Source organism: Aeromonas sp. 602200, assembly GCF_049173895.1.
GTDB lineage: Bacteria > Pseudomonadota > Gammaproteobacteria > Enterobacterales > Aeromonadaceae > Aeromonas > Aeromonas veronii_A.
Genome location: NZ_JAAKSL010000012.1, coordinates 57,672 through 115,342, shown reverse-complemented (window position 1 = coordinate 115,342; position 57,671 = coordinate 57,672). Strand labels below are relative to the sequence as shown.

At 60.3% G+C, this 57,671-nt stretch carries 52 protein-coding genes (2 of these 52 cut by a window edge); 32 read left to right on the top strand and 20 right to left on the bottom strand.

Translation table 11 applies throughout. From position 1 onward, the window contains the following. The 8 genes from G5221_RS14810 to G5221_RS14775 all read left to right on the top strand — a co-directional run. Positions 1 to 1,533 carry the 3' portion of a sensor histidine kinase gene (locus G5221_RS14810; protein ID WP_216954170.1) on the top strand. It extends 138 nt beyond the left edge of the window, so the window shows 1,533 of its 1,671 coding nt (coding positions 139-1,671); its start codon lies off the left edge, out of view; its stop codon occupies positions 1,531 to 1,533. Continuing rightward, positions 1,530 to 2,234 carry a two-component system response regulator BtsR gene (gene btsR / locus G5221_RS14805; protein WP_421255317.1) on the top strand — a complete coding sequence of 235 codons (705 nt, stop codon included), beginning with the start codon at positions 1,530 to 1,532 and terminating at the stop codon, positions 2,232 to 2,234. The genes G5221_RS14810 and btsR overlap by 4 nt, the downstream gene beginning before the upstream one ends. A 140-nt stretch (positions 2,235 to 2,374) precedes the next feature. Beyond that, positions 2,375 to 3,796, top strand: a complete 1,422-nt coding sequence (locus G5221_RS14800) for a carbon starvation protein A (RefSeq protein WP_005350521.1) — start codon at positions 2,375 to 2,377, stop codon at positions 3,794 to 3,796. Positions 3,797 to 4,019: 223 nt separating this feature from the next. After that, positions 4,020 to 4,358 (top strand): DUF3302 domain-containing protein, encoded by a 339-nt coding sequence (locus tag G5221_RS14795; RefSeq protein ID WP_257124649.1) that lies wholly within the window; start codon positions 4,020 to 4,022, stop codon positions 4,356 to 4,358. 3 nt (positions 4,359 to 4,361) lie between these two features. Further along, the gene (locus tag G5221_RS14790) at positions 4,362 to 5,399 is read left to right on the top strand and encodes an HlyD family secretion protein (RefSeq protein WP_075115488.1); all 1,038 of its coding nucleotides are present in this window, start codon (positions 4,362 to 4,364) and stop codon (positions 5,397 to 5,399) included. 115 nt (positions 5,400 to 5,514) lie between these two features. After that, entirely contained in the window at positions 5,515 to 7,275 is a 1,761-nt protein-coding gene (locus G5221_RS14785; protein ID WP_421255315.1) for a DEAD/DEAH box helicase, read from the top strand. 112 nt (positions 7,276 to 7,387) lie between these two features. Continuing rightward, the gene (gene dacB, locus G5221_RS14780) at positions 7,388 to 8,827 is read left to right on the top strand and encodes a D-alanyl-D-alanine carboxypeptidase/D-alanyl-D-alanine endopeptidase (RefSeq protein ID WP_266134419.1); all 1,440 of its coding nucleotides are present in this window, start codon (positions 7,388 to 7,390) and stop codon (positions 8,825 to 8,827) included. 94 nt (positions 8,828 to 8,921) lie between these two features. Beyond that, positions 8,922 to 9,218 carry a GrxA family glutaredoxin gene (locus tag G5221_RS14775; RefSeq protein ID WP_223849348.1) on the top strand — a complete coding sequence of 99 codons (297 nt, stop codon included), beginning with the start codon at positions 8,922 to 8,924 and terminating at the stop codon, positions 9,216 to 9,218. Between the two features lie 123 nt (positions 9,219 to 9,341). Here the strand turns inward: G5221_RS14775 and G5221_RS14770 are convergent, their stop codons facing one another. Next, positions 9,342 to 10,187: an endonuclease/exonuclease/phosphatase family protein gene (locus tag G5221_RS14770; protein ID WP_005337873.1), complete on the bottom strand. Its 846-nt coding sequence runs from the start codon at positions 10,185 to 10,187 to the stop codon at positions 9,342 to 9,344. 107 nt (positions 10,188 to 10,294) lie between these two features. On the opposite strand from G5221_RS14770, the gene G5221_RS14765 reads away from it, so the two are divergent. After that, positions 10,295 to 10,519: a hypothetical protein gene (locus G5221_RS14765; RefSeq protein ID WP_005344394.1), complete on the top strand. Its 225-nt coding sequence runs from the start codon at positions 10,295 to 10,297 to the stop codon at positions 10,517 to 10,519. On the opposite strand, the gene yciA is transcribed toward G5221_RS14765, so the two are convergent. From yciA to G5221_RS14735, 6 genes are all read right to left on the bottom strand, one after another. Then, positions 10,520 to 10,924, bottom strand: coding sequence for an acyl-CoA thioester hydrolase YciA (yciA, locus tag G5221_RS14760; protein WP_005337875.1), 405 nt, complete (start codon positions 10,922 to 10,924; stop codon positions 10,520 to 10,522). 59 nt (positions 10,925 to 10,983) lie between these two features. Then, a complete protein-coding gene (locus G5221_RS14755; protein WP_421263497.1) occupies positions 10,984 to 11,802 on the bottom strand; it encodes an NAD-dependent epimerase/dehydratase family protein in 819 nt (272 codons plus the stop codon). Between the two features lie 386 nt (positions 11,803 to 12,188). Continuing rightward, complete coding sequence (locus G5221_RS14750; protein WP_227340883.1) at positions 12,189 to 13,022, bottom strand: hypothetical protein; 834 nt, start codon at positions 13,020 to 13,022, stop codon at positions 12,189 to 12,191. Between the two features lie 310 nt (positions 13,023 to 13,332). Beyond that, on the bottom strand, positions 13,333 to 16,908 hold the full coding sequence (gene nifJ / locus G5221_RS14745) for a pyruvate:ferredoxin (flavodoxin) oxidoreductase (RefSeq protein ID WP_421263496.1): 3,576 nt from the start codon (positions 16,906 to 16,908) through the stop codon (positions 13,333 to 13,335). Then, positions 16,905 to 18,551 (bottom strand): NAD(P)-binding protein, encoded by a 1,647-nt coding sequence (locus G5221_RS14740; RefSeq protein WP_421263495.1) that lies wholly within the window; start codon positions 18,549 to 18,551, stop codon positions 16,905 to 16,907. Before G5221_RS14740 ends, nifJ begins: the two co-directional genes overlap by 4 nt. Positions 18,552 to 18,727: 176 nt before the next feature. Further along, positions 18,728 to 19,480, bottom strand: coding sequence for a substrate-binding periplasmic protein (locus tag G5221_RS14735; protein WP_421263494.1), 753 nt, complete (start codon positions 19,478 to 19,480; stop codon positions 18,728 to 18,730). Positions 19,481 to 19,557: 77 nt separating this feature from the next. Here G5221_RS14735 and G5221_RS14730 point away from each other — a divergent pair, with 77 nt between their 5' ends. Beyond that, positions 19,558 to 21,408 carry an MOSC N-terminal beta barrel domain-containing protein gene (locus tag G5221_RS14730; RefSeq protein WP_421263493.1) on the top strand — a complete coding sequence of 617 codons (1,851 nt, stop codon included), beginning with the start codon at positions 19,558 to 19,560 and terminating at the stop codon, positions 21,406 to 21,408. A gap of 224 nt (positions 21,409 to 21,632) precedes the next feature. Next, the gene (locus G5221_RS14725) at positions 21,633 to 23,345 is read left to right on the top strand and encodes a methyl-accepting chemotaxis protein (RefSeq protein ID WP_227340887.1); all 1,713 of its coding nucleotides are present in this window, start codon (positions 21,633 to 21,635) and stop codon (positions 23,343 to 23,345) included. Positions 23,346 to 23,422: 77 nt separating this feature from the next. Here G5221_RS14725 and htpX read toward each other — a convergent pair whose 3' ends face one another. The 5 genes from htpX to bioB all read right to left on the bottom strand — a co-directional run bounded on the left by htpX (position 23,423) and on the right by bioB (position 28,233). After that, positions 23,423 to 24,295 carry a protease HtpX gene (htpX, locus tag G5221_RS14720; protein WP_069527876.1) on the bottom strand — a complete coding sequence of 291 codons (873 nt, stop codon included), beginning with the start codon at positions 24,293 to 24,295 and terminating at the stop codon, positions 23,423 to 23,425. A gap of 110 nt (positions 24,296 to 24,405) precedes the next feature. After that, the gene (bioD, locus tag G5221_RS14715; protein ID WP_227340888.1) at positions 24,406 to 25,083 is read right to left on the bottom strand and encodes a dethiobiotin synthase; all 678 of its coding nucleotides are present in this window, start codon (positions 25,081 to 25,083) and stop codon (positions 24,406 to 24,408) included. 60 nt (positions 25,084 to 25,143) lie between these two features. Then, the gene (gene bioC / locus G5221_RS14710) at positions 25,144 to 25,959 is read right to left on the bottom strand and encodes a malonyl-ACP O-methyltransferase BioC (RefSeq protein WP_421263492.1); all 816 of its coding nucleotides are present in this window, start codon (positions 25,957 to 25,959) and stop codon (positions 25,144 to 25,146) included. Beyond that, entirely contained in the window at positions 25,952 to 27,148 is a 1,197-nt protein-coding gene (bioF, locus tag G5221_RS14705; RefSeq protein WP_421263491.1) for an 8-amino-7-oxononanoate synthase, read from the bottom strand. The genes bioC and bioF overlap by 8 nt, the downstream gene beginning before the upstream one ends. Beyond that, positions 27,145 to 28,233 (bottom strand): biotin synthase BioB, encoded by a 1,089-nt coding sequence (gene bioB / locus G5221_RS14700; protein WP_421263490.1) that lies wholly within the window; start codon positions 28,231 to 28,233, stop codon positions 27,145 to 27,147. Before bioB ends, bioF begins: the two co-directional genes overlap by 4 nt. Positions 28,234 to 28,426: 193 nt before the next feature. On the opposite strand from bioB, the gene bioA reads away from it, so the two are divergent. Together bioA and G5221_RS14690 are read left to right on the top strand one after the other, a co-directional pair. Continuing rightward, positions 28,427 to 29,701, top strand: a complete 1,275-nt coding sequence (gene bioA / locus G5221_RS14695) for an adenosylmethionine--8-amino-7-oxononanoate transaminase (protein ID WP_421263489.1) — start codon at positions 28,427 to 28,429, stop codon at positions 29,699 to 29,701. A 176-nt stretch (positions 29,702 to 29,877) separates the two neighbouring features. After that, positions 29,878 to 30,690 carry a HAMP domain-containing protein gene (locus G5221_RS14690; RefSeq protein WP_216979127.1) on the top strand — a complete coding sequence of 271 codons (813 nt, stop codon included), beginning with the start codon at positions 29,878 to 29,880 and terminating at the stop codon, positions 30,688 to 30,690. Positions 30,691 to 30,713: 23 nt separating this feature from the next. Here G5221_RS14690 and G5221_RS14685 read toward each other — a convergent pair whose 3' ends face one another. Further along, a complete protein-coding gene (locus tag G5221_RS14685) occupies positions 30,714 to 31,058 on the bottom strand; it encodes a hypothetical protein (RefSeq protein ID WP_421263488.1) in 345 nt (114 codons plus the stop codon). Between the two features lie 200 nt (positions 31,059 to 31,258). Here G5221_RS14685 and asnS point away from each other — a divergent pair, with 200 nt between their 5' ends. The 4 genes from asnS to G5221_RS14665 all read left to right on the top strand — a co-directional run bounded on the left by asnS (position 31,259) and on the right by G5221_RS14665 (position 36,073). Next, positions 31,259 to 32,659 carry an asparagine--tRNA ligase gene (asnS, locus tag G5221_RS14680; RefSeq protein ID WP_005344365.1) on the top strand — a complete coding sequence of 467 codons (1,401 nt, stop codon included), beginning with the start codon at positions 31,259 to 31,261 and terminating at the stop codon, positions 32,657 to 32,659. Between the two features lie 110 nt (positions 32,660 to 32,769). Beyond that, entirely contained in the window at positions 32,770 to 33,525 is a 756-nt protein-coding gene (locus G5221_RS14675; RefSeq protein ID WP_421171977.1) for a substrate-binding periplasmic protein, read from the top strand. Between the two features lie 374 nt (positions 33,526 to 33,899). Next, on the top strand, positions 33,900 to 35,243 hold the full coding sequence (locus G5221_RS14670) for an anaerobic C4-dicarboxylate transporter (protein ID WP_005337916.1): 1,344 nt from the start codon (positions 33,900 to 33,902) through the stop codon (positions 35,241 to 35,243). A 173-nt stretch (positions 35,244 to 35,416) separates the two neighbouring features. Further along, positions 35,417 to 36,073, top strand: coding sequence for an adenine nucleotide alpha hydrolase (locus G5221_RS14665; RefSeq protein WP_128815296.1), 657 nt, complete (start codon positions 35,417 to 35,419; stop codon positions 36,071 to 36,073). Positions 36,074 to 36,211: 138 nt separating this feature from the next. On the opposite strand, the gene G5221_RS14660 is transcribed toward G5221_RS14665, so the two are convergent. Both G5221_RS14660 and dcuC read right to left on the bottom strand, forming a co-directional pair. Beyond that, positions 36,212 to 37,351, bottom strand: a complete 1,140-nt coding sequence (locus G5221_RS14660) for a M20 family metallopeptidase (RefSeq protein WP_421263487.1) — start codon at positions 37,349 to 37,351, stop codon at positions 36,212 to 36,214. Positions 37,352 to 37,485: 134 nt separating this feature from the next. Next, positions 37,486 to 38,862, bottom strand: a complete 1,377-nt coding sequence (gene dcuC / locus G5221_RS14655) for a C4-dicarboxylate transporter DcuC (protein WP_005350454.1) — start codon at positions 38,860 to 38,862, stop codon at positions 37,486 to 37,488. 285 nt (positions 38,863 to 39,147) lie between these two features. Between dcuC and G5221_RS14650 the strand changes: the two genes are divergently transcribed. From G5221_RS14650 to G5221_RS14615, 8 genes are all read left to right on the top strand, one after another. Beyond that, positions 39,148 to 39,462 carry a hypothetical protein gene (locus G5221_RS14650; protein ID WP_005337929.1) on the top strand — a complete coding sequence of 105 codons (315 nt, stop codon included), beginning with the start codon at positions 39,148 to 39,150 and terminating at the stop codon, positions 39,460 to 39,462. Positions 39,463 to 39,780: 318 nt separating this feature from the next. Continuing rightward, positions 39,781 to 40,131, top strand: a complete 351-nt coding sequence (locus tag G5221_RS14645; RefSeq protein ID WP_005337930.1) for an ArsC family reductase — start codon at positions 39,781 to 39,783, stop codon at positions 40,129 to 40,131. A gap of 19 nt (positions 40,132 to 40,150) precedes the next feature. Beyond that, complete coding sequence (dapE, locus tag G5221_RS14640; protein ID WP_258720976.1) at positions 40,151 to 41,278, top strand: succinyl-diaminopimelate desuccinylase; 1,128 nt, start codon at positions 40,151 to 40,153, stop codon at positions 41,276 to 41,278. After that, positions 41,275 to 41,964, top strand: coding sequence for a M15 family metallopeptidase (locus tag G5221_RS14635; RefSeq protein WP_421263486.1), 690 nt, complete (start codon positions 41,275 to 41,277; stop codon positions 41,962 to 41,964). Before dapE ends, G5221_RS14635 begins: the two co-directional genes overlap by 4 nt. Beyond that, positions 41,961 to 42,107, top strand: a complete 147-nt coding sequence (locus G5221_RS14630; protein WP_005337933.1) for a hypothetical protein — start codon at positions 41,961 to 41,963, stop codon at positions 42,105 to 42,107. The genes G5221_RS14635 and G5221_RS14630 overlap by 4 nt, the downstream gene beginning before the upstream one ends. Positions 42,108 to 42,386: 279 nt before the next feature. Then, a complete protein-coding gene (locus G5221_RS14625) occupies positions 42,387 to 44,114 on the top strand; it encodes a potassium/proton antiporter (RefSeq protein ID WP_421171981.1) in 1,728 nt (575 codons plus the stop codon). A 43-nt stretch (positions 44,115 to 44,157) separates the two neighbouring features. Then, positions 44,158 to 45,261: a beta-N-acetylglucosaminidase domain-containing protein gene (locus G5221_RS14620; protein WP_421263485.1), complete on the top strand. Its 1,104-nt coding sequence runs from the start codon at positions 44,158 to 44,160 to the stop codon at positions 45,259 to 45,261. Positions 45,262 to 45,414: 153 nt separating this feature from the next. Then, positions 45,415 to 46,623: a cation:proton antiporter gene (locus tag G5221_RS14615; RefSeq protein ID WP_421263484.1), complete on the top strand. Its 1,209-nt coding sequence runs from the start codon at positions 45,415 to 45,417 to the stop codon at positions 46,621 to 46,623. 73 nt (positions 46,624 to 46,696) lie between these two features. Here the strand turns inward: G5221_RS14615 and G5221_RS14610 are convergent, their stop codons facing one another. Further along, positions 46,697 to 47,329: a LysE family translocator gene (locus G5221_RS14610; protein ID WP_005344345.1), complete on the bottom strand. Its 633-nt coding sequence runs from the start codon at positions 47,327 to 47,329 to the stop codon at positions 46,697 to 46,699. Between the two features lie 232 nt (positions 47,330 to 47,561). Here G5221_RS14610 and G5221_RS14605 point away from each other — a divergent pair, with 232 nt between their 5' ends. The 3 genes from G5221_RS14605 (at position 47,562) to G5221_RS14595 (ending at position 50,183) form a co-directional block, all read left to right on the top strand. Next, positions 47,562 to 49,184 (top strand): methyl-accepting chemotaxis protein, encoded by a 1,623-nt coding sequence (locus G5221_RS14605; protein ID WP_421263483.1) that lies wholly within the window; start codon positions 47,562 to 47,564, stop codon positions 49,182 to 49,184. Between the two features lie 175 nt (positions 49,185 to 49,359). After that, positions 49,360 to 49,890: a DUF1523 family protein gene (locus G5221_RS14600; RefSeq protein ID WP_005337948.1), complete on the top strand. Its 531-nt coding sequence runs from the start codon at positions 49,360 to 49,362 to the stop codon at positions 49,888 to 49,890. Continuing rightward, positions 49,887 to 50,183, top strand: a complete 297-nt coding sequence (locus G5221_RS14595) for a winged helix-turn-helix domain-containing protein (RefSeq protein ID WP_005344341.1) — start codon at positions 49,887 to 49,889, stop codon at positions 50,181 to 50,183. The genes G5221_RS14600 and G5221_RS14595 overlap by 4 nt, the downstream gene beginning before the upstream one ends. A gap of 186 nt (positions 50,184 to 50,369) precedes the next feature. Here the strand turns inward: G5221_RS14595 and G5221_RS14590 are convergent, their stop codons facing one another. Together G5221_RS14590 and rihA are read right to left on the bottom strand one after the other, a co-directional pair. Next, the gene (locus tag G5221_RS14590) at positions 50,370 to 50,837 is read right to left on the bottom strand and encodes a hypothetical protein (RefSeq protein ID WP_265773305.1); all 468 of its coding nucleotides are present in this window, start codon (positions 50,835 to 50,837) and stop codon (positions 50,370 to 50,372) included. 33 nt (positions 50,838 to 50,870) lie between these two features. Further along, entirely contained in the window at positions 50,871 to 51,806 is a 936-nt protein-coding gene (rihA, locus tag G5221_RS14585; protein ID WP_421263482.1) for a pyrimidine-specific ribonucleoside hydrolase RihA, read from the bottom strand. Between the two features lie 222 nt (positions 51,807 to 52,028). Between rihA and G5221_RS14580 the strand changes: the two genes are divergently transcribed. Further along, positions 52,029 to 52,757, top strand: coding sequence for an RluA family pseudouridine synthase (locus tag G5221_RS14580; protein ID WP_421263481.1), 729 nt, complete (start codon positions 52,029 to 52,031; stop codon positions 52,755 to 52,757). A 140-nt stretch (positions 52,758 to 52,897) separates the two neighbouring features. Here G5221_RS14580 and udp read toward each other — a convergent pair whose 3' ends face one another. After that, positions 52,898 to 53,653, bottom strand: coding sequence for a uridine phosphorylase (gene udp, locus G5221_RS14575; RefSeq protein ID WP_005337975.1), 756 nt, complete (start codon positions 53,651 to 53,653; stop codon positions 52,898 to 52,900). 382 nt (positions 53,654 to 54,035) lie between these two features. On the opposite strand from udp, the gene yiaY reads away from it, so the two are divergent. The 3 genes from yiaY to G5221_RS14560 all read left to right on the top strand — a co-directional run bounded on the left by yiaY (position 54,036) and on the right by G5221_RS14560 (position 56,474). Continuing rightward, positions 54,036 to 55,187, top strand: coding sequence for an L-threonine dehydrogenase (gene yiaY, locus G5221_RS14570; protein WP_421263480.1), 1,152 nt, complete (start codon positions 54,036 to 54,038; stop codon positions 55,185 to 55,187). Between the two features lie 136 nt (positions 55,188 to 55,323). Next, entirely contained in the window at positions 55,324 to 55,662 is a 339-nt protein-coding gene (gene bamE, locus G5221_RS14565; RefSeq protein WP_005337980.1) for an outer membrane protein assembly factor BamE, read from the top strand. A 182-nt stretch (positions 55,663 to 55,844) separates the two neighbouring features. Further along, entirely contained in the window at positions 55,845 to 56,474 is a 630-nt protein-coding gene (locus G5221_RS14560) for an NAD(P)H-binding protein (RefSeq protein WP_421263479.1), read from the top strand. A 144-nt stretch (positions 56,475 to 56,618) separates the two neighbouring features. Here the strand turns inward: G5221_RS14560 and G5221_RS14555 are convergent, their stop codons facing one another. After that, positions 56,619 to 57,671, bottom strand: partial view of a pyridoxal phosphate-dependent decarboxylase family protein gene (locus tag G5221_RS14555; protein ID WP_421263478.1) — the 3' portion only. It continues 642 nt past the right edge of the window; 1,053 of the gene's 1,695 nt are visible here — the last part of the coding sequence; its start codon lies off the right edge, out of view; its stop codon occupies positions 56,619 to 56,621.

The window sequence follows — 57,671 nt, the reverse complement described above, 5'->3', positions numbered from 1 at the left end:
TTTTCATGTTTTTGCATCCTCGGAACCTATGTGGGCCTAGATATCGACGATGCCATCGCCAACACCCGGGCTGTCGGCGCCGTCTTGGGGGGATTATTGGGGGGACCGCTGGTGGGCTTTCTGGTGGGGCTGACCGGCGGTCTGCACCGCTATACGCTGGGGGGATTTACCGATCTCGCCTGCGCCATCTCCACCACCTGCGAGGGGTTGCTCGGGGGCATAGTGCACTGGCGACTGATGCGCTCGGGGCGAACGGATGCCCTGTTTGAACCACGCATCGCCTTCTTTACCACTCTCTATGCCGAGATCATGCAGATGGTCATCATCCTGCTGGTGGCGACCCCGTTCGACAAATCCCTGCTGTTGGTACGCACCATCGCCACCCCGATGATTCTGGCCAACTCCTGTGGCGCGGCGCTCTTTATCAGCATGATCCGCGACCAGCAGCGGATGTATGAGAAGTTCTCCCGGGTCTTCTCCGCCAAGGCGCTCAATATCGCCAACCGTACAGTGGGGATCATGAGTCAGGGCTTTACCCCACAGGCAAGCAACAAGATTGCCCGCATCATTCAGGAGGAGACCGGCGTTGGGGCGGTCGCCATCACGGACACCGAGCAGATCCTCGCCTTTATCGGCACCGGCGAAGATCACCATCTGCCGGGCACCCCCATCGCGTCAGCCATCACCATGCAGGCCATCGCCCAGAACAAGGTGCTGTTTGCCGATGGCAACAGCCAGCCCTATCGCTGCAGCCTCTCCTCCGCCTGCCAGCTGGGCTCGGTGCTGGTGATCCCGCTGCAGGGGGACAAGGGGGTGATCGGCACCATCAAGCTCTACGAGCCGAAGAAGCGGCTGTTTCTCAAGATCAACCACACCCTGGGGGAAGGGATTGCCAACCTGCTGTCACAGCAGTTGCTGGCCGGTCGGCTGGAGCAGCATCAGCGGCTGCTGGTGCAGTCCGAACTCAAGCTGATCCAAGCCCAGATCAACCCCCACTTTCTGTTCAACACCCTCAACACCATCAGTGCCATCACCCGGCGCGATCCGGACAAGGCGCGGGATCTGCTGCTGCATCTGTCGCTGTTCTTTCGCAAGAACCTCAAACGCCAAAGCGGCCTTGCGACTCTGCAGGAGGAGCAGGAGCACTGCCAATCCTATCTGGAGATCGAGCTGGCCCGTTTTGGCGATCGGCTGACGGTGATAAACGAGATCCCGCCCCATCTGGCCACACTGCGACTGCCCAGCTTCACCCTGCAACCGTTGATCGAGAATGCCATCAAGCACGGCATCTCGACTCTGCTGGAGCAGGGGCGCATTCGCCTCTGGACCGATGAGCATCCCACCAGCGTCACCATCCATGTGGAAGATAATGCAGGCACCTGGCAAGCACATCCCGCTGGCGACGGTCTGGGCATGACCATCGTAGACCGGCGACTGAAAAGCGCCTTTGGCGAGCGCTATGGCGTGACTATTGCGTGCGAGCCGGAACAGTGGACCCGGGTGTCGTTCACCATCCCCAAGGAGCAACCATGATCCGCACTCTGATAGTCGATGACGAACACTACGCCCGCGAAGAGCTGAGGCAGCAGCTGGCCTGCGATCCTGCCATCGAGATCGTGGGGGAAGCGGCCAACGCCATCGAGGCGCTGCCGCTTATTCAGCGCCTCAAGCCTGATGTGGTGTTCCTCGATATCCAGATGCCCAAGCTGAGCGGCATGGAGCTGGTCGCCATGCTCGACCCCCTGCCCCGCATCGTCTTTGTCACCGCCTTTGACGAATATGCCATTCAGGCCTTTGAAGAGAACGCCTTCGACTACCTGCTCAAGCCGGTGGAGCCCGCCCGGCTCGCCAAGACGCTGACTCGCCTCAAGCAGGATATCTCCCCGCAGCCCATCGAGCGGCTGGCCCCCACCATCGCACATATTCCGGGCTATCTGCACAACCGGGTCAGGCTGCTGCCCGTCGAGCAGGTGGAGTATGCCTTCTCCGATCTGGGCGGGGTCCATGTGGCCTGTCAGGGCGAGCTGTTCCACACCCAGCTCACCCTCAAATCACTTGAGGAGAAGAGCCCGCTGCTGCGCTGCCACCGCCAATATCTGGTCTCTCCCTACGCCATCTTCGAGATCCGGCTGCTGGATAACCAGCTGGCAGAGATTGTCACTCCGAGCGGCGCCCGGGTGCCGGTCAGTCGTCGCTATCTCAAGGAGCTCAAAGATCAGCTGGGGCTGGACTGAACCGCGGAGTGTGCGCCTGATCACAGCCGCCGACCGCTCGGCGCGCCAAAGCGCCGCTCGGGGAGTTTCACCTGCCAGACAGGCGCAACCGTTTTAGACTCGCTCTGCACACTAAAAAATAACAATGCAGGAGCGTAGCAATGATCTGGTTCTTCCTCTGTGTCGGCTTACTTGTGGCCGGCTACTTCATATACGGCAAATTCATCGAACGGATATTCAGCCCGAAACCCGAGCTGAAAACCCCCGCCATCACCATGGCTGACGGGGTGGACTATGTCCCCATGTCGGACAAGAAAGTCTATCTGGTTCAACTGCTCAACATCGCAGGTGTCGGCCCCATCTTCGGCCCCATCCTGGGTGCCCTCTACGGCCCGGTCGCCATGCTGTGGATCGTCTTTGGCTGCATCTTCGCCGGTGCGGTACATGACTACTTCTCCGGCATGCTGTCGGTGCGCGCCAAGGGGGCCTCGGTGCCAACCGTGGTCGGTGAGCATCTGGGCACCGCCGCCAAGCACTTCATGAACCTGTTTGCCGTGGTGCTGCTGATGCTGGTGGGCGTGGTATTCGTGCTGAGCCCGGCAGGGCTGCTCGCCAACCTCACCTCCACCGATCTGGTCTACTGGATTGTGGCAATCTTTGCCTACTACATCCTCGCGACCATAGTCCCCATCGACAAGATCATCGGCCGCTTCTACCCCATCTTCGGCGCCCTGCTGGTCTTCATGTCGGTCGGCCTCATCGTTGGCCTGATCGCCTCCGGCAAAGGCTTCTACAACACCGGGATGGACTTCTCCAACCTGCACCCGACCGAACTGCCGCTCTGGCCGCTGCTCTTCATCACCATCGCCTGTGGCGCGGTATCAGGCTTCCACGCCACCCAGTCACCGCTGATGGCGCGCTGCATGCAGAACGAAAAATCCGGCCGCTTCATCTTCTACGGCGCAATGATCGGTGAAGGGATCATCGCCCTTATCTGGTGCACCCTGGGTCTCTCCTTCTACGACAGCACCGAAGCGCTCAACGCTACTATGGCCAACGGCGGCCCGGCGGCCGTGGTACACGAAGTCTCCACCAGCCTGCTCGGCACAGTCGGCGGTATTCTGGCCATCCTCGGCGTGGTGATCCTGCCCATCACCTCCGGTGACACAGCGTTTCGCAGTGCTCGCCTGATCGTGGCGGACTTCCTGAAGATGACCCAGAAACCGCTGGCCAAGCGTCTGCTGATCGCCATCCCCATGTTTATCCTTGGCTTCATCATCTCCAAGGCTGAATTCGGGGTGATCTGGCGCTACTTCGGCTGGGCCAACCAGACCACCGCCGTCATCATGTTGTGGGCTGCGGCTGCCTACCTCATCAAAGAGGGCAAGCTGCACTGGATATGCACCATTCCCGCCATGTTCATGACCGCTGTGGTGATCACCTATCTGGCCAACGCCCCCATCGGGTTCGGGCTGGAGATGGGGACCTCCACCATCATCGGCCTGACTGCAACGGCGGCCATTACCGTGGCCTTCCTGATGAAGTTCCGCCAGCCCTTGGTCAGCAGTACCAGCGAAGGGTAAAACAGCAAAAAATTGCTGCGAAAGCAGTACAAAAAAGGCGCCTGATGGCGCCTTTTTTAATGACAAAAAGACTAATAAGACAACTGTCGAACGGCTTCAGCTTCAATACAGCAAATAGCTTTAAGATTCCGGGCAAACTGACGATAAATGTGTGATTCTTAATTGCTTTAGTGCTTGTTGGAACCCATGATTAAGCTGTGCGTCATGCCAGTGGAGGTTATAAATGGCCCTTGATTATTTTGCCCTTGGTCTGCTCGTCTTTGTCGGGCTGGTCATTTTTTATGGCGTCATCGTTATCCACGATATTCCTTACGAGATTGCCAAACATCGGAATCACCCTCATCAGGATGCCATTCATGTGGCAGGTTGGGTCAGCCTGTTTACCCTGCACGTGCTGTGGCCCTTCCTCTGGATCTGGGCAACCCTCTATCGGCCGGATCGCGGCTGGGGCTTTAGCCAGCGGCTGCAAGAAGATGAAGAGGAGCTGGCGGCCCTCAAGCAGGAGTTGGCGGATCTGAAGAGCCGTATCAACACTATCGAACAGAGTGAGCAACAGGGATAAACCATGGACCTGCTACTGATCCTGACCTACACGGCACTGTGTGTCGCCATATTCAAAATCTTCCGCATCCCGCTCAACAAGTGGACCGTCCCCACCGCAGCACTGGGCGGCGTGCTGCTCATCGGCACCCTGATCATGCTGATGAACTACAACCACCCCTACTCCGAGATGGCGCGCAACTACTACGTCTCCACCCCCATAGTGCCGCTGGTCAAGGGCCGGGTGGTTGAGGTGCCGGTACAGGCCAACCAGCCGGTGAAAAAAGGGGATGTGCTGTTTCGCATCGATGACGAGCCGTTCCGCCTGAAAGTGGAGAGCCTCACCGCACGGGTCGAATCCAACCGCGAACACCTCAAGTCCATCGAGGCGAGACTGCGCTCCGCCAGGCTGGATCGGGATCGCGCCAGCGACCTGATGCGCCGTGGCGTGGGCAAGCAGCGCGATCTCGACGTCACCCAGGCCAACGTGGACGACATCGTGGCCCAGATTGACCAGCAGAAAGCCACCCTGAACGATCTGCAGGCCCAGCTGATGGAAGCCAAGTACCAGCAGTCACAAACCGTGGTCTATGCCCCGAGCGATGGTCATGTGGTGCAATTGGCCCTACGCCCCGGCATGATCGCCACCCCCTTCATGTATCGTCCGGTGATGACCTTCATCCACAAGGATGACACCGCCTACGTCGGCTGGTTCTGGCAGAACAGCATGCAGAGACTGGCGGTGGGCGATGAGGCCGAAGTGGTGATCGATGGCGTACCCGGCAAGATCTTCAAAGGCAAGGTGACAGCCGTGGTTCCGGCCATTGCCGCCGGTAACGTGCAGGCCAACGCCGGTCTGCTGGATCAAACCACTGCGGTGCGCCCGGGTCGTCTGCCGGTGGTTATCTCCATCACCGACCCCGAGTGGGCCAAGTATCAGGTAATTGCAGGCTCCAGCGGGCAGGCTGCCATCTATACCCACTACTTCCACCATGTATCTGTGATGCGCAAAGTGCTGCTGCGCATGGCAAGCTGGATGAACTACATCTTCCCGTTCCATTGATCAGCACCCAAGCACCCTGCGGGCCGGCATCATGCCGGCCCGCTGTTTTTGTGACGGCAAGCACCCTATAATGGCGCCATCTTGCACCACCCCACATCGACATACCCAAGCCTGCATGTTCGTTCTCAGACCCTATCAGACCGACGCCGTCAACGCCGTTATCAGCCACTTTCGCAAACACCCGGATCCCGCCGTGGTGGTGCTGCCCACCGGGGCCGGCAAGAGTCTGGTGATCGCCGAGCTGGCCCGCAAAGCGCGCGGTCGGGTGCTGGTGCTGGCCCACGTCAAGGAGCTGGTGGAGCAGAACCACGCTAAATACGAGGCGTGGGGGCTCAAGGCCGATATTTTCGCTGCCGGCCTGGATCGCAAGGAGGCGAGCGCCCAGGTGGTGTTCGGCTCGGTGCAGTCGGTTGCCCGCAATCTGGATGCCTTTGACGGAGCGTTTTCGCTGCTGATCATCGACGAGTGCCACCGGGTCTCGCTGGATGACGACAGTCAATACCATCAGGTGATCGACCATCTCAAGGCTGCCAATCCGGCCCTCAAGATCCTCGGCCTCACCGCCACCCCCTATCGACTCGGGCTGGGCTGGATCTACCGGCGCCACTACTACGGCATGGTCAAGAGCCACGGCGAGCGCCTGTTTGGCGACTGCGTGTTCGAGCTGCCGCTGCGCTTCATGGTGAAAAACGGCTACCTGACGCCGCCGCGCATGGTGGATGCCCCCATAGTCCACTACGACTTCAGCAAGCTGGTGGCGAGGGAGAACGGCCTCTTTAGCGAGGCAGATCTCAACGGAGAGCTCAAGCGCCAGCAGCGGGTCACCCCCCATATCCTGAGTCAGGTGCTGGAGTATGCCGCCGACCGGCAGGGGGTGATGATCTTCGCCGCCACCGTCGAGCATGCCCGCGAAATTCACGGTCTGCTGGGCGCCCGAGGCCAGCAGGCAGCCCTTATCACCGGCGAGACGCCGGGGCCGGAGCGCGATGCCCTCATCAGCGCCTTCAAGGCGCGGGAGCTCAAGTTTCTGGTCAACGTGGCGGTACTCACCACCGGCTTCGACGCCCCCCATGTCGATCTTATCGTGATGCTCAGGCCCACTGAGTCGGTCTCCCTCTACCAGCAGATCGTGGGGCGGGGCCTGCGCCTCTCGCCGGGCAAGAGCGATTGTCTGGTGCTCGACTATGCGGGCAACAACTTCAACCTGTTCGCCCCCGAAGTGGGGGAGCCTCGCCCCCACGCCGGTACCGAGCCGGTACAAGTACCCTGCCCCGCCTGCGGTTTTGCCAACACCTTCTGGGGCAAGACCGACGAGGATGGCAAGGTGATCGAGCACTACGGACGCCGCTGTCAGGGGCTGTTTGAAGATGACGAGGGCAACCGTGAAGAGTGCGACTACCGCTTTCGCGCCAAGATCTGCCCCGGCTGTGGCGCGGAGAACGACATCGCCGCCCGCCGCTGCCAGAGCTGCGATCAGCTGCTGGTGGACCCTGACGACAAGCTCAAAGAGGCGCTCAATCTCAAGGATTGTATGGTGATCCGCTGTGCGGGGCTAACCCTCACAGCAGGGCGCGGCAAACAGGGGGAGCGGCTGGAGGTGACCTACCACGATGAGGATGGATTGACCCTCAGTGAATACTTCGGATTTCACTCCCCGGGCGCACGGCGCTTGTTTCAACAGCACTTTGTGCGTCATCATTGGCCCGCCCCGGGGCTGGAGCCCGAATTTGCCACCCTGGCGAGCGTGCTGGCCGCGCAAAGCCAGTTCCGTCATCCCGATTTTGTCATCGCCCGCAAATCGGGTCGCTTCTGGCAGATAAAAGAGAAAATTTTTGATTATGAGGGTCGCTATCGTACCGCCAACTCGATGACATGATGGCGACCGGCATACATGGCATGAATTGCGTTATCCCGTCGATCCCGCATCGGCGGGTTGAATTATCAGGGTCGGCACCACTGCCGGGCCCTTCGTCACGTTAGAGGATGTTATGCAGCGGCTGTTGATTGGTTTTTGTGCTCTCTTTTCTTCTCTGGCGGCTCATGCCGCCCCGCTGACGCCCCCTCAGGGTGGCCAGTACGCCATCATGGTGCAGGGCAATAACGGCGTCGAGTTCGCCCGCCATGCGGATCAGATGATCGCCCCCGCCTCCACCATGAAGGTGCTCACCGCGCTGGCGGCCCGCCTCGAGCTGGGTGCCGATTTCCGCTTCGCCACCGATATTCAGTCCCAGCCGGGCGCCAAACAGGGTGACACCATCAACGGCGATATCTGGATTAACTTCGTCGGCGACCCCACCCTCTCCCGCATGGATCTGCTCGCCCTGTTCAAACAGCTCGGCGTCACCAGCATCAAGGGCAATGTCTACGTCAACACCGGCGCCTACAACGGCTACGAGCGCGGCAACGGCTGGTCGTGGGGAGATCAGACCCTCTGCTTCGCAGCACCTGTCTCCTCGGTCATCATCGACAAGAACTGCGCCTACGCCACCATCACCGCCACCCAGATCGGCAAACCAGCTGTGGGCAATGTGGCCACCGGCGTCCCCATCGGGGTCGGGGCCGACAACGTGGAGGTGATGAGCTATGGCGACATGGCGCGCCAGTTCTGCGCACTGGAAGTGGACATGGCCAAGGGCAACTTCTACGAGCTCAAGGGCTGCATCACCCCGAATAAAGAGCCGCAGGGGCTGCGTTTCGCCATCCACGACGTGGAAGCCTGGGGCTGGGACAATATCCGCTGGGCGATGAACCGGGCCGGTATCAAGCATGATGGCCTGCTGCGGGTCACCCACAAGGCCCCTGAAGGGGCAGAGACGCTGGGCACCCACTACTCGGTCTCCCTGCCGGTGATGCTCGCCAAGATGCTGAAGAAATCGGACAACCTCTACGCCGATACCTTCCTCAAAACCGTGGGCCGTCACTACTACAACAAGCCGGGCAGCTATCGCAGCGGCACCATGGCGGTGCGCGCCATTCTGACCAAGAACGGTATCGATCTGGGCAACGCCACTCTGGCTGACGGCTCCGGTCTCTCCGCTCACAATCTCATCAGCGCCCGTCAGATGATGTCGGTGCTGAACTTCATCCAGAAAAATGATGCCGAGCTTGGCCTGATCAAGCTGCTGCCGAGCTCTCAGGTAGATGGCACCCTGGCGTGGCGCCGCAGTGTCACCGCCCCCATGATGAAGAACAAGGTCCACGCCAAGACCGGCACCATCACCGGCACCTCCAATCTGGTGGGCTTTATCGACACTGCGGGCGGCCAGCGCAAGGCGTTCGTGATGTTCCAGCGCGGCCTGTCCCAAGATCCGGCCACCCATGAGCGCTACCGTGCCAGCAAGGCGCCGTGGCCCTGGACTGTATTCGAGAAGGGGGTGCTGGAGAGCATCTATCAGCAGCAGCCGATCCAGATCGCCGATGAGAGCTGAGCCAATAGGCCCACTCGAATCACGGTATCGATAATTTCGGCTTCAAGTCGCCACGAGGCAGGGCTATGCTGTTGCCTGCCTCATATCAACGGCCATACATAAACGGCTTAAAAAACGGAGAGAAAATATGTTTGCAGTGATTTTTGGTCGCCCGGGTTGCCCCTACTGTGTCCGTGCCGTACAGATCGCCGAGCAGCTGACCGAACAGCGCGATGACTTCAAATTCCGCTACGTGGATATCCATGCCGAAGGGATCACCAAAGAAGATCTGGCCAAGAGCGCCGGCAAGCCGGTCAATACCGTGCCGCAGATCTTCCTGGATGAGCAGCACATCGGCGGCTGCACCGATTTCGAAGCCTACGCCAAAGCGAATCTGGGTCTCTACCAGTAATGCCTGCGGGTCATCCCGAGCGGGTTGACCGCCAGAACGTATAAAAAATCCGGCGCCATCAGGCGCCGGATTTTTTATTAGCGGAACTCGCACCATCCCTTGTCAGGAAGTCACAGACTGGGGTCAGGGAGTCACAGACTGGGCGGCAAAGCGCGCAATGATGGGGTTGTGATCCGAACTGTCGGTCGCCGGTGAGCTCACCTCGACCAAATCCAGATTGCGGTAGTAGAGGTGATCCAGCGGGCGACCGAAGGCGGTTCGGCGCAAGTCAGGCACCGGCACGGCCTCTTGCAGACCCAGCTCGTCCACCAATTTATTCAGCCAGAACTGGCGCTTGTCGCTCCAGGTGTTGAAATCACCGGCCAGGATCACCGGCCCCTGATGGCGGCGCACCAGCGCAGTCAGATCGTTGAGCTGCTCGCGGAAGGTAGCCATCCCCAGTTCGAAGTTGACCGCATGGATATTGATGACCATGACGCCATCAGGATCGCCCTGCAGCGGATAGAGGCTGACCAGCCCGGATTTGGGGATGCGCAGCAAAGGTTCGGGGGAGCGCACGCCACAGACGAACGCCTGCGGGGTCTTGGCCACCGTCATCACCCCGAACGAGACGCCGCCCTGGGTGAAGGCTTGCAGCTGTTGCCACTGGAAATCACCGGCGCGCAGCCAGTCGAGCATATCGGGACGGGTGGCCGACTCTTGCAGCAGCACCAGATCCTGCCCCTTGGCATAACTGTCCATCCCTTCGCGCCAGTTTTTGCGCTGGCCCTTGTAGAGATTCCACACCGTCACCCCGAATTCACGGGGCAGCGCCGTGGTCGCCAACGCTACCAGCGGCGGACGCTGGCAGTCGAGTCCCGGCACAATCCCTTGAGCTGTGACCAGATGGTTCTGATCCGGCACCTCAAAACAGCCTACCAACCCCAGGGTCAGCAGGGAGGTGCCAAGAATGCGATAACTATTTTTCATTGGCTAACAACCGCCCGCCTTTGCTTTTTGTTGCGACCATCACAAACGTCATCCACGCCGACTAAGCTGATAGTCCCTGTTCCACCCAACCAGAAGGACCTTGTCTCATGGCGAAAGAACTTCGGTACAACGTGACGTTTTATGATCAACAAGGAAATTGTCATCAAGTGGAGCTGTCCACCGTCTACCAGATAAGACGGGACCCTCAATGCGATCTCTGCCTGTTCGACACCCTGCAATATGTGGGCTCGGAAGAGATGCTGGAACGCATGATACGGCAAAAAACCGGGCTTGAGCAGGAAATATCCATCATCAATGCCCGGCTGATTTAATCAGGCACTCACCGGAACCGGGCGGGATTTGCCCTGTTCGTCGATGGCGACATAGGTGAAGATCCCCTCGGTCACGCAGTAACGCTGGGCATCGTTTTCCCGCAGTACCGGCTTGACCCACACCTCCAGCTTGAGCTTCATGGAGCTGCGGCCGATCTTCATGCAGCGGCCGTAGCAGCAGACCACATCGCCCACCTTGACCGGACTGTGGAAGGTCATGCCTTCGACGGATACGGTACAAATACGTCCTTTTGCCAGCTCCTTGGCCATAATGCCCCCACCTATATCCATCTGGGACATGATCCAGCCACCAAAGATGTCACCATTGGGGTTGGTATCGGCTGGCATTGCCAGGGTTCTCAGCAACAACTCCCCATCGGGGTGACGTTTTGTATCTACCATCATTACCGCCTCTCTCTCATGGATGGCGGCATGATAGGGGGCGATCCCCCCCTTGGCAAACCTCAATTGCCCGAGGCGGCGAGCTCGGCAAACCAGTGGGCCGGATCGGGCCAGCGATAGTTGAATCCCATCTGCTGGCAAATCAGCTGACCGTCGATGGGCTGAAATTCACCGGCAGGCTCGATAAAGACCGGCGCGGGCAGCCCCTGCTGGCGCGCCGCAAAGGGGTAAAACTGCTCGCGACGCGGATGCACGGGCGCGCTCAGGTTGAAAACATCCCCGTCCTTGCCCCGCTCAAGCAGCAAGATGCAGGCCGCCACCACATCGTCCAGATGGACCAGATTGACCGACTGGGCGCCGCCATCCAAGGTCTTGCCCGCGAGGAAACGGCCGGGATGGCGATCCGGGCCATAAAGGCCGGAGGGACGCACTATCATCACCGACTCGAAACCGGCCGTCAGCACCGCCTGCTCCGCCGCCAGCATCCGCTCACCACGGGCATGGCGCGGTTTGGGCTGTTCACCCTCCTGCTGCCCCGCCCCCCATACCGAGGTGGCGCTGACAAACAGCACCCGCCGGGTGCCACTCGCGTTGGCCAATGCGCAGGCCTTTGCTACCGCCTGCGGATAGTCATCGGTCTTGCTGGGCGGTACGCAGATAACCAGCGATTCGCAGGGGATGGGCCATGCATCCGACATATGGGCAGAAATCGTCAGCGGATAGGCAGCGATCCCCTCCCCCTGCAGACGGGCCGCCTTCTCGGCGCTGCTGACCGTGACCGCCACCTGCTTGCCTGCCGCCAGCAGAGCCCGCGCCAGCGGCAGCCCGAGCCACCCCGCCCCCAGAATACTGATCGTCCCGGCGATATGTTGTTCTGTCATCGTCCCTTCTCCTGTTTGACGCTATTTGCCCCGCAGCTTACCTGCCTTGGAATAAAAAGAAAGCTTTGGCCTGCAGATAGACAAATGCCGCCAATAGCTGCGGCATATCGTTTCTATTAGTGAGTGATGTCGTAAGTCATATCGGGCGTCATATTTTTTCCAACTCTCTTTTCCTCGATCACTCAACCTTCTTTCCCTGTGCCATTGATGCGAATTAAAAACTGAATATGTAACTTCTCAGTTATCTCGAGAGGGTAGAACCTGTTGCTAGGGTAAACATAACTCCCGGCTAAAGGACTTATAACGCAATAACACAACTACCGCAGCATCTTGGAACTAGAAGAGCCAAACGTTGATAGTTATTCTTGAAGCATTTGTTATATACATTATGACAAACCGTTTTTAATTAAATTAAACACTCTATCAAACAACCCATACATTTTGCTGTCAATCCCTTCCTTGTTAAGTATATTTTGCTCAGATTCAATTTTTTTAAGCTTGAGACCATTTATAGGCGTTAAAACAAACATGCCAGTCAGTTTGTTTTCATTAGAATAAGCCATTATGGCATTTCCTGAGTAAGCTCGAATAAGCACTCGACCTAATTCATCCGAAAAATATTCTTTTTGGTTTGATGCTGAAACATTACCAGCAGCATGCGCAGCGACAGCTAGGTAAAAACATATTAATACAACACGCCCAATCGATGCCTCACCAAATACTTTATATCTCTGAGTTAAACCACCATAACCCCTCGACCACTCAATAACTTTACTTTGAGCATCACTATACGAACCATAATTTTTTATTTCAAAAAATGGCATTATTATCTGAAACCACATATTCATAAAAGGGATAGTCAGAAAGAAAACCTTCTTATACCACTCTGCATCAATAAAAAGACACAATATCACCGCAGGAATAAAAATAACCCCATATGAGTCAAAAATTTTAGCTATTGGTTTATCCGCATACTTATCATTAATAACCGTAGTAACCAGATCTAAAACTTGATAAACCAATCCCGTCAGACCTAGAATAGACAAACATGCTAAAATTATTGACTTAACCTCAACCTGTAGTAACCCTTCTGGAACTTCAAAATATGAGAGATAGCTTCTCTCAAAAATATATGCCACCAAATAGGACATTGCAGTTATAACTAGTCCTGCTATAGCTTCATTACTAAAAATGATATTAGTACTACGTTGTTCTTTCAATTTAAAACCTCAATTATCTACAGAACACATATTGCTTCGTATATCGTGCCCAGTTCTGTCAGACAGTTCAATAAAAATGACATGTCTTTTCAATATTTTACTGTCGACATCTTCAAGATAGCCCTACCCTTACTATCGAATAAATGGAAGCTCTCCCTTTATAGACAATCTATTGTATCACTCCCACCCAATTTTTATAAATTTACAACATTGTAGGTGGTGCATATATTCGTAAGCCAAGAACCCTTTGCTATCAATATAAAAATAGCGGGCCAATGGCCCGCTTGGTTATATTTCACTCACACAATCCTCACACCGGCGGATGAAAATGGCTGGCCTCACGGGTGGCCATCTCCTCGTAGGTGGCCCACTTCTGCCACGCCACTTTTTGCGCCACCTGCATCAGCCGCTGCGCCTCCTCCGGGTGGCTCTGGGCCAGCACCCGATAACGGGTCTCCTCCTGCCGGTATTCAGCGAGGGGGATGGAGGGGCGCAGGCTGTCGAGACTAAAGGGGTTCTGCCCCGATCTGCGCAGTACCGGGTTGTAGCGCATCAGCGGCCAGTGGCCAGAGGCCACGGCGCGTTTTTGCTGAGTTAGACCAAACTCCATATCGATGCCATGAGCGATGCAGTGGCTGTAGGCGATGATCAGCGACGGGCCCGGATAGGCTTCGGCCTCACGCAAGGCCTGCAGCGCCTGCTGCGGATTGGCACCAAAGGCGATGCGGGCAACATAGACGTTGCCATAGGAGATGGCCTGCAACGCCACATCCTTCTTGGCCAGCGTCTTGCCCCCCGCCGCGAACTTGGCGACGGCACCGAGCGGGGTCGATTTCGACATCTGGCCGCCAGTGTTGGAGTAGACCTCGGTATCCATCACCAGCACGTTCACATCGCGGCCGGAGGCGAGCACATGATCGAGCCCCGCCGAGCCGATGTCATAGGCCCAGCCATCGCCGCCGATGATCCAGACCGAACGGCGCACCAGCTGATCAATCAAGGACAGCAGCTCGCGAGCCTTGCCGGATTTCACCTCTTCCAGCCGCTCGCGCACTTGCGCAACCCGGGTGCGCTGGGCGCGGATCTCCGACTCCAGCCGCTGCGGAGCGTTGATAAGCGACTCGACCAACGCTTCCCCCAGCTCCCCTTTCATCGCTTCGAGGGCCGCTACCGCCTGCCCGTGATGCTGATCGGCGGTGAGACGAAAACCAAAGCCAAACTCGGCGTTATCCTCAAACAGGGAGTTGGACCAAGCGGGCCCCTTCCCTTCGCCGTTCTTGGCCCACGGGGTGGTCGGCAGGTTGCCGCCGTAGATGGAGGAGCAACCGGTGGCGTTGGCCACCAGCATGCGATCGCCAAACAGCTGGGTCAACAGCTTGAGATAAGGGGTCTCGCCACAGCCGGCGCAGGCACCGGAGAACTCGAACAGGGGTTCGAGGAACTGAGTGCCGCGCACCGTGGAGAAGTCCACCCGCTCGCGGGCAGGCCACGGCAGGCTTTCGAACCAGCGCAGCGCCTGTTTCTGACCAGCCAGATGGGGCGCCTTGTCCATCATGGCGATGGCGCGCTCGCCTTCATGGCTCTCATCCGCTCCTGCCCGCACCGGACAAGCCTGCACGCACTGGCCACAACCGGTGCAATCCTCCGGATAGAGCTGCAAGGTGTAGCGGCTGTCGGGGAAGCCCTTGGCGGTGACGGGCACCGACTGCGCTGCCTCGGGGGCGGTCGCCAGCCAGTCCTGATGGTAGAACTTGGCCCGCAGCGCCGCGTGGGGGCAGACAAAGACGCAGTTGCCACACTGGATGCAGATATCGGAGTGCCAGATCGGGATCTCGCGGGCGATATCCCGCTTCTCGAAGCGGCTGGTGGCGGTGGGGTAAGTGCCATCCACCGGCAACATGGAGACGGGGATCAGATCGCCACGCCCCGCCAGCATCTCGCCAGTGACCCGCTGGACAAACTCGCTGCCACCCGGTGCCAACGGCAGCGGATAGTCGCTGATCTGCTCCTCACCGGCCGGAATGACCACCTTGCTCAAGTGAGCCAGGGTGTCGTCCACCGCCGCGAAGTTGCGCGCCACCACCTCTGGCCCCTTGCGGGCATAGCTCTTCTCGATGCTCTCCTTAATCAGCGCAATGGCTTCGTCCCGTGGCAACACTCCGGCTAGCGCGAAGAAACAGGTCTGCATAATGGTGTTGATGCGATTGCCCATACCGTTTTGCTCGGCCACCCGATCCCCATCGATGCAGTAGAGCTGGATATTGAGGGCGCGAATACGGGCACGCAGCCGCTCGGGCAGCTGGCCCCACACCTTGTCAGCCTCATAGGGGGCGTTAAGCAGCAGGGTCGCCCCCTCGGCGGCGTGCTCCAGCAGATCGACCGATTCGACAAAGCACCACTGGTGGCAGCCGATAAAGCTCGCCTGCTCGATAAGCCAGGGGGCATCGATGGGCTCGGGGCCAAAGCGCAGGTGGGAGACGGTACGCGAGCCCGACTTCTTGGAGTCGTAGACGAAGTAACCCTGGGCGTGGAACCCCTCCAGCTCGCCGATGATCTTGATGCTGTTCTTGTTGGCGCCCACAGTGCCGTCGGCACCGAGGCCGAAGAAGAGCGCCCGCACCCGGCTGGCAGGCTCCAGATCACCGATGGGGTGCCAGGCCAGACTGAGGCCCGACACGTCGTCCACTATCCCCACGGTAAAGCGCGGACGCGGCGCATCGGATGCCAGCTCCTCGAACACCGCCGCGCACATGGCGGGGGTGAACTCTTTGGAAGAGAGGCCGTAGCGACCGCCACTGAGCCACGGCAGCCGCTTGATAAGGCCGCGCTGCAAGCCGTCGATCAGCGCGCTCTGCACATCCAGCAGCAGCGGCTCGCCACCGGCGCCCGGCTCCTTGGTGCGATCCAGCACCGCCATGCGCCGCACGCTCTGCGGCAGCGCATCGAGCAGCGCCTGTACCGGGAAGGGGCGATAGAGGCGAATGACCAAGACCCCGGTCTTGCGATCCTGTTGGTTGAGCCAATCCACTGTGGTGCGGGCGGTAGCCGCCCCCGAGCCCATCAGCACGATCACATCGGTGGCATCAGGCGCGCCGTGGTACTCCACCAGGCGGTAGTGGCGGCCGGTCAGCTCGCCGAGATTGTCCATGCATTGCTGCACCCGTGCCGGCACCGCTTCGTAGAAGGGGTTGACGCTCTCGCGGGACTGGAAATAGGTATCCGGGTTCTGGGCGGTGCCACGCATCACCGGATGATCCGGGTTGAGGGCCCGCGCGCGGTGGGCGCGCACCCAGTCGTTGTCGATAAGGGCGCGAATTTCATCCCGATGCAGGGCGGTGATCTTGTTCACCTCGTGGGAGGTGCGAAAGCCGTCGAAGAAGTGGATGAAAGGCACCCGGCACTGCAGGGTGACGCTGTGGGCAACCAAGGCCAAGTCCTGCGCCTCCTGCACCGAGCCGGAGGCAAGCATGGCAAAGCCGGTGCTGCGCGCCGCCATCACGTCCTGATGGTCGCCAAAAATCGACAGCCCCTGCGCCGCGAGCGATCTGGCCGCCACATGGAACACCGCCGAGGTCAATTCACCGGCGATCTTGTACATGTTGGGCAGCATCAGCATCAGTCCCTGACTGGCGGTGAAGGTGGTGGCGAGCGCCCCCGCCTGCAGGGCGCCGTGTACCGTACCGGCCGCCCCCCCTTCACTCTGCATCTCCACCACAGTGGGAATGTTGCCCCACAGGTTGGTCTGCCCCTCCGCCGCCCAGGCGTCGGCCAGTTCGGCCATGGTCGAGCTCGGGGTAATGGGGTAGATGGCACACACTTCACTCAGCTGGTACGCCACCCGGGCCGCGGCTTCGTTGCCGTCGACCATGATCAGTTCATGTTTCATTGGGACTCCTGTGGTTGGCGCAACTCGATGGCGTGACAAGGACACTGGTCGTGGCAGGCGCCGCAGCCGGTGCAGCGCTCGGCATCCACCTGATAGCCCTTGCCCGGCCCCAGCTTCTCGATGGCCTGCTCGGGGCAGCTGCCGTAGCAGCCGTCGCACTCGAAGCAGTTGCCGCAGGAGTAGCAACGCGCCGCCTCGTAACGGGCGGCCACCTCATCCAGCCCACCGATGATCTCGCCAAAGTCGTCCCGCGCCCACGCCGGTTTGACCGGCTGATTGCTGGCGGGCGCGTGGGTCTGGAACCAGAGCTGCAACTGCTCCGGCCCCACCAGCGGGTAGGAGAGCATCTTCTGATAGTGGCGACCACGCAGCCAGGCATCCATGTGGCGCGCCGCCTTCTTGCCATGACCGGTGGCGATGGTAACAGTGCGCTCGGAGGGCACCATATCGCCGCCGGCAAACAGCCCGGCGACATCTGTCATCAGATTGCCCGCCACCTGCACCACCCCCTCCTTGTTGACCCGCACGCCGGGGATGCTCTCCAGCACCGAGAGGTCGACCTCCTGACCGAGCGCCAGAATAAGGGAATCCGCTTCGAGGGTTTCAAACTTGCCGGTGGGTACCGGCTTGCCCTCTGCATCCAGCGCCATCACCTCCACCTCGATATTGGTGTTGTCGAGCTGGCGGATGCTGCGCAGCCAGTTGATCTTGATCCCCTCCTCCTCGGCCTCATCGGCTTCAAAGGCGTGGGCGGGCATATGGTCCCGGTCGCGGCGGTAGATGATCATCGCCTCTTCCACCCCGAGGCGACGAGCGGTACGGGCCGCATCCATGGCGGTGTTGCCGCCGCCGTAGATGGCAACCCGCCGTCCCAGTTTTGGCGGTGGCAGTCCTTTCTCTTCGGCAAGACTGGCCTGCTCGAGGAAACTCACCGCATCGAGGATTTTTCCCGCTTCCCGGGCCGGAATATCGACCCGCTTGGCCAGATGGGCGCCGATGGCCATAAAAATGGCGTCAAAGCCCCCCTCGTCGCGCTCGCGCAGCACATCCTCCACCTTGTGGTTGAGGGTCAGGGTGACACCAGCCGCCACGATGCGGGCCACCTCCCGATCCAGCACGTCGCGGGGCAAGCGGTAAGCGGGAATGCCAAAACGCAGCATGCCGCCCGCCAGCGGCCCTGCTTCGCGGATCTCCACCTGATGGCCAAGCCGGTTGAGGTGCCAGGCGCAGGAGAGGCCGGAGGGACCGGCACCGATCACCAGCACCTTCTTGCCGCTGGCAGGGGCAGGTGACGCAGGCTGCCAACCGCGGGCCAGCGCCTCGTCGCCGAGGAAACGCTCGATAGCGTGGATGGAGACGGATTCATCCACCTGACCGCGGTTACAGGCGCTCTCGCAGGGGTGATAGCAGACCCGGCCATGAATGGCGGGCAAGGGGTTCTCTTCGATCAGGGTCTGCCAAGCCTCCTCAAAACGACCGGCCTGCGCCAAAGAGAGCCAGGCTTGGATATTTTCTCCGGCCGGGCAGGCGTGATTGCAGGGTGGCAAGGCCGGCCGCCAGACGGGTAGCCGGGTACGCACCGGGCCTGTTCCCGTTTTCAGGGAGAGATCCGGCAATGGGGTCATGTCCAGTTGTTTGCTCATACATTGCTTTCTTCTTTTTGTGTGACAGGCCCCACCCGATGGCGCTTGATACCGTGTAGCCGAGGCGGACGGTGGCCGGATGGGGAAGAAGCGAAAGCGTTAGAAACTGGGAACTGAGTCGATAATGGCCGCTTTTTTGTACTAATTAGCGAATCAGGATCAAAAAATGTTGCACTTTATGGTTCATAGAGACCAGAACGTGACTCAAGTAACATCTTCTCCAGCTGACCGCTGGCTTTCAGTTTGGCGAGCCCCCGATTGAAGGTTTTGATCAGCTCGTCAGCGTTGGCACGCTTGCGGCTGATCAGCAGGTGACCTTCAACTTTCATCACGGGTTTTGAATGGGTTGCAAAGAGATCGACCGTGCTGGCCGGGTAGAACTGACGCAGGGAGTAGTAGCCGACATCGATGTTCTCCAGGGTCAGGTCGGCGCGGCCGGAGAGCAGCAGATCGAAGCTCTGACGCAGCCGGGTGACGAACTGCACCTGCAGCGGCACCTGCGCGATGGCTGCAAAAAAATCTGCATTGTAGGTATAGCCACTGACCGCAGCCAGCTTGCGATCCGCCAGATCCGGATAGCCACGCCATTCCAGCGGATCGGACTTGAGATAGAACCAGACGTAGGTTTCGCTCAGTATGGGATCGCTGTAGAGATGGGTTTTGCGCCGCTCGCTCGACTCATACCAGTGGACTGTGCCATCCACAATCCCCTCCTCCGACAAGCGAAAGGCCCGCTTCCAGGGCAGAAACTGGAACTTGACGCTCACCCCTTCACTCTTGAACGCCTCGCTCACCACATGGGGGATCAGCCCCTGATATTTCAGTGTCTCGGAGCAGTAAGGGGGATACTCTCCCGTGGTCAGGGTCAGCTCCTGCGCCCAGAGCCCGTGGCAAAAAAGGCTCCCCGCCAGCAACCAGCTTATTTTCATCCCGATGCCCTCTTGTTCTGTTTTCCCAACTATAGACCGCCCCCTTGAAAGGATTGCCGGATCGCCAGGGAACCGTTATGTTCCCCTTTTTCCAGGCGATCGCGCCGCGTCACAAGGATATGAAGATGCCCAGGCTAGACAGCATTCACCTCTACCCCATCAAATCGACTGCAGGTATGCCGCTGGCTCGCGCCCGGGTGACCGAAGAGGGACTGGCAGGGGATCGCCGCTACATGGTGGTCAAACCGGACGGCACCTTTATCACAGCCCGTACCCATCCCCAGCTGCAACAGGTCGTGGCCACCCCCATCGAAGGAGGCTTGCAACTGCGCTATCCGGGCTTTGAACCGCTCACCCTGCAAGAGGTCGACTTCAGCCGCGCCCCGCAAGCTACCGGAGTCTGGAGCGACCGCTTCACCGCCCTGCACACCGACCCCAAAGCCGATGGATGGCTGAGCCGGGTGGCAGGGGAAACGGTGCAACTGCTCTGGCTGGGTGAAACCTCGGATCGCTTTCGTGAAAAGACTGGCACCCGGGTCAGCTTTGCCGACGGTTATCCGCTGCTGCTGATAAGCCAGGCTTCCCTTGAGGATCTCAATCTGCGCTCCGATGCGCTGCATCAGATGAGCCAGTTCCGCACCAATCTGGTGGCAAGCAATACCCTGCCCTTCGAGGAGGACAGCTGGGTGCGCATCCGCATCGGTGAGGTGGAATTCAAGGTGGTCAAACCCTGCAGCCGCTGCATCATGACCACGGTGGAAGCGGGCACCGATCGTTTCAACGCCCTGAAAGAGCCGCTGGCCACCCTCACCCGCTACCGCCGTGGCGAGGATGGCGAGGTCTACTTCGGCCAGAACCTGATCGCCCTGAACGAGGGATGGATTGAGGCAGGCAGCGAGATAGAAGTGCTGGAGCGCACCCGTCCGGTGGTCTATCCCGCCGCCGCTCCGAAGAAGCGGGAGCTGGTCTGCGTGGCCCGCGAACCGCTGGCGCGGGATCTGGAGACCTTCTGGTTCGAAGCCGCCGATGGCGAGCCTCTGCCCGACTACCTGCCGGGCCAGCATCTGCCCATCAGCCTCGATATCAAAAATGAACGGATCCAGCGCCGCTATACCCTGAGCTCTACGCCGGATCACCCGGAGCGTTACAGCATCAGCGTCAAAAAGGTGGAGGGGGGTCGCATCTCCCACTGGCTGCACCAGCAGTTGCAGGTGGGTGATCGGCTGCTGGCCGCCAACCCCGCTGGCGATTTTCACCTGGGCCGCGAGCGCAACCTCCTGTTGCTCTCCGCAGGCTCCGGCGTCACCCCCATGCTGGCGATAGCCCGCACCCTGGCGCTACGCGGGGAGCTGGAAGAGGTTCACTTTATGCACCTGTGCCGCAGTGAAGCGGACATTCCCGCCGCCAGCGAACTGTACGCCATGGCGCAGCAGGGCATGACCCTCACCATTATCCTGAGCCAGCCGGACAATCACTGGCAGGGGCTGCAAGGGCGACTCAATGATGAGCATCTGCGACTGGTCAAAGGGTTGGCCGAAAAAGAGGTCTTTATCTGCGGCCCCCACGGTTTTATGGCCGATGCTGCCGCCAAAGTTGCGGCCCTCGGCGTTCCGGCCGCACGGATCAAACAGGAGAGTTTTGGCGGCGCCATTCTCTCGGTGGCCCGCCCCCATCAGGCGGTACAACTGCGTATCGGCGCCCAAGCCTTTACCGGCAACAATCAGGGCACTGTGCTGGATCAGGCCAACAAGCAAGGCGTAGAGCTGCCCTGGAGCTGCCGCGCCGGGATCTGCGGCAGTTGCAAACAGACGCTGATCTCGGGCGAGGTGGATCACCCCGGCGCCCCCGCCATCAGTGCCGCCGAGCGGGCAGAGGGCAAAATCCTCACCTGCTGCGCCGTACCGCTCACAGACATCGTCATCAAATAAGGTGATCGAGCCACGAAAAGGCTGGCTGGGCCCCGATCCTGGCCGACCTTTTCCCCCCTGTCGACCCGCGGTTCCTCCATTCTCGTCTCTTTCTCGCCCCGCCTGCGCAACCATGCCGACGATGACTTCTATACTCACAGCAATAACAACAAAACCCCTCCGACATAGCGGCCTTTGCCGTCTGACCAAGGGGGTTACCCGGTGAGAATAAGGACGCTCAAACCATGGAACAGAACAAACCCGCCTTTCAACTCAACCTCTTGCTCTCCGTGATCACCCTGATCCTGCTGTCACTGGTGTTTTTCGCCTACAGCTGGGCGGGTAAACAACTGGAAGAGAGTTATCGACAACAATATCTCTCCTACCTGCTGGCCGACGAGCTGCGCCAATCCTCCGATGACCTGACCCGACTCGGTCGCACCTACGTCATCACCAAGGATCCAGCCTACGAGCAGCAGTACATGCGGATACTGGCCATTCGCAACGGCGAACAGCCGAGACCGGATGGCTACAACCGTATCTATTGGGATTTTGTCGCGGCCAACGGCCAGAATCCTCGCCCCGACAGCAATGTTCGCCGCGGCCTGATCGATCTGATGAAGGATGCCGGTTTCACCGATGCTGAACTCGCCAAGCTCAACGAGGCCAAGAACAACTCGGATGCCCTGGTCAACACCGAGGTGGCTGCCTTCAAACTGGTGCAGCAGACGGACGGTGATCTGGCCGCCAACCAGCAGAAGGCCATCGCCATGATGCATGACAAGGCCTATCACCAGAACAAGGGTCGCATCATGTCACCCATCGACGATTTCTACGTGATGATGGAGGGGCGCAACCAGGAGGCGGTCGAGAGTGCCACCACCAATACCGACATGCTGCGCTACCTTTTTATCGCTCTGGGCCTGGTATTGATGTTCTTCCTCTGGCGCACATATCGCTCCCTGCTCGATCTGGTGGGCACCTCGGTCGAACAGCTCAAGACCGATCTCCATCTGCTGGCGGAAGGGGATTTCTCCCGCCCCATCAAGGTGCCCCAAGGCTCGAAAGAGAGTCTTATCGGCCTGCTTGGCACCACACAGAGCACCCTCAAGGGGATCATCGGCAAGGTATCCCACTCCACCGAGGAGTTGTCCAATTCGGCCGACAGCATCGCCCAGATAGCGGAGCAGACCGCCCAGTTCGCCACCGATCAGCAAACCAGTACCCAGACCATGGCCGCCGCCATCGAAGAGCTGGTGGTGAGCATCAGCCACCTCTCCGACAATGCCAGCCATGCAGACGAGCTCAGCAAGGTCTCAGCCGACACGCTGGAGGAGGGCTCCGGGGTCATCAAGGAGACGCTTGGCAGCATCGAGAATATCTCCACCACGGTCGGTGAAGCAGCCAGCACCATCGCAGAACTCAACAGCCATACCCAGCAGATCTCGGAGATCATCGGCGTGATCCGCGGCATCGCCGATCAGACCAACCTGCTGGCCCTCAACGCGGCTATCGAGGCGGCGCGGGCCGGTGAGCAGGGACGTGGCTTTGCGGTGGTTGCCGACGAAGTACGCAATCTGGCCAGCCGCTCGGCGGCCTCGACCCAGCAGATCACCGGGATGATCAGCAAGATCCAGAGCGGGGCGGATGCCTCTATCCGCAGCATGGAGAACACGGTCAACAACGTCTCCCGCGGGGTCACACTGGCCAACCAGACCGGGCAGGCAATCGCCAGCATCCAGAGCCACGCCTCCAATCTCACCGGTCTGATGGGAGAGATCAGCCACACCCTGCGCGAGCAGTCCACCGCCGCCAACGAGGTGGTCTCTACCGTCGGCAACATCACCTCCCTCTCGGAACAATCGGGGGATGCCGCCCGCCACGTGTCCCAAGAGGCAGCCAAGCTCAAGCAGCTGTCACGGGTGCTGCGCCAGGAGATGGGGCACTTCAAGCTTTAAAGAAGGCTGCAAAACAAAACGGCTGCCCCAAGGCAGCCGTTTTTTATTCGGCGTTATCCCCTGTCATTCAGTATCTATCAACCACGCAGGGCGGCGATACGCTGCTCGATGGGCGGGTGGCTCATGAACAGTTCGCTCATGGAGCGCTTGCCGTTGATGCCAAAGGCCATCATAGAGCCTTCCAGCTGCGGCTCGGCACCGCGGGAGAGGCGCTCAAGGGCGGCAATCATCTTGTCGCGACCGGCCAGCTTGGCGGCACCGGCATCGGCACGAAACTCGCGCTGACGGCTGAACCACATGACGATGATGGAGGCCAGAATGCCGAACAACATCTCCAGCACAAACACGGTGATCATGTAGGCAAAACCACCGGTGCTGCTGCTCTCTTCCTCGTTGTTGGAACTGAAGAAGTTGCTGATGACGCCAGCCACGATGCGGGCGAAGAACATCACGAAGGTGTTCACCACCCCCTGGATCAGGGTCAGGGTCACCATGTCGCCGTTGGCAACGTGGCTCACCTCGTGGGCCAGTACCGCTTCCGCCTCGTCACGGCTCATGCTGTAGAGCAGGCCGGAGGAGACCGCCACCAGCGAATCATCTCGGCGGGCGCCGGTCGCAAAGGCGTTCATCTCGGGAGAGTCGTAGATCCCCACTTCCGGCATCTTGATACCCGCTTCGCGGGCCTGACGGGCAACAGTGCTCACCAGCCAGTGCTCGGTCTCGTTACGAGGTTGCTCGATGACCTGGACGCCATAGCTGCGCTTGGCCATCCACTTGGACATCAGCAAGGAGATAAAGGAACCCCCAAAACCGAACACGGCACAGAACATCAACAGCCCGGAAATGCTGGACTTGTTGATCCCCAGAACCGAGAACAGGATATTGAGTACCACCCCCAGCACCAGCATGACGGCCAGGTTGGTCACCAGGAATAGCATAATTCGCTTCATATAGACTCCTTGTGAGAATTAAAGACACGGAGAGAGATCACTCGACCTCCCTATCTCCATGTTATGGATGAATTTTAGGGAGACTCGATGAATGTTCGCTGAATGTGACGTCACAAGAGCGGAGAGATATCAAGCCGCCCCTGCAAATCAGCCTCAAATGGATTGTTTATAAAGGGAATTTCCCCCAGAAACGGGGCCGGTAACATCCCCCTCAGGGTGTCCAGATTTTCCTGATAGTGGCTCATGGCACTGTGAAGGCGATTAATAACCCATCCCGCCACTGGCAACCGATCGTTGCGAATGGCAGCAAAGGTGAGCAGTGCATGGTTGAGACAGCCCAGCTTGGCCCCCACCACCAAAATCACCGGCATGTTCTCCTGCTTCACCCAATCCGACAGCAGATGCTTGCGATCCAGCGGCAGATACCAGCCCCCCGCCCCTTCCACTACTGCAAGCTCGGCCCCTGCCTGTTCAATCTTGCGCAGCCCCTCGCTCAGCCCCTGCATGGTAATGGGCTGGCGCGCCTCGCTGGCAGCGATATGGGGCGCAATCGGCGGCTCATAGGCAAAGGGATTGACCACCTCATAAGGCAGCTGAACACTCGCCGCCTCCTGCAACAGAACAGCGTCGAGGTTGCGCAATCCATCGGGTGTTCGGGCACACCCTGCCGAGATAGGCTTGTAGCCGGCACAGCGGATCCCCTGTGCGCTGAATTCGCGCAGCAGAGTGCGTGCCACCAGCGTCTTGCCCGCATCGGTATCTGTGCCGGTGATAAAGAATGATTTCATATGGTTCTCTCCTTGGCAGGGAGTGGCTCACTGCCCTGCACACACTGCAATTCCCGGCGCTCAGCGAGGCTTGCTGAGGCGACCGAGACACACCCGATAACTGGCGACCAACCTGCCATCGGGCTGGCGAAATGCTTCATATGCCTGAGCCAGCTGCTGCAATCTGGCGCGACCGCTCAGACCGGCCGGGGCGGCGCCCCCTTGATTGTCGTTGATCTGATTGGCCCCAATCCCCTTGAGATCGCGCAACAACTGCGGCAATTCAAGATAGGCGAGATCCCAGGTGATACAACGCAGCTCGGGAGCAGATACCCCGGCGCTAGCCAGCGCCTGCTCCAATTGTGGCAGGCTGAGGAAGCGATTGACATGGGCGCGACCATCAAGCTGCTGCCAGGCGGCTCGCAACTGCCAGAGCGACTCATCGAGCAGGGTTGAGAAAAAGATCTGGCCGCCCGGTTTGACCACCCGCAGCAGCTCGCCAAAAGCCTGGGCCGGACGCTCGCACCACTGCAGCGCCAGACTGGAGAAAGCCCAGTCGAACGCGTTATCGGCGAAAGGAAGCTGCTCCGCATCGCCGCAGAGCAGGCGAGCACCGCTGCCACGCAAGGCGGCCTGCGCCAGCATGCCGGGGGCGAGATCAAGCCCCACCAGCTGGTGACAACGGTTCGCCAGTTGGGGCAAGAAAAAGCCGGTGCCGCAGCCCAGATCCAGCCCGCTCACCGTCAGATCAGTGCCAACCGGCCTGCTCGGCATCCATTCCAGCAGCGCCTGACCCACCTCCTGCTGAAAGCGGGCGTGGGCATCGTAATGACGAGCGGCAGCGCCGAAACGGCGAGCAAGCTGCTCCTTGTCGACCGTTTGAAAACGCTCAGTCATGATGAGCCTCCCCAAGCGTTGTAACTGCAGGGCAGACCCCCAAGGCATCGAGCAGGCGATCCACATCCTGCTCGCGGTGAGCCGCGCTCAGGGTAATGCGCAGCCGGGCCGTACCGACTGGCACCGTGGGCGGGCGAATGGAGCCAGCCCAGACACCGCGATCCCGCAGCCGCTCGGCCAGTTGCAGGGCAACACTGCTCTCCCCCACCAGCAGCGGCTGGATCGGGGTGTCGCTCGCCCCCAGTTGCCAACCCTGCGCCTTTGCCCCTTGCCGGAAGCGAGCGATCAGCTGGCCAAGATGGGCGCGGGCATCCTCGGCGGCGCGTACCAGTTGGATACTCTTGCTCACCGCACAGGCCTGCGCGGCGGGCATATGGGTACTGTAGACATAGTGGCGAGCGAAGTTGACCAGATACTCCACCAGTTCGCGACTGCCGCCGACAAAGGCACCGGCAACCCCGAGCGCCTTGCCAAAAGTGCCCATCTGGATGTGTACGCAGGCCGGGTTCACCCCTTGTGCGGCCAGCGTGCCACGCCCCTCGGGCCCCTGCACGCCGAGGCCGTGGGCATCGTCGATCATCAGCCAGTTGCCGCTTTGGGCGGCGAGGGTTGCGAGATCGCGCCAAGGGCCCTGATCCCCGTCCATGCTGAACACTCCCTCCGAGACGATGAGCCCGCGATTTGGCTCAAGCTGCCGTTCAAGGGCCGCCATATCGTTGTGGGCAAAACGCTTCATCTTGCAAGGGAGCTGGCTGCCCATCTCCTGCAAAGAGGCGTGGTTGAGTTTGTCCTGCCACAGCAGATGCTCCTTGCCGAGCAGCGCTTTGAGCACCGCCTGATTGGCCGAAAAACCGCAGTTGAACAGCAGCACCGCCTCCACCCCGAGCCACTCGGCCAGGGTCTCCTCAAGCTGTTGGTGGGCATGACTGTAACCGGTCACCAGCGGCGAGGCGCCGGAGCCCGTGCCATAGCGCTCAATCCCCGCTTTGAAGGCGGCCTTGATGGCGGGATGATCAGCCAGCCCCAGATAGTCGTTGGCGGAAAAGTTGAGGTAGTCGCGCCCCGCAACCCTGAGTCGCCCGCCACTCGCCCCGTCGGTCGCGATGCGGTTGCGCAGCAGGCTCGCCTGATCGCGCTCGGCCAGCGCTGCGCCCAACCCAAAGGGGCCCGTTACAGCAGGACCAGTCATGACCGCGCAGTCTCTGCTCGGGGGCGGGTGGCGTCATAAAACATCTCGGCAGGTTCGCTCTGGCGGCTCACCTCGGCCAGCAGCTCCTCTTCTTGAACCTGATCCGGTTTCTGGGCCCGCTGGGCGGGGCGAATACCGAGCCGCTTGAACAGCTGCATGTCGCTGTTCTCGTCCGGGTTGGGGGTGGTCAGCAACTTGCAGCCATAGAAAATGGAGTTGGCTCCCGCCATAAAGCACATGGCCTGCATCTGCTCGTTCATCTTCTCCCGCCCAGCGGAGAGACGCACATGGGAGGCGGGCATCATGATCCGTGCCACCGCGATGGTGCGGATAAATTCGAACGGATCGAGGTTCTCCTGATCCTCCAGCGGCGTCCCCTTCACCTTGACCAGCATGTTGATGGGCACACTCTCCGGGTGGCGCGGCAGATTGGCCAGCGCCATCAAGAGGCCCGCCCGATCTTTCGCCTGCTCACCCATGCCGACGATACCACCGGAGCAGACCTTCATGCCGGCGCTGCGCACATGCTCCAGGGTATCGAGCCTGTCCTGATAGGTGCGGGTGGAGATGATCTCGCCGTAAAACTCCGGCGAGGTGTCGAGGTTGTGGTTGTAGTAATCGAGCCCAGCAGCGCCAAGACGCGCCGCCTGATCGGCGGTGAGCATCCCCAGCGTCATGCAGGTCTCCATCCCCAGCCCGCGCACCTCCTCGATCATCCGGATGATGTAGGGCATGTCCTTCTCTTTGGGGTTGCGCCAGGCGGCCCCCATGCAAAAGCGTGACGAGCCGTTGGCCTTGGCTTCGCGGGCCCGCTCCAGCACCTTCTCCACCTCCATCAGCCGCTCGGCCTCAAGCCCGGTGTGGTAACGGGCGCTCTGGGGGCAGTATTTGCAATCTTCCGGGCAGGCGCCGGTCTTGATGGAGAGCAAGGTGCTCACCTGCACTTCATTCGGGTCAAAGTGGGCGCGGTGGACGGTCTGGGCCTGGAACAGCAGATCGTTGAACGGCAGGGCAAACAGGGCCTGAACCTCGGCGAGGGTCCAGTCATGACGAAGGGCGTGACCGCCCACGGTGAGAGCATTCATACATGGCTTCCGGTTGTTATTAGTGGGATCCTGCGCCCGCCATCTTGGGATGGACGGCCACAAAACCCGTCGCCAGGCCCGCGCGCTCAGGGTGATGCGCAGTGCCAAGTGGCTGAAATTGTTGGCTAGTGTAGAGAGCACGCGTAGACTGTCAACACCGACCAGATCAAACCAATTGACAACAGAACAACAAATGACCAATCAAGAATTCGACCTGCACCACATCTGGCACCCCTATACCTCCCTCACTCACCCCCTGCCCTGCTATGAAGTAGCCAGCGCCCAAGGGGTCACCCTCACCCTCAGCGATGGCCGCAAACTGGTGGATGGCATGAGCTCCTGGTGGGCTTGCGTGCACGGCTATCAGGTGCCGGAGTTGGACGCAGCCGCCACCGCCCAGCTCGGCAAGATGTCCCACGTGATGTTTGGCGGCCTCACCCACGCTCCGGCGGTCGAGCTCTGCCGCAAGCTGGTGGAGATCACTCCGAAGGGGCTGGATCGGGTATTTCTGGCCGATTCCGGCTCGGTGGCAGTGGAAGTGGCACTCAAGATGGCCCAGCAGTACTGGCACGCCAAGGGGACGCCCAGAGCCAAATTTGTCGCCCTGCGCAGCGGCTATCACGGCGACACCTTTGGCGCCATGAGCGTCTGCGATCCCGATGGCGGCATGCATGAGCTCTACAAGGGCTTCCTGCCAGAGCACTACTTTGTCGAAGCCCCCAGCTGCCGCTTCCACGCCGAGTGGGACGAGCAGTGCGTGGTGGAGCTGGCGACACTCATGGCGGATCATCACGAGGAGATCGCCGCCATCGTGCTTGAGCCCATAGTGCAGGGCGCTGGCGGCATGCGCTTCTATCACCCCCGCTACCTGCAGTGGGTGCGCGCCCTGTGCGACGAATTCGGTGTGCTGCTGATTGCCGACGAGATCGCCACCGGCTTTGGCCGCACCGGCCAGCTGTTTGCCTGCGACTGGGCGGGGATCAGCCCCGACATCATGTGTCTGGGCAAGGCGCTTACCGGCGGCTACCTCACCCTCTCGGCGACCCTGACAACCGAGCATGTCGCCCATACCATCTGTAACGGCAAGGCCGGCGTCTTTATGCACGGCCCCACCTTTATGGGCAACCCGCTTGCCTGCGCGGTGGCCAACGCCTCCATCGATCTGCTGCTGACCTCACCTTGGCAGGAGCGGGTGCGCACCATCGAGCATCAGCTGCGAACAGAACTGGTAGAGCTGACCCTGCACCCGGCGGTCGCGGATGTGCGAGTGCTCGGCGCCATCGGGGTGGTGGAGATGAAAGAGCGGGTGGATGTGGCGCGCATCCAGCGCAAATTTGTCGAACTGGGCGCCTGGATCCGCCCCTTTGGCAAGCTGGTCTACTTGATGCCCCCCTTCGTCATCACCCCTGAAGAGCTGCGGGTATTGACCGGCGCCATCCGTCAGGCCATCGCCGAAGGCGAGTTTTAATGCATGCAGCGGGCGGCCATCGCTGCCGCCCGTTTGACTACCGGCATTTGATATATAATGAGGACAACTTTATCCACTTCAGTGCGCTTTCACTTGCCGTAATGTGAGCAAAACACCAGACCTGAGGCCCCAAGAGGGGTAAACTGCTGCGGTTTTACTATCAAGAAAGACTGCTCATGCGCCTCTCCATTGCTGCCAAAATCAACTTTTTCCTGCTCTTCATCTTCTCCATGGTACTGGTCTTCTCCGCAGCCTATCAGGCAGTGCGCGAGCGCGATCTCATCCTGACCCTCATCAAGGAGCAGAGCCGCGAGCAGACCGAAGCCTATTTCGACGGTCTCAACATGCTGATGCTGACCGGCAAGATGGATGCCCGCGATACTCTGCGCGGCAAGTTTCTCGACCACGCCCATGTGGAGGATGCACGCATCGTTCGTGGCGACGCGGTGAGCAAACAGTTCGGGCCGGGACGGGAGACCGAACAGGTAAAGGATGAGTTTGATGAGCTGGCACTGGCGGGCAAAGGGAGTCTGGAGGTGGTGCACAACGGCATGCACAGCCGTCTGGTAGTGACCCGACCGCTGCTGGCCAAGAAGGATTTTCGCGGCACCGACTGCACCAGCTGTCATCTGGTGCCGGAGAACACCGTGCTTGGTGCGGTGCGCTTTGACTACTCCCTCGATTCGCTGTTTACCCGGGTCGAGCAGAATATTCTCACCTCGGCGCTCATTCTCACCGGCATCTTCGGGATGGGACTGCTGCTGACCCTCTGGGTCATCCGCACCTGGATCGTGCGCCCTCTCAACCAGTTGACCCGCTCCATGGAAGAGGCCACCGACTTGCACGACTTCGGCCACCGGCTGGAGGGGGATGACGGCGACGAGATTGGCCGGGTGGCGGTGGCCTACAACCAGATGCTCGACAGTGTGGAGCGCCAGCTCGGCAAGCGACCGCTCGGCGGCAAGCCGGGAGCTCGCCCTGGCGAATAGCGGACCACACCGCCCGGCATCGGCTAACCGGTGTAATAGAACAGCAGACAAGCAATAAGGATCAGCAGCAGGATCGCCAGATTGACGTGATAGGCATCATCCCTGCGCCGACTGCGCCGCCGCTCCAGCAGCAGTACAGCCAGGGTCAGCAAGCTGCAACCCCACAGGCCATGCACCAACCAGGGAGTGAGTGCGGGATCCCAGTAATCGCGTACCTTGATGCCGCCGTAAACCAGAAAACCATATGCAATCTCCGGCCTAGCATAGTGATAGAGCGCAAGCAGCACGATAAAACCGCACCAGCAGATCAGCACCATTGCTCGCAACAGTCGTGTCAGCCAATCCGGCCCTTGTCGCCGCTCTTTCACTCACATCTCCTGTCCCGAGGGAACCCTGCTTGGGTGAACCATGCTGAAAACCCCACCAGAGTCCGACATTTTTGCTTGTTTATCAAACCCGCGCGGGTAAGATTGACGGCTTAGTCTGCCATGGTGGGCCATCTGTGCCCGGGCCAGACTCCCTAGTGTTGCAAATAGCGCTGCAAGAACAAGCTGGAGACAATATTTCGATGACGCACGCATCCGTAGTTGATGTGCTGACCGGTAAATATGCGGTTGGCACCACCCTGACTGTACGAGGGTGGATCCGGACTCGCCGTGATTCCAAGGCGGGGATCTCATTTTTGGCCATTTCCGATGGCTCCTGTTTCCATCCGGTACAGGCCGTCGTCCCCAATACCCTGGCCAATTACGAGAATGAAGTGCTGCGTCTGACCACCGCCTGCTCCGTGGAAGTGACTGGCATCATCGCCGAATCCCAGGGCAGCGGCCAGGCTTTCGAACTGCAAGCGACCGATGTGAAGGTTGTCGGCTGGGTCGAAGATCCGGACACCTACCCGATGGCCGCCAAGCGCCACAGCATCGAGTACCTGCGTGAACAGGCTCACCTGCGCCCGCGCACCAACATCGTTGGCGCCGTGACCCGGGTTCGTCACTGCCTGGCTCAGGCCATCCACCGCTTCTTCCACGAAGAGGGTTTTGTCTGGGTAGCGACCCCGCTCATCACCGCCTCTGACACCGAAGGTGCCGGCGAGATGTTCCGCGTCTCTACCCTGGATATGGAAAACCTGCCGCGCACCGACGCTGGCAAGGTGGACTACAACGAAGATTTCTTCGGCAAAGAGGCCTTCCTGACCGTATCCGGCCAGCTGAACGCCGAAACCTATGCCTGTGCCCTCTCCAAGGTCTACACCTTCGGTCCGACCTTCCGCGCCGAAAACTCCAACACCAGTCGTCACCTGGCAGAGTTCTGGATGGTGGAGCCGGAAGTGGCCTTCAACAATCTGGAAGATAACGCCGCGCTGGCTGAAGCCATGCTGAAGTACGTCTTCAACGCCGTCCTGACCGAGCGTCGCGACGATCTGGAGTTCTTTGCCCAGCACGTGGACAAGGATGCTATCGGCCGTCTGGAGCGTTTCGTCGCCTCCGACTTCGCCCAGATTGATTACACTGATGCCATCGAAGTGCTGAAAAACTGCGGCAAGAAGTTCGAGTTCCCGGTCTCCTGGGGCATCGACCTCTCCTCCGAACACGAACGCTATCTGGCCGAGGAGCACTTCAAGTCTCCGGTGGTAGTGAAGAACTACCCGAAAGATATCAAGGCCTTCTACATGCGCCTCAACGACGACGGCAAGACCGTTGCCGCGATGGACGTACTGGCTCCGGGGATCGGCGAGATCATCGGTGGCTCCCAACGTGAAGAGCGTTTGGAGGTGCTGGATGCCCGCCTGGCCGAGATGGGGCTGAAGCAGGAAGACTACTGGTGGTATCGCGATCTGCGCCGCTACGGCACAGTCCCGCACTCCGGCTTCGGTCTGGGCTTCGAGCGTCTGGTGGTTTACGTGACCGGTATGGGCAACGTCCGCGACGTGATCCCGTTCCCGCGTACTCCGCGTACCGCCGAGTTCTGATCAGCGGCATATTGCCACTACATTGCAAAAGCCGTCCTCAGGGTCGGCTTTTTTATTACCCCCGTTATGGGTAATACTCAGAACCAATCGACACAAGGAATGGGTCGTTCATGGGATATCGTCAGCTTCTGACACTCTTGCTGCTCTGGCTCCCCCTGCAATTGCGGGCAGAACCCGTGCACCTGACCACCCTGGAGTGGCCCCCCTATACCAGCCAGCATCTCCCTGATGGTGGCCTTACCGGCCATATCGTCAAGCGTGCATTTGCCGAAGCGGGGCTGGAGGTTCAGTTTGACTTCTACCCCTGGCATCGAGCCATGTTGCTGGCATCCGATCCCGCCCAGCACTACAGCGGCTACTTCCCCAAATACTTCGCCGATGATCTGGATAAACGGTGGCATATCTCCACCAGCGTGGGCAGTAGTGTGCTGGGCATGGCGCAGCAAGCCGGCCCCCCTATCCACTGGCAGCGACTCGAAGATCTCGCTTCCTACCGGATTGGGGTCGTCGCAGGTTATATCAATACCCGTGAATTTGATGCCCTGATGGCCAGCAAGCGCCTCAACACCTTTGCCGTGGACGACGATCACCTCAACCTGCGAAAATTGCAGCGCGACCGGCTCGATCTGGCAGTGATCGACCGGGATGTTTTCTACTGGCTCACCTATCACGATGACAAACTCCACCCCGAACAGCTGCAGTTCAACCAGAAGATCCTCGGGTACAAGAGCCTGCACATCATGTTCCGTCCCGATCAACAGCAACTGCAACAGCGAGTGAACAATGCGCTAGCCAGACTCGATATCAAGCAGCTGAGCGAACAGTATCAGCGTCGCTATCTGCTATCAGCACCCGCCCCCCGATGAGCAGAGTCGCAGAACACCCCATTTGTCAAAAAAGATATCTTTAACCCGTGTTTTTACAGCCTCTTCTCCCCTGACCCGGGCCTTTTTCCACACCTTCCTTACCAACGCATTCCCCATCACAACGCCTCTGGTTGCACTCTGATGGGCTGGCCCCGAGTGATACCACTTGGTGACAAAAATGATGTTTTTGTTAGTACGTGGTTTTTAAGTGGTTTAATCAAAAATTCATCGAGTTATTGAAGTAACTCAATTTTTTCACTTTTTCAGGGGAGCAGAATAGCAACTAACCCTTTTGGGCTAAATAAAACAGACAATGACAATTCATGGTTCAGGCTACCCGCGGCAATATGGGTTGAATCACACGAGGTAACGGAATGATCTTGATGGAATTTTTGGTGGTACTCGGCTGCTTGCTGCTGGGTACCCGCTTTGGTGGCATGGGACTCGGTCTCATCAGTGGTATCGGTCTCTTCCTGCTGACCTTCGTCTTCGGCCTGGTGCCGGGCGAACCGCCTGTTCAGGTAATGCTGACCATTCTGGCGGTGATCGGCTGTGCCGCCACCCTGCAGACTGCCGGTGGCCTCAACCTGATGATGCAAGTGGCCGAGCGCCTGCTGCGCCGTCACCCGCAATACATCACTATCCTGGCGCCGCTCACCACCTGGACCCTCACCTTCCTGTGTGGTACCGGCCACGTGGTCTACACCATGTTCCCCATCATCGCTGACATCGCGCTGCAGAAGAACATCCGTCCCGAGCGTCCGATGGCCGTGGCCTCCGTTGCCTCCCAGATGGCCATCTGTGCCTCCCCGGTCTCCGTTGCCGTGGTCTCCATGGTCTCCATTCTGGCGGCCGGTCATGGTATCGGTCAGGCTTATGGCCTGCTCGACATCCTGATGATCGCCATCCCCTCCTCCCTGACCGGTGTCATCGTGGCGGCCCTGTGGAGCCTGCGTCGCGGCAAGGATCTGGACAAGGATGAAGAGTTCCAGGCCAAGATCAAAGACCCGGAGCAGCGTGCCTTCATCTACGGTGGTGGCGAGACCCTGCTTAACACCAAGTTCCCGAAAGAGGCCTACTGGTCTACCTGGATCTTCTTCGCCGCCATCGCTGCCGTGGTATTGCTCGGCGCCAACGAAGGTCTGCGCCCGGTATTCACCATCAAGGACAAAACCGGCCCGCTCTCCATGAACCTGGTGATCCAGATGATGATGCTGATCGCCGGTGCCATCATCCTGATGCGCTGCAAGGTCAAGCCGGGCGAGATCGCCAACGGTGCCGTCTTCAAGGCAGGCATGGTCGCCATCTTCTCCGTATTCGGGGTGGCATGGATGAGTGAGACCTTCTTCCAGGCCCACATGCCCCTGCTCAAAGAGACCCTGGCCCATGTGGTACAAGCCCAGCCCTGGACCTACGCCCTGGTGCTGTTCCTCATCTCCAAGCTGGTAAACAGCCAGGCCGCCGCCCTCACCGCCATCGCTCCCATGGGTCTGGCACTGGGTGTGGAGCCGAAGCTGCTGATCGCCTTCCTGCCGGCGAGCTACGGCTACTTCGTGCTGCCGACCTACCCGAGCGATCTGGCCTGTATCGGTTTCGACCGCTCAGGCACCACCCGCATCGGCAAGTTCATCATCAACCACAGCTTCATCATTCCGGGGCTGATCGGGGTGGTGACCTCCTGCTCGCTGGGCTTTATCCTCACCAGCATCCTGCTCTGATCGCAGCGGCGTTTACCACGCTATTGCAATACAGGCCCCCGCTTCGGGGGCCTGCTTTTTTCCCGCTCTGTGACCCCAACCATTTCCCCGCCGCCATTTCCGGACACTATGCCTTTACCTCTGCCCCCGCCGCTGGGTAGCATGCCCCCTCGTTCACCATTGGAATCTCATCCATGTCTCGCGTCATCCTGCTCTGGAGCGGTGGCAAAGATGCCATGCTGGCCCTCTGTCATGCCCGCCAAGCGGGCCATCAGGTGGTGGCACTGGCCACCTTTGCCCCGCCAGAGCCCCGATTTCTCGCTCATCCTTTGCCGCTGGTGCGCCGTCAGGCGGAAGCCCTCGGGCTGCCCCATCTGCTGGTCACCATAGAAGCGCCGTTCGAGCAGAGCTATGAGACAGAGCTGAGCCGCTTGCAGCAGGAGTGGAACCTCGACGGGGTGGTGACCGGCGATATCGACAGCGTGGGCGGCGCACCAAACTGGATCCGCGAACGCTGCCAGCCGCTGGGGCTCACCGTCCACACCCCGCTCTGGCAGCAATCTCGTCAAGCCTTGCTGGCGGATCTGCTGGCCCGCGGCATCGTCGCCCACCTCTCCTGCGTCGATACCCGGGTGCTGGCTCCCGAGTGGACTGGACGCACCCTCGATGCCGCCACCCTCTGCGAGCTACAACAACTGGCCGAGCGCGAGGACTTTGATGCCTGCGGCGAGCAGGGGGAGTACCACACCATGGTGACCGACGGCCCGGGCTTTGCCGCCCCGCTGCGCCTCGATGGCTGGCAGGTGGCGCGGCAGGATCACCTGGCCTATCTGGCCGAGCCACAAGGGTAACGGCCTCAGGCCATCTGGCCCGCTCACTCAGCGCGCGAAAAATCGAGATAAAAAAACGGGAGGCAACAGCCTCCCGTTTGGATTTGAGCGGACCAGTTTTGAGCGGGCCATGACGACCCGAACAAGGGATAAACCGGCTTATTTCGCCAGCTTGCCCAGCACCCGCTGCAGCAGACGGATACGCGGCTCGATGCTCTCCAGCAGCAGGAACTCCGCCTCCGAGTGGAAACCGCCGCCCATGGGGCCGAAGCCATCGAGAGACGGCACACCTGCGGCGGCGGTGAAGTTGGCATCCGAGCCGCCACCGGCTTCCAGCCAGTTGAAGGGGATCCCCTCCTCCTTGGCTGCCGCCTCCACCAGCGCCATCAGCACCTCGGTGTCACCGCTCGGTCGCATCGCCGGCTTGAAGGTCTGGCGATCCACCTCGACCCGACAACCCGCGAGGAAGGGGTTGTTGGCCATAAAGGTGAGCCGGTCGTGCACCGCAGCGGCCTCTTCGTTGCTCCAGAAGCGCAAATCCACGATCGCCTCGGCAAAGTCCGGTACCACGTTGACACCGGTGCCGCCCTGTACCACGCCGACGTTCATGGTGGTGCCCGTGGTCATGTTGACCTGCTCGTTGATGGCCAGTACCCAGTGCGCCAGCTCGGTGATGGCGGAGATCCCTTCGGTCAGGGCCGAACCGGCGTGGGACGCCTTGCCGTGGAAGGTGATGCGGTACTTGGCATTGCCCTTGCGGGCGCTGATGAGATCTCCGCTCGGGCGAGCAGCTTCAGCCACCAGCACGCAGCCACTCTGTTTGGCCTTCTCCACCAGCCAATCCTTGGACCAGGGGGAGCCAATCTCTTCGTCGCAGTTGTAGCAGACCAGCACCTTGAGCTTGGCAAGCAATGCCGGGTCCATCTCTTTGAGGGCATACCAGATAGAGAGCAGGCCGCTCTTCATATCCGAGACGCCGGGGCCAAAGGCTTGATTGCCTTCGATGTTCAGCGGGCGTTTGGCCGCCGTCCCCTCGGGGAATACGGTATCCATGTGGCCGCACAGCATCACATCGTAGTGATCGGCACCCGGCGCATTGGTGATCTCGAGGCAGGGGCCGCACTCGGCAGCGAACTGGTGGCGGGTCACCTGCCAGCCGATGGCCTCATATTTCTCGGTCATGATGTCGGCCACTTTCGCTACCCCGGCCGGGGTGCGAGTACCGCAATCGAGGTTGATGAGCGGGGCCAGATCGGCCAGATAGCTATCGAGGGAAAACGGGCTCTTTACAACTGTCATTATCTTCTCCATGCAACAATCAGCGTTGATGGCCGATCGTCTATTGCAACAATGCGACACAGTGAGAAAAAGGCGGGCAGCCATGCCACCCGCCCGACCGGTAAATTCCAAACACCACTACATAACCCACATCACTACATGAACAGCAGATAGTTGAGGGTCAACGCCGTCACCAGCGCCCCCGCCATCGGCACGCTGGTGCGCTTGACCACGGTAAAGGGCGATACCTTGGCAATCCCCGCACAGGCGATCAGTACCGCAGCGATGGGGGAGACGGTTCGGCCGATACTGGAAGCGAGCTGCATCGGCAGCAGCATGGTCACCGCCGGTACGCCAAACTTGGCTGCCACCGCCGGTGCCAGGGTCGAGAAGCTGAGGAACGCCGCGTTGCCGGAGCCCATGATGACCGCCGCTACCATGATCAGCGCCACCATCACCAGGGTCATCAGACCGCTGCCGATACCGGCATTGCTGGCAGAGTGCAGCAGGGTATCAATGGCGCCGATGGCCTTGAGGGATTCGGCAAACAGCTCGGCACAGACGATGAGCGCCACCACGGGGCCAAACACCTTGCCCATGCCATCGAGGAAGCTCGACAGCCCGGCAAAAGCGGTACGCACCGAGCGGCTACGCAGCAGCTCGCACAGCATGCCGATAAAGACCGACAGCAGCATGGCCACCTCCACGCTCATCTTGATGTCGCTCACCAGAAGCTTGGAGAAGGTCATCATCAACACGAAGGGGATGATCGGCAGCAGGGCATACCAAGTAGGCGCCTGCACGCTCTCGGTGCCCTGTTCGTCCAGCTCGGCGTGATCGCCGCGATGCAGCGCAGGATCCCAGCCATCCTTGCGATCGCAGTGACGCTGCCAGAAGAAGTGCAGCACCATGGTCACCAGCAGCATGGGGGCCACCAGCCAGATCTGGTAGTCAACGAAATAGCTGGTCGGATCCATGCCGGATTGGCCGGCGGAGAAGATGGCGTTGGTCTGGGTCGGGCCAATTTCAAACGCCTGTGAGGTGGCGATGACACCACAGGCGGAGGCCGGGCTGATGCCGAGGTTGCGCATCACCGGATACATGGTGACCATCAACAGCAGGCCAAGGCCGGTAGCGGAGGTGACGAACAGGGAGACGAATACCGCTACCAGATAGCAGATGGAGAGCATCAGGTAGCTGGACTGGATGCCCGCCACCGGTTTGACCGCCACCCGCACCAGCGCCTGGGAGGCCCCGATATGGGACATGTAGGTGGCAAAACCCGCCACCGCCATGATGGTGAGGCCGAGGCCCGCCGCGCGGTAGGAGAAGATCCCCTTGAACACTTCGAACAGGTCGAACAGGGCGAAACCGGTGCTCTTGTCAGCGGGGAGAATGGGGTGCAGCCCCAACCAGTAGGCCACTGCAAAAATGGCCATGCCCGCCAGCGCCAGCACTGCCTGCGGGTTGTAATCCTTGATGATGCCGTAGACCACGGCGACCAGAACGAGCAAGACGAATAAAAGTTCCAATATTCACTCCTGATAAATTTATCGAAGAGCGAAATCTAGTGATCTGACCACTGTTTGCCTTTGATCCCTATCAATAAAGGTGCCGTCACCGTGATTCATTAGCATAATATGTCGGCCATATAACAATTTTTCGTTATTTCAACTGCCGGAAAACCTTTATCACCCCATATCCGGGAATTGTGTGACGCGACTCCCCTCTTTTTTGCGTTGGATCAACATATGACGGCGCCGAACTGGCGAAGATGCGCTTCGACATATAGCGACCATTTCGCGCCGGAGAGAGTTATGACAAGCCAAGCCACCGCAGGTGCTTCGACCTGCGACTACAAGCTGTGGGACATCCTCGTCGAGTCTGCAAAGGAACGCACTACCATTCGTTACTCCAAACTGGCCAAGCAGGCCGGGCTGGAGCAGTGCCAGGATGAACTGCGCACCCTGCTGCAACGCATCCGCATGTACTGCACCGAAAATAACCTGCCGATCCTCTCCGCCATCGTGGTGGACGACGTGGGCAAATACACTGGCCTCTCTTCCAGCCTGCCTGATGCACCTTGGGAACGGGCCCGGGTCTTTGACCATGAGTGGACCACCCTGCACTGATTGAGGTGCTCGATGATACCGACCAAAACGCGCCCGCTGGCGCGTTTTGGCTATCAGGCCTTTGCCCCCTTCTATTTTTCTCCTGCAATAGTCGATCTTCTCCCGCAATACCCAACCCCATCGGGCACGCCCGCCGCACTGCTTCTGATCTTGATCTCAAAATCGCCGTTCAGGTGTGACCAGTTCCGGCAAAACCCGCGAGCCAGACCATCGGCGTTGCCATGGGATTGCCACAATGCCAGAATCGGGCCCTTGCACTCTGTTGATTCGGATTTTCGGGCACGGCCACGGCCAGCGCCCACAAGAGAAGGACTCCCCATGGCCATCACCCTCTATGGCATCAAGAACTGCGACACCATCAAGAAAGCCCGCAAGTGGCTGGATGAGGCCGGTATCGACTACCGCTTTCACGACCACCGCGCCGACGGCCTGAACCCGGACGATCTGGACAGCTGGCTGGCAAAACTCGGCTGGGAAGCCCTGCTCAACAGCCGCGGCACCACCTTCCGCGCCCTGCCGGATGAGGCCAAACAGGGGCTCGACACCGCCAAGGCGCGCGCCCTGCTGCTGGAACATCCGGCCATGATCAAGCGCCCGCTGCTCGACCGTGACGGCGAACTGACCCTGGGTTTCAAGGCTGATCACTACCAATCCCTCTTTTCCCGTTAAGGACAACTAAGGACAACTGATGTCGGATGTCATCGCACTGGCCAAGGATCTGATCCGCCGCCCCTCCGTTACCCCCCTCGATGAAGGGTGCCAGACCCTGATGGCGGAGCGCCTCGCCAGGATCGGGTTTGTCATCGAGCCCATGGTGTTTGAGGACACCACCAACCTCTGGGCCCGTCGTGGCAGCGAGGGGCCACTGTTCTGCTTCGCCGGTCACACCGACGTGGTGCCCGCCGGGCCGCTGGACAAATGGCACACCCCGCCGTTCGAGCCGACCATCAAGGATGGTGTGCTCTACGGGCGCGGCGCCGCCGACATGAAGGGCTCGCTGGCTGCCATGGTGGTGGCGGTCGAGCGCTTCGTGGCCGAGCATCCGGATCACACCGGGTCCATCGCCTTTCTCATCACCTCCGATGAAGAGGGGCCCTTTATCAATGGCACCACCCGGGTGATCGACACCCTGGAGGCCCGCAACGAGAAGATCCGCTGGTGCATCGTCGGTGAACCCTCCTCTACCGCCGTGGTCGGAGATGTAGTGAAAAACGGCCGCCGCGGCTCCATCACCGGCGATCTGCTGGTGCGCGGGGTGCAGGGCCATGTGGCCTATCCCCATCTGGCGGACAACCCCATTCACAAAGCCGCGCCAGCGCTGGCGGAACTCGCCGCCACCGTGTGGGATGAGGGCAACGCCTACTTCCCCCCCACCAGCTTCCAGATCGCCAACATTCAGGCCGGCACCGGTGCATCCAACGTCATTCCGGGCGAGTTGCACGTCCAGTTCAACTTCCGCTTCAGTACCGAACTGACCGACATGGATATCCGCGAGCGAGTCGAAGCGCTGCTGGATAAACATGGCCTCGATTATCAGCTGAGCTGGACCCTCTCCGGCCAGCCGTTCCTCACCGACACCGGCGCGCTGCTCGATGCGGCAGTCTCTGCCATCGAGGCGGTCAATGGCCAGCAGCCAGCCCTGCTCACCACCGGCGGCACCTCCGACGGGCGCTTTATCGCCCCCACTGGCGCCGAGGTGATTGAGCTTGGCCCCGTCAACGCCACTATTCACAAGGTGAACGAGTGCGTGAAGGCGGACGCTCTGGATCTGCTGGCGGACATGTATCAAGGGGTGCTCGAGAGATTGCTGGCATGACGCAGGAACAACTGCTGGGGCTCGACGAGAGCCACCTTATTCTGGTGGGGCGCGGCCCTCATCGTCTGACCGCCGCCACCGCGGCGGCCTTCAACGACATGCAGGTGGCGGCCGCCTATGAGGGATTCAACCTGCAGGCGGCCTCCAGCTGGCGCAGCTTCGAGCGCCAGCTCGCCATCTGGAATGGCAAGTGGCGCGGTGAGCGACCGCTGCTCGATGCCAACAGCCAGCCCATCGATGCCCTGCAACTGGGCGAGACAGAGCGGCTGCACGCCATTTTGCGCTGGAGCGCCCTGCCCGGCACCAGCCGTCACCACTGGGGGACCGATCTCGATATCTACGACCCGGACTGTTTGCCTGCCGATACCAAACTGGCACTGGAGCCGTGGGAGTATGAAGCCGGGGGCTGGTTTGCGGATCTCAGCGAGTGGCTCAGCGACCATATGAACGACTTCGGCTTCTTCCTCCCTTATGCCAAGCCGGTCGGGGCAGAGAGCGGGGTCGCCTACGAGCCCTGGCATATCAGCTTCTCGCTGGAGTCCGATGAGCAGCGGCTCGATCCCGCGGCACTGGCGCTTTGTCTGCAACAGGCGGATATTGAAGGCAAGTCGACCATATTGGCCAACCTTGATGAAATTTTGGCCCGTTATGTCACCACCTGTCCTGACGAAAGGAAAATCCCATGAATCTCTGGCTGTGGATAGGGTTGCCGCTGCTGTTCCTGCTCGGGCTGTTTCTCAATGCCATCAAAGACATGAAACGGCTGGAAAAACAGTTGCCCAACTACAAGGACAAGATCCGCGAAGTGAAGGATGACGAGGACGACTGAATCCCGCCCCATCCCGTGGGGAGCGCCCTTGTGCTCCCCTCTCCCTCTGCTGTGCCGTTTCGCTTTTCCCCGCCCTTTCCTCCCTGCGCATTCTGAAATCGACGCTCCTTTGACTCCGCTTTCGATAACCCCGTCACTGTCAGAATATGGCGCGGCCATGCTGAAAAAAGGGATGAAAAATGTAAGAAAGTGCAAATTGATGCACAAATAAGCCACACAAGGGGGGCCTAACTGCATATAATGTGCCTACTTTGCACATTACCAGGAAGGAGTTCGCCCTTGGATGCCGCTACCATCAACAGTTTCTTTTTTGTCGCTGCCCTGTTGGTGGGAGCCAGCGTACTGTTGAGCGCCCTCTCTTCCCGCCTCGGCATTCCCATTCTGGTCATCTTCCTCGCCGTCGGCATGCTGGCGGGGGAAGATGGCCCCGGTGGCATCCACTTCGCTGACTACTCCATCGCCTATCTGGTGGGCAACCTGGCGCTCGCCATCATCCTGCTCGACGGCGGCATGCGCACCCGGGTCTCCTCGTTCCGGGTGGCGCTCTGGCCTGCCCTGTCGCTGGCGACGGTCGGGGTGGCCATCACCACTGGCCTGACGGGTCTCGCCGCAGCCTGGCTGTTTGACCTCAACCTGATGCAGGGGATGCTGATCGGTGCCATCGTCGGCTCTACCGATGCGGCGGCGGTCTTCTCCCTGCTCGGCGGGCGCAGTCTCAACGAGCGGGTGAGCGCCACCCTTGAGATAGAGTCAGGCAGCAACGACCCCATGGCGGTGTTTCTCACCGTCACCCTGATCGAGGTGCTCGCCACCGCCCAGCAAGGGCTGGATGGGGGCTTTCTGCTGCTGCAACTGGTCAAGCAGTTTGGCCTTGGTGCCGGGATTGGCCTTGGCGGTGGCTGGCTGCTGTGGCGCCTTATCAACACCGCCCGCCTGGCGCCGGGGCTCTATCCGCTGCTCACCGTCAGCGGCGGTCTGCTGATCTTCGCCCTCACCACGGCGGTCGGTGGCAGCGGCATCCTCGCCATCTACCTCACTGGTCTCTTGCTCGGCAACCTCGCCCTGCGCAGTCGCAGCACCACATTGTCGGTACTGGATGGACTGACCTGGCTCAGCCAGATCGGCATGTTTCTGGTGCTGGGCCTGCTGGCGACCCCCAGCAACCTGCTGCCCATCGCCCTGCCCGCGCTGGCGCTGGCAATGTGGATGATCCTGTTTGCCCGCCCGGTGTCGGTCTGGATTGGGCTGCTGCCATTCAAGAACTTTGCTCCCCGCGAGCGCTGGTTTATCTCCTGGGTCGGCTTGCGCGGCGCCGTGCCCATCATTCTGGCAGTGTTCCCCATGATGGCGGGGCTGCCCAACGCCCAGCTCTACTTCAACGTCGCCTTCTTCGTGGTGCTGGTCTCGCTGATTTTGCAGGGCAGCTCGCTACCGCTGGCATCAAGGCTGGCGCGAGTGGAGGTGCCGGCACCGCCGTCGCCCATCAACCGCTCGGGGCTCGAAATCGATCTCGACAGCCAGTGGGAGACCTTCGTCTACCAGCTGGGGGAGGAGAAGTGGTGCATCGGCTCGCCACTGCGGGATCTGCAGATGCCCACCGGCACCCGGATCTGCGCCCTGTTTCGAGGCCGCGAGCTGCTCCACCCCTCGGGTAGTACCTGTCTGCAGGCCGATGACATCCTCTGCGTGATCGGTCACGAACGTGACCTCCCTGCCCTCGGCCAGCTGTTCAGTCAGGCTCCGGAGCAGGATCTCGGCCCCCGCTTCTTCGGTGACTTCCTGCTGGAAGCGGCGGCACGGCTGGTGGATCTCGCCCCTCTTTACGGGCTGGATGTGAGCGAGGTGGCGGATCAGACACTGGGCGATTTTATTGCCAGCCAGTTGGGCGATAATCTGGTTGTCGGTGACAACATCGAATGGCAGGGCCTGATCTGGACCGTGGCCGAAATGGACGAGAGCGTGCCGAGCAAGATCGGGGTGCGCTTTCAGGAAGAGGACCCGGTCTGACCGACCGTCTCGTATCAAGTCCCCAGCAAGAAGGGAGAGTGTTATGCCATATCAAAGTTTGCTGTCCGGCCCCCTGCCCCCCGCAGCCAATCTGGGGGTCATTGAAGGCTTTTTTGGCAAGGGATGGAGCTGGCAGGCTCGCACCCGCTACGCCCAGTGGCTGCCACGCCACGGTTACGGTTTCTATATCTACGCCCCGAAAGAGGATGGCTATCTGCGCAAGCACTGGGCCCTCCCCTGGCCCGAGCAGCAGCTGGCCGAACTCGCCGAGCTGGCGCGCCAGTGTCGCGCCAACGGTCTCGCCTTCGGGGTGGGCTTGAGCCCCATGGGGGCGCATCACGACTACGAGCGGCAGCGCCCGGCGCTGCTTGAGAAAGTGCGCCTCATCGATGAAGTTCTGCAGCCCGACATTCTGGCGGTGCTGTTTGACGATATGAAGGGGGATACCCCGGACTTGGCCCGTCACCAGCTCACCATTGCCCACGATATCGCGGCTCACAGCAAGGCCAAACGGCTCATCTTCTGCCCCAGCTACTACTCGACCGATCCGGTGCTGGAGAAGGTGTTCGGCGCCATGCCCCCCCGCTATCTGGAAGAGCTTGGCGAACAGCTCGACCGCCGTTTCGAGATCTTCTGGACCGGCACCAAGGTCTGCTCCAGCGAATATCCGGCGGTACACCTCAAGCAGGTGACCGAGCTGCTCGGCCGCAAGCCCTTCCTGTGGGACAACTACCCGGTCAACGATGGCAGCAAGGCGAGCAGCTACCTGCACCTGCGCGCCTTCGAGAATCGCCCTGCCGAGCTGGCAGATCTGCTCTCCGGCCACGCGGTCAACCCGATGAAGCAGGCGGCACTCTCCGCCCTGCCCCTCGCCACCCTGCCGATGAGCTACCGCCTCGGCAAGCAGTACGACCCCGACAAGGCGCTGCATGCCGCCCTCAACGCCACCTGCGGCCCGCAGATCTCCGCGATGATCGAGGCCGACCTGCCGCTGTTTCAGGATCTGGGGCTGGCCCAGCTCACCCCAGAGCAGATTGCAGCCCTCAAGGCGCGCTACCTGCCGTTTCGGGATCAAGCCTGCGTCGACGAAATCGTGCGCTGGCTGGATGGGGAGTATGTGTTCGACCCCGACTGCCTGACCGATTGATCTGCCTCGGCAGGCGTGATGGGCACAGCCACTCTGGACAAGGTGTGCGCACAGTTACGGCAACAAAGAGTTAATCACTGAGAATATCGGGCATAACCCGGGGCCAGGATGGCAGTTAAACAGCCCTGACAAGATGGTTTCAAGGGAGCTTGTATGGATACACATCTGCTTTACCAGAATCTGGCGGTGATCGCTGCCTTCTTGCTGATCTACAGCCTGATCGCGGGGCGCTTCGAATCAAAGCTGGTCAACGGCCCCCTGCTCTTTCTACTGACCGGCTGGTTGCTGGGGCCTGGCGGGCTGGAGCTGCTCTCCCTCTCTATCGACAGCGCCGGCATCAAGCTGCTGGCCGAGCTGACTCTGGTTATCGTGCTGTTCAACGATGCCGCCAACACCAACTGGCAAGTATTGCTGGCCAACCGCCAGCTGCCCATCCGGCTGCTAATGATCGGCCTGCCACTGACGCTCATCGCCGGAGCCCTGTTTGGTCACTGGATCTTCCCCGACCTGCCACTGCTGGAGATGGCCATCCTCTCCACCATTCTTGCCCCCACCGATGCGGCGCTCGGCAAGGCGGTGGTAAGCAACCCCGCGGTGCCGGCACCTGTGCGTGAAGGGCTCAATCAGGAGAGCGGCCTCAACGACGGCATCTGCGTACCGGTGCTGCTTCTGCTGCTGGCCCTTATCGCCCCCACCGAGCAGCATGCAGGCACCGCCACGTTGGCTATCACCCTGATGCTGGAGGAGATCGGCATTGGCCTGCTGGTCGCCTTTGTGCTGACCAGCCTCACCATCCGGCTGCTGAAGATCTCCTATCTCAATGGCTGGCAACTGCCACTCTGGCGTCAGCTCACCATGCCGGGCCTGGCCCTGCTCTGCTTTGCGCTGGCACAGACTCTCGGTGGCAGTGGCTTTATCGCCGCCTTTGTCGGCGGCCTCTTTATCGGCCACCGCCTCGGCGAGCACAAGCACGCCTATATGGACAGCTGCGAAGGGTATGGCGACCTGCTCTCCGTGGTGATCTGGATGGTGTTTGGCGCAACCCTGATGCCCATCCTGCCGGAGCTGCTGCACTGGCAATACTGGCTCTATGCCATTGCCAGCCTCACCCTGCTGCGGATGGTACCGGTCTGGTTGAGCCTCATCGGTACCGGCCTCAAGCACGAGCTCAAGCTCTTTATCGGCTGGTTCGGCCCGCGGGGCCTTGCCAGTATCGTCTTTGCGGTGATGGTGCTGCAAAACGAGCCTGCCCTGATTGGCCAGCGCCCCATCATCGCCACCGTGCTCTGCACCATCATATTGAGCGTCATCCTGCACGGCCTCACCGCCAACCCCTGGGTCGAGCGCTTCAAACCGCGCTGAGCCACCCAGCGCCCATAAAAAATGCCACCGATCGGTGGCATTTTTCTTTTGTGGCGAGAGTCACTGACGGCGCTCAACCGAGCGCCAGCCAGACCCCCACCCCCAGCATCAGAGTACCGGCGATGCGGTTCATCAGGGTGACGTTGCCGCTCTTGGCGAGGAAGTGGCGAAGGGTGCGGCCACCGCTGGCGTAGAGCAGCAGGCAGGAGAACTCGATGACCAGGATCAGCGCCACCAGCGCGCTGATCTGCGGCGCCATCGGCTTGTCGGCAGAGATAAAGGGGGGCAGCAGGGAGATCATGAAGGCCCACCCTTTGGGGTTGGCGATGGCGGTGACAAAGCCCTGCAGCGCCAGCCCCATGGCGCTGGTCTGTTGACCGGCCGAGAGATCCGCCGGAATGGCCATCTTCCCCTTGGCCTGCCACATCTGGATGCCAAGCCACACAAGATAGGCGCCCCCCACATATTTGAAGGCGGCGAAGATCCCCGGATAGTTGAGCATGATGGCTGCCACCCCGATCACCGACAGCACCGAGACCAGCCCGACCCCGATCAGCTCTCCCCACATCATGTGCAGGGTACGGCGCACCCCCAGGCTCATCCCCAGCGTCATCGACAGAGTCATGCACATGCCGGGGGTCACCGAGACAAAGAAAAAGGTCGGGATAAACAGAGCCAGAATGGCCGGATCGATCCAGCTGGACACAACACACCTCCATATGACGAGAGCGGGAAATCACGAAAACGGGACAGGATTGACACAACCCAGCCAGTTGTACCACATATTCAGGGGATAAAGCGCTCAATCATGCCTAAATGGCTCCTTTCTCACAAGAAAAAACCTTTTCTTCAGCACATTTCAGCAATAAAAGCCTGTGACAGCTCCTGACGTGCATGTGTAATATGTCGGCTCCTCCAATTCCGGATTAGAGCCATTTATGTCATTGAATAATCTATCAATACGTGTCCAGGTCTTGATACCTTTGCTGCTGGCCAGCCTGCTGATGATGGTGATGATCGCCATCAGCAAACAGGGTCTGGATGAAGCCATCAATGACATAGATGAGACGACCCAGACCGTGGTCCAGCACAAGGACGATATTGCCAAACTGATCCACGCCACCTACCGGCTGCGCACCAGCGCCATCTATGGCCTCTACGATGCCAAGCTGTTTGCTGCACTGCCCGCAAACCTCAACAGCGCCGAGCAGGAGATCAACGCCATCCTCGGCCGTCTGGTGCTCCCCGGTGCCGAGCAGGATAACCGTCAGGTCGCTGCAGCCCTGCAGGCCTACCTCAGCCATACCCGCAGCAACATGCTGCCGCTGCTGGCGCAAAAACATCAGGGTGGCGGCGATCCGGTCGCCTACGAGGCGGCTCGCCTCCATTTCCGCGAGCTGGGTGAACAGCTGATCAAGCAGATCGACAGCATGTCAGCCCACATCAACCAGCTGATCCAGCAAGAGCTGGCCGAAGAGCAGGCCCACTACGACGCCACCCTGCTGCGTACCCTGCTGCTCACCGCCGGTACCCTGCTGGCGGCGCTGATCTGCGGCTGGGTCCTCTCCGGGCGCATCGTCAGCCCCATCGGTCAGTTGCAAGAGGTGATGCACGCCGTGGCGCAAGGGCGCTTCAACGTGCGCGCCAGGGTCGAGGGTGACAACGAGCTGGCCCGTCTGGCCAAAGATATCAACCTCACTCTGGGGCAACTTGGTAGCACCATCGAGAACCTGACCGGGATCAGCAACAGCGTCGCCTCCGCCGCTACCGAGCTGGCCGCCGTGATGACCCAGTCCGAGGCCAATGCAAAGCAGCAGCACAGCGAGATCGAACAGGTCGCCTCCGCCGTGACCGAACTCTCCAGCACCGCTGACAATGTCAACCACAACGCAGCCATCGCCGACGAGCTGGCGCGGGATGCCAATGGCCGGGTCGAACAGGGGCTCGCCCTATTTACCGAAAGCATCGCCGCCAACAGCCGGATGGCAGGCAGTCTGGAAGATGCCGCCGCCATCGTGGCCCAGCTCAAATCCCAGTCCGAGCAGATCGGCAAGGTAATTGAAGTGATTCAGGGGATCTCCGAGCAGACCAACCTGCTGGCGCTCAATGCCGCCATCGAAGCGGCCCGTGCCGGTGAAACGGGTCGTGGTTTTGCGGTGGTGGCCGACGAAGTGAGAATGCTGGCGGCCCGTACCCAGGACTCCACCAAGGAGATCCAGGCCATCATCGAGCGGCTGCAGAGCCAGTCCCAATCCGCCAACAACGGCGTACAGGAGACGCTGGAGATCCTCAGCCATAACCAGCGCTTGTCGGCTCAGGTGCAGGATCTGCTAAGCGGCATTACCGGTGCCGTGCGCCAGATCAACGACGCCAACGCCCAGGTCGCTACCGCCGCCGAGGAGCAGTCCTGCGTTACCGCCGACATCAACCGCAATATCACCAATATTCACGAGATCGTGAGCCAGAGCTCCGCCGGCATCAGCCAGAGCGCCAGCGCCAGCCACGAACTGTCGGAGCTGGCCGAGCAGCAACGCAAGCAGCTGGCCCAATTCCAGCTGTAAGCGCACAAAGTGAACCAGACAAAAAGGCCCGCAAGGGCCTTTCTTGTTGATGGAGCAATGGCTTTGTCTCTGTTTTAAACGCCATTTTTTGGCTTGTGGCGCCATAAGGGGCTGGGCTGCCCTGTCAAATATCGGTATGGTAGAGGCACGTTACTCCCCCTCACGTGAGCACACCATGAGCCTGAGATTCAAGAAACCCGCTTTTATCGCCTTGGGGCTCATCGCCCTCATTTCCGCCGCCTGGCTCGACTACTACCTGCCGGAGCACACCATCGCCACCATCACCGGGGTCGAGGTGAAGCGCACCGACAAGGATGGCCCCATCAGCCAGAAGAACCCGGCTGACGGCCCCACCACCGACGTCTATTACATCTACACCGAGCGCCCCGGCGAGAAGATCCGGGTGTTTCGCAATGAAGATACCGAGTGGGGCTGGCCCTTCTACTTCAAGTTCAACGCCGCCGACGTCCAGGCCAAGGCCAAGTCGATGGAGTTCGAGAAACGCCTGGCCATCATCACCTCCTACGGCTGGCGCGTGAACATGTTCTCCATGTTCCCCAACGTCACCAAGATCGAGAGCACAGAGCCTGACGCCTCCACCTGGAGCTTCTTCCGCTGGTTCTGGTTCGGCCTCTGGGCCCTGGTGATGGGCAAGGCAGCCATTGCGACCTGGCGCTACTTCGATCGTCTTGAGGACGAGATATGAGCGAGCCGAGCAAGACCCGCACCAGCTTCTACCGGCGGCTCTACGTGGCCTGGCTGATCAGCCAGGGCACGGATACGGTACCTGCCATCATGGAGGCGACCGGCATGCCGCGCCGCACCGCGCAAGATACCCTGAGCGCGCTGGCCGAACTCGATATCAGCTGCGCCTTCGAGCAGACCGAGGGGGCTCGCCACCTGCAGGGGCACTACCGCATCAGCGACTGGGGCCCCATCAATCCGGCGTGGATCAAGGCTCAACTGCCGCTTATCAAAGAAACGTTGAGCTATCCCTGAAATGATGTCGAGTCAGGCCTGCGACTGGGGAACCTATTGCAATCCGTCGTGGATCAAGGCCCAGCTGCCTCTTATCAAGGAGACGCTGAGCTATCCCTGATCAGGGCGCTAAGCAACAATAAAAAAGAGGGGCCAGTCGGCAAGGCTGGCCCCTCTTTTTTCAGGCCGATGGCGTGACAGGTGGCCCTACTCGGGCATGGCCGAATCCTCAAGCTCCCCGTCTGACTCACCGCGGGTGCAGTCGATGATGGAGCGCTTGGGGTTGTTGGGATCGCGCAGCAGCAGGGGCGCCAACCCCTCGTCATGCTTCTGCTCGTCGCCAAACTCGTTGCCGTAGGCGTTGTGGGTCAACCGGCGGGCATTGGCGATGGGAGTATCGACAAACAGGGCGTGCACTTCGAAGCTGGAGGCTGGCACGATAAAGCCGACCACCGGCAGGCCGTGCAGCTCCTCGTGCACCTTGTACCAAGCAAAGCCGTCGCTCACCTTGTAGGGGGTGTAGTTGGCCAATTGTAGATTGGCGGGCCTGCCCGTCTCATCCACATAGAGATCGGTAAATTCACAGGTCGCCAGCCCCTGCCACATCCGCTCGAATGGCGTCGCACAGCCTGTCAGTTGCAACCCGGCCAGCAGCACCAAGCCTCTCTTCCACATTCCCCGCCCCTTCTTGCAAAAATGAACCGGCGCTCAGTCAAACGCCCGCAGCCGCGTCACCAGCAGATCGATAAAGCCCGGACGATCCAGCCCCAACAATACCAGCGCATTGGCTGGCTTGCCGTTCAGACCATAACGATCCACCACCGTCATCCCCACGGTATGCTCCCCGCTGGTCTCGATATCGACCCGGCACTTGACTCCGTGGAACAGCTCGGGAGCCAGCAACCAGGCAATGGTACAGGGGTCGTGGAGCGGTGCACCAGCAAATCCCCACTTGGGATCCCGATGGTAGATCATGAAAAAGTCGAGCAGCCCGGCCACGCACTGGGCCACCGGATTGGTGATGGCGCGCACCCGCGCGATATCCTCATCCATCACCTGCGCCTCATGGGTCACATCGAGGCCACACATGGTGATGGGGATACCCGACTTGAACACCATATCGGCCGCTTCCGGGTCCACATAAATATTGAATTCCGCCGCCGGCGTCCAGTTGCCAGCCCCTGCGGCGCCCCCCATCAATACGATGCGGGCAATCTTGGGTTTGAGCTCGGGATGTGCCGCCAACAGCAGGGCGATATTGGTGAGCGGCCCAGTCGGCACCAGGGTCACAGGTTCTAGGCTCTCGCGCAGACATCTGGCCATCAGCTCGATCCCCGTCATCCCCTGCGGCGCAAAGGCGGGATCCGGCAACTTGGGGCCATCGAGGCCCGACTCGCCGTGGACGTTGTCGGCGATGATAAGCTCCCGGGCCAGCGGTTTCGGTGCCCCCGCCGCCACCGGAATATCGTCACGTCCCAGCAGGGTGAGAATGCGCAGGGCATTGTTGAGGGTCTTGTCCGGCGTCTGGTTGCCCGCACTGGTGGTGACCGCCAGCACGTTCAGTTCAGGGCTGGCCAGCGCCAGAATAAGGGCGATGGCGTCGTCGTGGCCGGGATCACAATCAAGAATAACGGGCAGTGCCATGGGATGAGTCCTTACAACATAACAGGGAGCCATACCTTAACAAGCAAGCCTCGGATGAACTCGGGAAGGGGTCACAAAACGGGGCCTTGTTGCTGACCTGGGCGGTTTGCACGGCACACCGCCTCGCTCAACGCGGCTCATTATCAAGAGGTTGCATAAAGCCATCCCGATCATTCTCCGAAACAGCGCACCGCCCATTCGCCCGGCCGTGCCGGTTCGGGTATGATCGCACCCCGTTTCCAGCCTGTGCCACCTATGTCCGTTATCGTCGACACCTTTATCGCCCCGCCCTGCAGTGCCGCCATCGAGACCCTGTTTGAGGATGAGCATCTGCTGCTCATCAACAAGCCGAGCGGCCTGCTGAGTCTGTCAGGCAAGAACCCGCAAAACCTCGACTCGGTTCACTATCGACTGGTGCAGGATTACCCCGGCTGCACCCTGGTGCATCGCCTAGATTTTGGCACCTCAGGCATCATGGTGGTCGCCAGAAACAAGGCCATCAATGCCCTGCTCTGCCAGCAGTTCAGCCAGCGGGCGGTGAGCAAAGCCTACAGCGCCCTGCTCTGCGGTCATCTGATTGACGACGAAGGGGTTATCGACGCCCCCATCGCCAAGGATCCGGCCCTCTTTCCGCTGATGAAGATCTGCGCCGCCAGCGGCAAACCCGCCCGCTCCCGCTATCAGGTGGTTGAACGGCTGGAGCAACAGATGCAGGGGCAGACCGTGCCTTTGACCCGGGTACGACTGCTGCCGGAGACCGGCCGCACCCATCAGCTGCGCATCCACAGCCAGCTGCTGGGCCACCCCATCCTCGGCTGCGATCTCTATGGTGGCCTGCTGCCGCCCGGCTGCGAACAGGCACCGCGGCTGATGTTGCATGCCAGCGAGCTGGATTTTGCTCATCCGGTGAGCGGCGAGCCGATGCAGATGCTCTGTCCAGCGCCGTTTTAGAGGCAATCGGTAGAGACAACCAGCGCGAGTGCGACGGGATCAGTGAAAGGGGTGACGGGAGAGGAAAAGCGGTAAACGGCGGATAAAGATAGGGGCCGCGCTCTCGCAACGGCCCCCACCCCCCACTCTTTGTGGTGCTATCAGATCAGCTTGCGGGCAGCGCCCAATACGATCTTGATGGCATCAGATTCGGTCTTCGCCATGGTCTCGGCGTTCGGGATTTCCTGCTGGGTACGGTTGACGATAACGCCAGCCACCATACCGGCACGCAGGCCCTGGCTGGAGCACATGGTCAGCAGGGTTGCGGACTCCATCTCATAGTTCAGCACGCCCATGGCTTGCCACTCTTTCATGGAACCCTGGAAACGGCTCACTACACGGCCGGATACGGTGTCGTAACGCTCCTGACCCGGGTAGAAGGTGTCAGAGGAGGCAGTCACACCGATGTGCAGCTTGGAGCCCATCTCTTTGGCGGTGTTCACCAGCGCGGTGGTGCAGTCGAAGTCGGCAACAGCCGGGAACTCCATCGGTGCAAAGTGCAGGCTGGCACCGTCGAGGCGCACGGAACCGGTGGTCACGATCACGTCACCCACGTTCAGGTGCGGCTGGATGGCGCCGGTGGTGCCGATACGCAGGAAGGTGCGGATACCCAGCTGGGCCAGCTCTTCTACCGCGATGGAGGTGGACGGGCCACCGATACCGGTAGAGCAGATGATCACGGCCTTGCCGTCCATCTCGCCGCGCCAGGTAGTGAATTCACGATGGCTGGCCAGGTGCACCGGGTTGTCCAACAGCTCTGCGATACGCTTCACGCGCTCGGGGTCACCGGGGACGATCGCCAGGGTGGCGCCTTGCAGATCCGCTTTCTTCAAACCCAAGTGAAATACATCAGACATATTGGACTCCTGGTTGCCCCCTGCCAGCATGGTCAGGGCACAAGTTAAGATGATTCTTTATGATACTTTCAAGCCTTTACCCCCCTCTTCGGGGAGGGGCCAACTATGGTCGAAAGCGCTTTCCAATTCCTTGAAGCGCCTCACACTTCCACGCATTGACAGTGACAAACATTGCGCAAAACGTTTGCTAACTCAATGAAATAATTGACAAACGTTTTTCTGCAAATCGAGTCAGATGCGGGAAAGTCAAGCCTGGTTCAGCGCTTAATTAACGACTCGTGATCGACCCCGTAAAGTTGTAAACAAGATGCTTTTGTATCCCTTTCTAGATGGTAGCCTAGCTCTCAAATACCACTTAATGGCTAACTATAGGAAGTCCATCATGGCTACATTCAAGTTCTATATTCCCGCAATCAACCTGATGGGTGCCGGCTGTCTGCAAGAGGCTGCCGCCGATATCAAGGGTTACGGCTATCGCAAGGCGCTGATCGTCACCGACAAAATTCTCAACCAGATCGGCGTGGTCGCCAAGCTCACCACCCTGCTGGCTGAACATGGCATTGAAAGCGCTGTTTTCGATGAGACCAAACCCAACCCCACTACCAGCAACGTTGAAGCGGGTCTGGCGATGATCAAGGCCAACGGCTGCGATTGCGTTATCTCGCTGGGTGGCGGCTCGCCCCACGACTGCGCCAAGGGCATCGCACTGGTGGCCGCCAACGGTGGCAGCATCAAGGATTACGAAGGGGTGGATCGCTCCGCCAAACCGCAACTGCCGCTTATCGCCATCAACACCACCGCCGGTACCGCCTCCGAGATGACCCGCTTCTGCATCATCACCGACGAAGCGCGCCACGTGAAAATGGCCATCATCGACAAGCACGTTACCCCGCTGATGTCGGTCAACGATCCCGAGCTGATGCTGGCCAAGCCGGCTGGTCTCACCGCCGCCACCGGTATGGATGCCCTGACCCACGCCATCGAGGCCTATGTCTCCACCATCGCCACCCCGGTGACCGATGCCAGTGCCGTGATGGCCATCGAGCTGATCGCCAAGCACCTGCGCACCGCCGTCAACCACGGCGATGACCTGCATGCCCGCGAGCAGATGGCCTATGCCCAGTTCCTGGCCGGCATGGCCTTCAACAACGCAAGCCTCGGCTACGTGCACGCCATGGCCCACCAGCTGGGCGGTTTCTATGACCTGCCCCACGGTGTCTGCAACGCCGTGCTGCTGCCCCACGTTCAGGCGTTCAACGCCCAGGTGAGCGCGGCTCGTCTGAAGAATGTCGCCCGCTACATGGGGGTGGATGTGAGCGCCATGAACGACGAGCAGGGCGCCGCCGCTGCCATTGCCGCCATCAAGCAGCTGGCGCTGGATGTGAAGATCCCGGCCGGTCTGGAGCAACTCGGCGTCAAAGCCGATGACTTCGATACCCTGGCCAGCAACGCCCTGAAAGATGCCTGCGGCTTCACCAACCCGAAACAGGCCAGCCACGAAGAGATCGTCGCCATCTTCCGCGCGGCGATGTAAAGGCCACCGGATTGCCAGAAAGGGTCGCAGTGCGGCCCTTTTTATTGGCTGATGGATCAATGGCTTTTTACTTCCGTGGAGGGAGTCGGTATGATTTGCCGAGCCAAAAAGACTGTATGGATGATCTGAACTCGATATGCGGATGAAACACCTGATTGCCGCGGCTTTGACCGCCCTCACCCTCTCCGGTTGCAGCCTGGTCTATCGTATCGATATTCCCCAGGGCAACTATGTGGAACAAAAACAGGTCGACAAACTGCGCCAGGGGATGACCCGCGAGCAGGTCAGCTATGTACTGGGGACCCCCATGCTGCGTGACGGCTTTGACCCCAACACCTGGTACTACCTCTATGAATTCCAGCCGGGCCACGGCGACAAGGAGCGCAAAGAGCTCACCGTCACCTTCGCCAATGACAGGCTGACCACAGTGACGGGTGACTTCCCGCTGCCAGCAGCTTTCAATACCCCGCTCTGATATCCCGCAAAACCGGCCTCGTGCCGGTTTTGTTTTATCCAGCCCCGCGTTATGTATCCTGCCCGTGATCCTGTCAGGGGATACAGTGTCATCTCCCCCATTGCAGCTGCTCGCAAATTGCCTGATGCTGATGAGCAGCCACCATGGCATCAACACCATCGAATGACACAGGGAGAATCCCCATGAGCCGGATCCTGATTGCCGGAGCCAGCGGCCTGATCGGTCGCGAACTGGTGCAGCAACTGCCTGCCGAACATGAACTGACCCTGCTCTGTCGCAAGCCGGGCAAGGAGGCGCACCACTGGCTACCGGTCAATTTTGATGATCTGGCCAGCGTTACCCTCTCCCGCCCGGTGGATATCGCCTTCTGTGCCCTCGGCACCACCCGCAAGGAGGCGGGCTCTGCCGAGGCGTTTCGCCGGGTCGATCTCGACTATGTGGTCGCCTTTGCCGAGCTGGCCCGCCGTCACGGCTGTCAGCGCCTTATCGTGGTCTCGAGCATGGGGGCCAGCGCATCGTCCCCGGCTCTCTATCCGCGTACCAAGGGAGAGATGGAGCAGGCCCTGCTGGCCCAATCCTGGCCACGGCTCGCCATCGTGCGGCCCGCCATGCTGCTCGGGGATCGCCAGCCACCGCGCCTCTCCGAGCAGATCTTTCAAACTATCTACCCGCTGTTTCGGCCGCTGCTGGTGGGCAAGCTCGCCCGCTGGCGCGCCATCGAAGCCCAGCAGGTGGCCCGCGCCATGATCGCGCTCTCGAAACTGCCCGCCGGGTGCGAGATTGTCGAGAACGAGCAGTTGCTGACCCTCTGAACCCGGCCTTCCCCACTACTTACGCACAGTGCAGCAAAAACAAAAGAGCAAGCCAATTGGCTTGCCCTTTGTTTATCTGTTGGCGAGGTACCCTGACCGCCTCTTGCCATCACAGGCCGCGCTCGGCTGTCAGGGCAACCGCCCTCAACCGCGAATATGGTCGATAAAGGCGTCGATCTGCTCGCGAGTGCAGGCGGGGTTCATAAAGACCGCCTTCTCCCCGGCGATGTAGGAGTACTTGCCGCGGGCATCATAGTCGGAATGGGCCACCGCCTCCACCCAGTTGGTGTAGAGCCCCACCTTGCCGCGCCCCTTGAACAGGCTGCGGTGGTAATCGGTATTGCGCTGCAGTCGCGCCTTGTAGGCAGGGTCACTGGAGCGGGCCAGCTCGAAGGCAAATTCGGCCTCCGGATCGCTCACCCACTCGGGGTTGTAGATCTTGAAGCCGACACTCGGCCCCTGATTCTCCTGCGCCACCAGCTTGACGTTGCCAAGCTGACTCAGGCGATAGCGGAAGTAGTTGGCATTTTGCAGGCAATGGGCCAGCACGATGCGATACCCCTCCACCCCCATATAGTTGAGCGCCGCATAGGCACCGAACAGACCGCTCGCGCCGCGGGAGCACTCGATGGTGGATTGCAGGTGGGTCTGGCCCTGAATGTCCCGCTCGAAGTAGGAGAAATTCTCCGGGTCATTCTCCATCGCCTTGAGGTCATCCTGCTCTTTAATCATCACCAGACTGGAGGTGTAGGGTACATAGCCCCACTTCTGGAAGTCGACGGTGAAGGAGTCGGCATATTTGAGCTCGGCAAAGCGCGCCACGTTGCGCTCGATCCCCGCCAGAGTCGCGCTGTTGATGGCGAGCGGGTTGGCGGCAAAGTCGTAACCCAGGAAGAAGATCATCGACCAGCCGATGGCGGCATCGACGTGGATGTGAGGTTTGACCGCCACCTCAAACTGCTCGCAGAGGCGATTGCGCAGCTCGAACACGGGTTTCACCTGATCCACCCCGAAAGTGTCGGTAGTGCCCATGGTGAGCATGATGGTGGGCACCACGTGTTTCAGGGCGAAACAGGCGGTCAGGGTGCGCTCGAGATGGTCGAGATCGATGTCGTTGTTCTCGCCGACCTGAATGCGGATGGTCTTGTTCTCGATGTCGACCCCGAGCAGGGAGAGGTTGGTGATGTTGGAGTAGTG

Coding starts and splice junctions, on each gene's coding strand:
- G5221_RS14590 (WP_265773305.1), bottom strand. CDS start 50,837: ATGTGGAAGAGAGGCTTGGTGCTGCTGGCCGGGTTGCAACTGACAGGC.
- G5221_RS14615 (WP_421263484.1), top strand. CDS start 45,415: ATGGATACACATCTGCTTTACCAGAATCTGGCGGTGATCGCTGCCTTC.
- udp (WP_005337975.1), bottom strand. CDS start 53,653: ATGTCTGATGTATTTCACTTGGGTTTGAAGAAAGCGGATCTGCAAGGC.
- G5221_RS14800 (WP_005350521.1), top strand. CDS start 2,375: ATGATCTGGTTCTTCCTCTGTGTCGGCTTACTTGTGGCCGGCTACTTC.
- htpX (WP_069527876.1), bottom strand. CDS start 24,295: ATGAAGCGAATTATGCTATTCCTGGTGACCAACCTGGCCGTCATGCTG.
- G5221_RS14765 (WP_005344394.1), top strand. CDS start 10,295: ATGGCGAAAGAACTTCGGTACAACGTGACGTTTTATGATCAACAAGGA.
- bioA (WP_421263489.1), top strand. CDS start 28,427: ATGACCAATCAAGAATTCGACCTGCACCACATCTGGCACCCCTATACC.
- G5221_RS14605 (WP_421263483.1), top strand. CDS start 47,562: ATGTCATTGAATAATCTATCAATACGTGTCCAGGTCTTGATACCTTTG.
- G5221_RS14580 (WP_421263481.1), top strand. CDS start 52,029: ATGATCGCACCCCGTTTCCAGCCTGTGCCACCTATGTCCGTTATCGTC.
- btsR (WP_421255317.1), top strand. CDS start 1,530: ATGATCCGCACTCTGATAGTCGATGACGAACACTACGCCCGCGAAGAG.
- G5221_RS14645 (WP_005337930.1), top strand. CDS start 39,781: ATGGCCATCACCCTCTATGGCATCAAGAACTGCGACACCATCAAGAAA.
- G5221_RS14650 (WP_005337929.1), top strand. CDS start 39,148: ATGACAAGCCAAGCCACCGCAGGTGCTTCGACCTGCGACTACAAGCTG.
- G5221_RS14740 (WP_421263495.1), bottom strand. CDS start 18,551: ATGAGCAAACAACTGGACATGACCCCATTGCCGGATCTCTCCCTGAAA.
- G5221_RS14795 (WP_257124649.1), top strand. CDS start 4,020: ATGGCCCTTGATTATTTTGCCCTTGGTCTGCTCGTCTTTGTCGGGCTG.
- dapE (WP_258720976.1), top strand. CDS start 40,151: ATGTCGGATGTCATCGCACTGGCCAAGGATCTGATCCGCCGCCCCTCC.
- G5221_RS14620 (WP_421263485.1), top strand. CDS start 44,158: ATGCCATATCAAAGTTTGCTGTCCGGCCCCCTGCCCCCCGCAGCCAAT.
- bioF (WP_421263491.1), bottom strand. CDS start 27,148: ATGACTGGTCCTGCTGTAACGGGCCCCTTTGGGTTGGGCGCAGCGCTG.
- bamE (WP_005337980.1), top strand. CDS start 55,324: ATGCGGATGAAACACCTGATTGCCGCGGCTTTGACCGCCCTCACCCTC.
- G5221_RS14690 (WP_216979127.1), top strand. CDS start 29,878: ATGCGCCTCTCCATTGCTGCCAAAATCAACTTTTTCCTGCTCTTCATC.
- G5221_RS14770 (WP_005337873.1), bottom strand. CDS start 10,187: ATGAAAAATAGTTATCGCATTCTTGGCACCTCCCTGCTGACCCTGGGG.
- G5221_RS14675 (WP_421171977.1), top strand. CDS start 32,770: ATGGGATATCGTCAGCTTCTGACACTCTTGCTGCTCTGGCTCCCCCTG.
- G5221_RS14630 (WP_005337933.1), top strand. CDS start 41,961: ATGAATCTCTGGCTGTGGATAGGGTTGCCGCTGCTGTTCCTGCTCGGG.
- bioD (WP_227340888.1), bottom strand. CDS start 25,083: ATGAAATCATTCTTTATCACCGGCACAGATACCGATGCGGGCAAGACG.
- G5221_RS14670 (WP_005337916.1), top strand. CDS start 33,900: ATGATCTTGATGGAATTTTTGGTGGTACTCGGCTGCTTGCTGCTGGGT.
- G5221_RS14790 (WP_075115488.1), top strand. CDS start 4,362: ATGGACCTGCTACTGATCCTGACCTACACGGCACTGTGTGTCGCCATA.
- G5221_RS14560 (WP_421263479.1), top strand. CDS start 55,845: ATGAGCCGGATCCTGATTGCCGGAGCCAGCGGCCTGATCGGTCGCGAA.
- G5221_RS14725 (WP_227340887.1), top strand. CDS start 21,633: ATGGAACAGAACAAACCCGCCTTTCAACTCAACCTCTTGCTCTCCGTG.
- G5221_RS14735 (WP_421263494.1), bottom strand. CDS start 19,480: ATGAAAATAAGCTGGTTGCTGGCGGGGAGCCTTTTTTGCCACGGGCTC.
- G5221_RS14755 (WP_421263497.1), bottom strand. CDS start 11,802: ATGACAGAACAACATATCGCCGGGACGATCAGTATTCTGGGGGCGGGG.
- yciA (WP_005337875.1), bottom strand. CDS start 10,924: ATGATGGTAGATACAAAACGTCACCCCGATGGGGAGTTGTTGCTGAGA.
- G5221_RS14595 (WP_005344341.1), top strand. CDS start 49,887: ATGAGCGAGCCGAGCAAGACCCGCACCAGCTTCTACCGGCGGCTCTAC.
- nifJ (WP_421263496.1), bottom strand. CDS start 16,908: ATGAAACATGAACTGATCATGGTCGACGGCAACGAAGCCGCGGCCCGG.
- dacB (WP_266134419.1), top strand. CDS start 7,388: ATGCAGCGGCTGTTGATTGGTTTTTGTGCTCTCTTTTCTTCTCTGGCG.
- G5221_RS14730 (WP_421263493.1), top strand. CDS start 19,558: ATGTTCCCCTTTTTCCAGGCGATCGCGCCGCGTCACAAGGATATGAAG.
- G5221_RS14665 (WP_128815296.1), top strand. CDS start 35,417: ATGTCTCGCGTCATCCTGCTCTGGAGCGGTGGCAAAGATGCCATGCTG.
- G5221_RS14635 (WP_421263486.1), top strand. CDS start 41,275: ATGACGCAGGAACAACTGCTGGGGCTCGACGAGAGCCACCTTATTCTG.
- bioC (WP_421263492.1), bottom strand. CDS start 25,959: ATGACTGAGCGTTTTCAAACGGTCGACAAGGAGCAGCTTGCTCGCCGT.
- rihA (WP_421263482.1), bottom strand. CDS start 51,806: ATGGCACTGCCCGTTATTCTTGATTGTGATCCCGGCCACGACGACGCC.
- yiaY (WP_421263480.1), top strand. CDS start 54,036: ATGGCTACATTCAAGTTCTATATTCCCGCAATCAACCTGATGGGTGCC.
- G5221_RS14660 (WP_421263487.1), bottom strand. CDS start 37,351: ATGACAGTTGTAAAGAGCCCGTTTTCCCTCGATAGCTATCTGGCCGAT.
- G5221_RS14600 (WP_005337948.1), top strand. CDS start 49,360: ATGAGCCTGAGATTCAAGAAACCCGCTTTTATCGCCTTGGGGCTCATC.
- asnS (WP_005344365.1), top strand. CDS start 31,259: ATGACGCACGCATCCGTAGTTGATGTGCTGACCGGTAAATATGCGGTT.
- G5221_RS14785 (WP_421255315.1), top strand. CDS start 5,515: ATGTTCGTTCTCAGACCCTATCAGACCGACGCCGTCAACGCCGTTATC.
- bioB (WP_421263490.1), bottom strand. CDS start 28,233: ATGAATGCTCTCACCGTGGGCGGTCACGCCCTTCGTCATGACTGGACC.